Source organism: Companilactobacillus crustorum JCM 15951 (genome assembly GCF_001434585.1).
Classification (GTDB): domain Bacteria; phylum Bacillota; class Bacilli; order Lactobacillales; family Lactobacillaceae; genus Companilactobacillus; species Companilactobacillus crustorum.
Map to the genome: position 1 here is coordinate 1 of NZ_AZDB01000007.1, position 57,671 is coordinate 57,671.

Consider the following 57,671-nt stretch of genomic DNA (forward strand, 5'->3'; position numbering starts at 1 on the left):
CATTTACACAAGATTCTTGACGCTACCAAAAATACCAAGACATATAATCTGTTAAAAATCCTATATTTTCTCTGAATTAAAACGTGCTCCACAACTGTCATATTTTTCAATTAACAGTTATAGAGCACGTTATTTTAATCCCTTTAATTACCATTAAGTCAGGATTTATATATTTGATTAATAAAGTTATTTAAAGATATCTTAATTAAGATGTACTGTATCGCCTGCAACGAATTCATTTGTCGCAACTCTATAATAAAGTTTGCCATTAATTACAGCTGAGCGATCTGTTGCCCACATTGCGTCAGATCCCAACGCACGATTAGTGACTTTCTCTCCCTTAGAATTTACTAAGTAAGTTATTTCCTTCTTTGGAGTAGTCGCAATTTTTGAAATACTAACGTATTCATATGCATCTTTTTCGCTTATCCACTCATTTGCAGAAACGCGATAGTACTTGGCTCCATTTTTAATCATAATTCTATTGCAAATCCAGTTAGTTCCACCTTGTAATGTTCTATTTGGAATTTTTTTCGCATCGGATGTATACAAAGGAACTCTTTTTTGCGTGCCAAGTCCATGTAGAGAAATCACTTTATCGACTTCAACTACTGAAGTTGAATTAGAATTATTACCAACATTTGAATTATGTGACGATCCGGAATTTGAATTATTATTTCCTGGTCTACTTGGTTGAGTTGGTTTGCCTCTTCCATCAATATTAGATAAATCAACTAAAATTTCTTTTCCATCTGTTGTTCCAGCCATTGCTTGTTTGACAGCTACTTCTGCTGTATTTCCATTGCCAGCTGGTGTTAATTTAACTTTTGCTAAATCCTTAATTGATTGATGATCCAAACTTAATGTTAACTTCAACATGCCGTTTTTAATGTCTTGGCGTAAAACTTTAACCCCTTTACCAGTTTGAACACTACTGATGCCCCGACCAGCTAAATCAACTTGCATGTCAACTGCACTAAGTTTTCGTTTCTTCAAATTAGTTAATCCAAGTTTAACTGTATTGCCTTGATGAATTAACTGAACCGTTTCAACATCACGCTTCTTTTTAGCTAATTCTGTTTGACTAAGGAAAGCGGATTTATCGAAAACTTCACTCTGAACCATATGAGATGCACGTGGAGCCTGTAAAGCATCCAATACCAAAGCTGTGATGTCAGAATTGCTACCACCTTGCAAGCGGCGACCACTATCAACAGTCTCACCACCTAAAGCCATAAAAATATTGCGATCAGGTTCATCGTTCGGACCATGATTCTTACCTGCACCACCATGATCGGCGTTTGCAATCACTAAAGTATCATGTATATGTCCCGTAGATTCCAACTTATCCATTACTTTTTTGAACAGAGCATCGTATTTACTATATTCATTCCAATAATTATCGTTATACCAGCCCTTACTATGACCCTGTCCATCCATATAATCACTTTGCATGAAAACCATAGATGTATTTTGAAAATCGTCTGTTCCAATGTAGTCCGCTACATCATCAAACGACTTCAATGAAGCGGATTGTTTAGTTTTAACCGCAGCATCAGGTTCCACAATGGCATTGACAATTGGTCCCCATTCGGCAAATGCTGCTGCTTTTTGAGTAGGATTATTTTTTTGCAATACTTTAAAGACAGAAGGATATGCCGGATTTTCTTTTCCAAAATCAGCAAAATATTTTTTTCCCATTGTATCGTTCGTTCCTTGATACTCAGGTGACAAAGTTCCCCATGGTCGACCATGTAACATTGAAATATAATTTTGAGCTGAAATAGCTGGTATTACAGAATGAGCTGTTGTACTCATAGCAAATTGCTTGTTAAACAAGTTCATTGTGTATGTGTTTTTACGTTTTTTCATTATTTCCGGATCTGTTGTCCATACAGGTGTCGATGGTCCAAAGAATCCACCTTTAGCATAATAGATTCCGTGTGGATCCCAGGGGTTACCACCACCATCTGTTGTCAATACAATGACATGTTTATATGGTTTGATTTCGGCTTTGGCCGCTACAGCTGACTTCTTATCTACAGGTGCTAAAGCAATATCCCCAGCACCAACAATACCATCACCGTTATAATCTAAAGGATTCTGTGCTTGAATATTTACGGTTAATGGTGAACCTAGTTGAACCTTATTTTCTTTAGTAATTTGTTCAAAATGAATACTTGCTCGACCTGATATACCCTTTTTTGCACGTAAATTAAGACGTGCTAAACGAGTTTTGGCATAATACAAAAAGTCTGCATTAGATAATTTAGCAGAAGATGTGATTCGCACTCGTCCAGCTTCAATCTCCTTAACTGTTGTTTTGCCGCCTTCTAATGTATGTTCTGAACTAACATAATCAAATTGTTTAGGATTAAAGGTAACATCTAAAGAAAGGGTATCAGGATCTCCAACCTTTAATTGTCTAGCATGCACATTTAAACCATAGATTGCCCCAGCAGCAATTTGCTTAGGACCAACTAATTGTGTACCCACCATTTGATCCACTTTCTCTGGCTCATGATCAGGTTTATGTTGATCTAGGTGTGCAGTTTGACTCAATTGTGCAATTTGAGCTTCATTCAATGTGTGATTATATAATCGAGCTGATTTAATATTCCCCGTCATCTGTGATTGAACATGAGTCCCTGGTTTTGCATCTCCACCCAAAACAAGATCCTTAGTATTTTGAGCAAATTTTAAATTGCCAGGCATATCTACAGACTGAACTAATTTACCATCTAGATACAAACTAGCCGTCCTATTTTTATCAATAACTCCTACGGCATGAACCCATTTACCGGGCTTTAATTCACCAGAAGGTTGTTTGTACCCGCCGCCATCATGAGCATAGAAAACAATCTTATTTTTTTGAACACCTAGTCCAAAGCCACCACTTTCTTGGCTAGAAAAGATTTCATGTTCACTATCAGCATCTGCATATCGATCATACTTAAAATATGCTTCGATTGTTAATCCATTTTTTAATTGACTAAATTGGTCATCTGTAAAAGTAGTATAAAAAGCTGAACTACCATCAAAATTCAGAACGTTTCCGTTCATTTCACCGTCGGTTGTAACTGTTGGTGTTCCTGTTGATTGCCATTGACTCTGATTTTTAAAATCTGTAAGTTTGCCATCTTGTATCCCTAAATCAATAAAGGCTGCTGGTATCTCCTGGAGTGTCTGTGAGTCTGAACCTTTTGATATTTGTGAAGAAGAAGCATCAACAGAAGCTGGCACTTGCGTGGTTGCTTTAGATGCTGGAACTGTAGCAGCAATAGCTGGTGTTGCTGTGGTCATCAGTGTTGCTGAACAAATTAATAAGGTCGTTAAAATACGAGGCTTCATCGAAAAAATCACTCCAAATTTTTTTATTAAATTTAACTAGCATGATGCGTAAATTGTTTTTGTTCACACATATTTTTAATATCTGTGAAATTATTTGAGTATTAATGGTCATTTTGAATCATAAATAGAATCGAAAGTAGTCTATATTTTGATATATTTTTCTAAAGAATTATTTACTATTAAAAGAATCCAATACAGACTTTTTTTACAATCCATATTTGATAAAAGATCCAATATTACCTTTATTTACATTACTCAAAGATACAGTTTAGGAAACAAAAAAAATCATAGTCATATGTCTACTTTTCTTAGATAAGCTATTTTAATCAAACTAATTTGTCATATTATCCTCCTAAATTTTTGAATAAATTCAGTCTATCATTGCGTTATGTGGTATTAAAAATTTAAATTTTAATGAAATATATAAATCACCAAAACAATTTTTCTTTTAAAAGATAAATTAAAAATATACAATTTTTAAATTTGCATATTTTTCAAAAATGAAAGCGTATAACAAAATATACATATCAAATGGACAAATTATCAGTAACATCATTTAGAAAAATAATATTTACAAAATATATGAATAAACAATATTTTGTCGAAGATAGTGACGATAAATAAGTGAAATTTCCATACAAAAAGTGCTCCATAACTGTCAGATTTCTTGTCTAACAATTATGAAGCACTTTAATAACACTAATTTCTTTTTATATTTAAGTATAATCTTCCAACTCGCGCCCACAGCGTTCCAGTCAAATTTCAATTTTTGTAAAAGGCTGAAAATCTAATCATTTTCAGCAGCATCAACAGCTTTAATAACTGCATTTCTAAAGCCATTCTCTTCCAAAGCTGCTACGCCACGAATTGTTGATCCACCTGGAGATGTTACTTCATCTTTTAGGGCTGAAACATTTAATTCTGACTGCTTAGCTAACTTGCTAGCACCGATTGCCATACCAATGGCAGCTTCATAAGCCAATTTTCGATTTAAGCCATGCTTTACTCCGGCATCGCTCAATGCCTCAATAAAGACATCCAAAAATGCTGGTGAACAGCCTGCTACTGTTCCTAAAATCCCTAATTGGTTTTCTGGTACTTCAACTAATTGACCAGTGTATCCCAAAATTGAAATAACTTTCTTTTTATCATCATCAGTAAAGTTATCGGAATAAGTAATACCTGTAAAACCAGCACCAATTTTTACTGGCGTATTAGGGATAGCATGAGCTACTTTTACGTCGCCCAAAACTTGTTTTAAGTGAGTGATTGAAGCACTGCCAGTAAAAGCAACAACCAACTTGCCAGCAACAATTTCCTTCAACTCTTTTAAAACGCTATCCAAAGCCGTAGCACCTACAGCAATAAAAATCACTTCAGCATCTTCTAATTGCTTAACTCTCTTAACTACTTTAAAACCTAACTGTTCGCCCAATAGGATAGTCCGATTTGAATGACCACCCTTAACGACTATGTTATCAGCTTCAAAGCCATTTTTTATCATACCCGTTATAACGGCTCCGCCAATACTTCCTGCACCTATAAATCCAATCATAAAATCTACTCCTTCATAAATGATCAAAAGTTCTATTATATTTAAAGATAATTCCTTAGCTAATTAAATGCAATAAATATCCAATATTCTCTTATTCGTGTATCCTTAAACAACAGGGAGGAATTTAATATGAAAAACTATCGAACTCGCTCAGAGTTAAAGACAGAAATTAAAAATCTACTACGGGGCAATTGGAAGAAGGGCATTCTTCTTTATTTGATTCCGTTAATTGTTTTTTGGTTCAACAGTGGCTACAACAATTCAAAAGTGGAATGGCATTTCGATCCAACTAACTTTGATGCAATGCATTTCACTCGAATTGCTTCATCGTTTGGGATCATCAGCTTTATCTTGAGCTTGGTCTTTTTGATAATAAATTTATCAGCATCATTTAGGGGATTAGACTGGATTGAGGATCCAGAACTTGATTTTGACCCTCTTAAAAGCAACTTTACTTATTTCCGCAGCCCCGATTGGTGGCAATTAATTTTTATTTACGTCATTATTAGTATCTTTACTTTCCTTTGGACATTGTTATTGATCATTCCAGGGATCGTTAAGAGCATTGCTTATTCTCAAACTTATTTCGTATATAAAGATCTAAATGACCGTGGTTTAACTGACGGTTATTCCTTAACAACTTATATCAATAAAAGTCAGCAATTAATGGTCGGTAACAAGTGGCGTTATTTTGTTCTTCAATTAAGTTTCATTGGTTGGTGGATCTTGGGATTCATTACCTTAGGAATTGGTTTTATTTGGATTTATCCTTATTACAAACTAACTATGGCTAATTTTTATCGTGATTTAGTTGAAAAAAATACTGAATATTTAAATTAACTTACATAAAGAATTCCCGTATACAACTATTAAAGTTGCTGTACGGGAATTTTTTATTACTCAAAATCTATCTTATTCAGTAAATTGATAGATTACATCATGCAATAATTTAACGACATCCTCTTTAGCTTTATCGTTATAATAACTTCCAAAACGATCATCATTGATATACAAATCGGCCAATGACCGATGGGCTGCTTTTGTATAATCAGGCCAAGTAAACTCTAGCCATTCTTTATGTTCTTGATATATATTTGATGCCAATTGCTTATCAAATTTGTCAGCATGTTTTAAATCCAATAAATTTTTTATCATTTCAGCTTCAAGCTGATTCATTTTCTTAAAATCACTTTCACTCAAATTAATATACTTTTGGTTGGATTTATCAATAATCTTAGGATCATATTGCGAACGAATTTCCGATCCATATTCATTTTCATTACTAGCTATCTGCTGTTCTTTAAAAGCTTTGAATTTATCTTTATCTGTCATTTTGCCTTCTCCATAATAATTTTTAATAGTTTCATCAATGTTTGTTAAGAGTGAATTTATCGTCGCTTGTTTAGCCAATAAAAGTTGCTGCTGTTCACGTAACGCCGTTATCTCCGAAAAGTTTGGATCATCCATTAGCTGTTTTATTTTCTTGAGTGGGAATCCTAAAGCTCGATAAAACATAATTTGTTGTAATTTATTTACGTTTTTTTCATTATAAATACGGTAATTATTATTATTCTTCTCACTAGGTTTCAACAAGCCAATCTGATCATAATATCTCAAAGTACGTGTACTAATATCAGCCAGTTCGGCTAATTTTTTTATTGTATATTTCATAATTATTGCTCCCAACAAAACTCATTTTAATGATTTACGCTACGTCAAGGTCAAGTAAAACTAACAAAAATTGCCCACTTTTTCCTTTTTTACTGTTAATATAGGGTTTAATAATTATTAGGTGGGTGACTATATTGAATGAATTTACTCAAGTTTTAACTATTGCTGGCTCTGACTCTGATGGTAGTGCCGGTGCTCAAGCTGATTTAAAAACATTTATGGCCTGTGGTGTCTATGGAATGTCCGTTCTCACAGCTGCTGTTGCTGGTAATTCATATGGAATACATGACAGCACTAACATGCCAATTAGTTTTATAAAAAATGAAATCAAAGATATCAAAGATGATTTTAAAGTCTCTGCTTTCAAAACTGGTATGTTGTCAGATTCCGAAATTATTCACACTATTGCCGAAGAGATTAAAGACAAGCCTTTCGGTACATTTGTCCTAGATCCAGTTATTATCACTAAACATGGAGCTATGCTTTTAGAAACTGAAGCTTACCAAACTTTGATTGATGAGTTATTCCCTCTTGCTGATTTAATTACGCCAAACTTTTACGAAGCCAAAAAATTATCAGGTCTAGAATTAGAAAATAAAGAAGAAATTGTTAAGGCTGCGCATAAATTGAGACAATTAGGTCCAAAAAATATTATGATTAAGGGTGAACACAGTAGTGATTCAATTGCTGAAGTTGAAGACTACGTTCTATTAGAAGATGGTCAATCCTTCTGGATCTCTGAACCATATGTCAAAACTGATCATATCAATGGAACTGGCGATACGCTCTCTTCATGTATCGTTGCCGAAATTGCCAAGGGTCACAGTATGGAAGAAGCCATCAAGACTGCTAAAACATTTACTTACAATGCTATTAAAAATGAAATTGCTGTGGGACATAAATATGGTCCAATTAACCATTTTAATAAGTGATGATATACAATAGTATTTGTGAGTAAAATTGGAGGTTTATTTATGGTAAGAATAACAAAAATTTCTGCCGGAATTTTATTGCTTATACTGTCAATTATTTTAATGATCAAAACTGGTTTTGAAGGTTTTATCGCTGCTTTGGTAGGTACTGGAGCAATTGGTGGTGCTGCCGGAATTCTCATGGCAATTACTTATATTATTTCCGCAGCTATTTATATTTTGACTAATCGTACTTACAGTATCGTACCCGATATTGTTGGTTTCGTTATCTTGATATTAGGTGGCCTAATGGGTCTATTTAATGCTAATATGCCTGGTGCTGGCTTCTTAAAAATCTGGGCTTGGGTCGGTATTATTATTGGTGCAATTGATTTAATCATCGTTATTGTGGACATGGTCCTAAATCCTGCTCCAGAAGAAGAGCCTGAAACAAATTACGATAATAATCAATTTGATAACCAGCAGGGTCAATATTATAATCAGCCACAACAGCAACAATTCAATCAACCCAACAATTTTAACCAACAAAACTATGGTTACAATAATCAAAACAATGGCTATGGCTACAATCAGCCAAATAGCAATCAATATCAACAAGGACAATATAATCAACAACCTATGAATCAACCATATCGTCCTAACGCTCCATTAAACCAAATGAACCAACCACAACAACCTATGCCACAAAATCAAAATGGCAATTTTAATAACAACAACCGCTTTAATCAACAGCCTATGAATAATAATCAAATGGTCAATGAATACGGTCAGAATCAATTTCCTAATCAAAATCCTAACAATAATCAAAGACCTATGAATCCTAATCAACCACAAGGCAATTTCCAACCAACTCAGGGTAATAATTCTTATCCTAATCAATATGGAAATCCTGCTAATAACGGTCAGGGGCAATTTAACAATCTCAATCCCAATTACGCTCCTAACAACAATAATGATCAAAACTTTAATAATCCTAATAACCGCCTTAACAATCAGGCAAATCAAAGACAACTAGGTACTCCACAAGCGAATAATTCTATTGGTACTAGAAGTCGTAGTCGTCACTAAAGGATTTTTAGTTAAATAGAGGGCAGTTTTTTTTAAAGTTTTGACTCCGCTTTCTTTTTGTAAATAATCTTTATCAATAATGATGAAATAAACGTTAATTTTAGGTTTATATTTTATATTGTAAAGAAAAATATTATTTGATTATTATAAAATTAATTAAACATTTTATCACACTTTATTAGGTTATTTTATTTAATGCTAATCCAATAGCTAAGGCAATGTAACCGATTTTTTCACAAGTGTAATTTGTTGCTTAATAATTTAATTAATCATATGATAAATTTGTATAGTTTTGGGTTTAAATTATTGTTTTAAGGAGGTTATAACCATGCTTGGTGTTGGTTTAAGTATTGTCTCTTTGGCACGTTTTCAATTTGCTATGACTACTGTTTTTCACTTTTTCTTTGTTCCGTTCTCAATCGGAATGGGATTTCTTGTAGCAATTATGGAAACAATCTACGCTGTCAAAAAAGATAAAGTTTACCTAGATATGGCAAAATTTTGGGGTAAGATCTTTCTATTAAGTTTTGCCGTTGGTATTGTTACTGGTATTATTCAAGAATTCCAATTTGGTATGAATTGGTCTGAATACTCACGTTTTATGGGTGATGTATTCGGTGCTCCATTGGCTATTGAAGCCCTATTAGCATTCTTTATCGAATCGGTCTTCATTGGGATTTGGATGTTCACTTGGGATCGTTTCAAACCAGGGGTTCATGCTTTTATGATCTGGATGACTTCAATCGGTACAATGCTATCTGCCATTTGGATTTTAGCTGCTAATAGTTTTATGCAGCATCCTACAGGTTTTAAGATTAATAACACTACTGGTCGAATTCAATTAACTGATTTCGGTGCTGTAGTTGCTAATCCACAATTGTGGAGAGTTTTCCCTCACGTTATTCTAGCAGCCTTTATGACTGCCGCAGTTGTAATTGCAGGAATGAGTGCTTGGGGACTTTTACGTAAAAAGAAAAATGAAAATCATTTCTTTAAAACGTCTTTGCGCTTTGGTCTTTGGGCAAGTTTGATCTTTGCTATTCTATCTGCTGGTGCAGGTGATCTTCAGACTCAACAAATTATCAAAGATCAACCTATGAAATTCGCTGCTACTGAAGGTATTTACAAGGATACTAAAGATCCTGCTCCTTGGACAATCGTGGAATTGATTGATGCTAAGAACCACAAAGCTAGCGGTCAAATCGAAGTTCCTGGTGTCTTAAGTATCTTGGCCTACCACAGACTAAGTGGTTCAGTTAAGGGTATGGATACTATCAATAAAGAATTACATGCCAAATATGATAAACAATTCGGCAAGAACATGAATTACTATGTTCCACCTAAGACACTCTTCTGGAGTTTCAGGGTCATGACCGGAATTGATGCTTTAATCATGTTAGTATCCTTTGTTGGTCTGATCTTCTCTCGTAAGAAGAAAGATACCATTGAAAATCACAAATGGATGTTGGTTGTTTTAGGCATCTGTATCTGGGTTCCATTTATCGGTAATTCTGCTGGTTGGTTCATTACCGAATTCGGTCGTTATCCATGGATCGTTTATGGACTCTTTACAATTGCTCAAGCTGTTTCTCCAACTTCAACAGTTGCTAACTTATTATTCAGTAATATCATTTACTTTGCACTCTTCTTATTCTTGGGTGGCGTTATGGTTTGGTATAGCAGACAAACTCTTCATCATGGTCCTTACTTTGAAGAAGCTGATTCCAAACAAAACGTTGATCCATTTGCAAAGGAGGCCTTTGGAAAATGACTCTAAGTACATTATGGTTTATCGTAATCGGTCTTCTCTTTTCTATCTTCCTCTTTCTTGAGGGTTTCGACTTTGGTGTTGGAATGTCTACTCGCTTTTTAGCTAAAGATGAGCAAGAAAGAGCTGCTATCATGTCCACTATTGGCCCACACTGGGACGGTAATGAAACATGGCTAGTAACCGCTGGTGGTGCTATGTTTGCTTCATTGCCAATGTGGTATGCATCACTCTTTTCCGGCTACTATATTCTCTTCTTATTAGTATTAGTTGGATTAATTTTACGTGGTGTTTCCTTCGAATTTCACAAACATGCTGAAACAAAAACAGGTAGAAATATGTGGATGTGGACTTTCTTCATTGGTAGTATTCTCCCTCCATTCTTCCTATGTATGATTCTTTTAAGTATGGTTCAAGGTATTCCAATGAACGCTAATGGCGACGCTTTTCCTAAGTTCTTCGACGTTGTTAATCTTCTATCTGTTGTTGGTGGTGTTGCTGGTGTTCTATTATCATTGGTACACGGCCTAAACTTCATCAGATTAAGAATTGAAGGACCACTGCGTGAACGTGCTCGAAAATTAAATCAGATCTTATACCCGATTCTTTTCCTTGGTGAAGTTGTCTTTGCTGTTTTGGTATTCTTGCAAACTGACTTCTTTACTAAGAGATTTGGCTCTTCACTCTTCATTACAGTCCTAATTGTTTTGTTCTCACTATTAGGTTACTATGGAGTCCTAAAGGACAGAGAAGGCTGGAGCTTTGCTGGTAGTGGCTTATCACTAAGTATGGTTATCGTCTTATTGTTCAACGGTCTATTTCCACGTGTTATGATCGCTACTAACCCAGCTCACAGTATTTTGATCAAAAACGCTGCTAATTCCCAATACACCCTAACGATTATGACAATCGTAGCTTGCATTTTAGTTCCAATTGTAGCGATTTACTTCATTTGGTCATATTCTCTATTCACAAAGAGAATAAATCCAAGAGAGAATACGGTGAAATATTAATGATCGATAAGCGTTTATTTCGCTTACCAGGAACAAAAAAACTACTCTTAATGCTTGCAGGATTAACTCTCTTGCAAGCATTTGTTATTTTATTCCAAGGTAAGTACTTAGCAGAAGCACTCGTAAATTCATGGGAACAAAAATCACTGCAAACGATCATCTATCCGATGATTCTATTTGCAATGGCTTTCGTTTTAAGACATCTGTTCAATCTACTTAATACTAAGATTGTTGAACATTACGCCAGCCAAACTTCAGAGGAAATAAGATCCCAGTTACTTGATAAAATTTATAATGCTGGTCCTGAAATGATTTCTGAAGAAGGTACCGGTAATTTAGTTACCTCCTCACTCGATGGAATCGACTTGGTAGAAAATTACTTTAAATTGATTTTTACCAAACTAATGAATATGTCGATTATTCCACCAGTTTTATTAGTTTATATTTATATGCAAAATATCGCTTCAGGAATAACTTTAACAATTATCGTCCCATTAGTTATTCTATTCATGATTATTTTAGGCTTGGCAGCTCAATCAAAAGCTGACGCACAATACCAGCAATATACCATCCTTTCAAACCATTTCTTAGACGCCTTGCGTGGTTTACCTACTTTGAAAATGCTTGGTTTAAGCAAGCGTTATGCTAAAAATATTTATACTGTCAGTGACGAATATCGTCGTCGGACAATGAATACTTTACGTATCGCCATTCTTTCAACCTTTGCGCTCGATTGGTTGACTACTTTAGGAATAGCTATTCTGGCCGTTTTTCTTGGTCTAGGATTGATCAACAACAGCTTTCCTTTATTTCCAGCTTTAGTTACATTGATTTTGGCTCCGGAATACTTCTTGCCATTACGAGACTTTTCAAATGATTATCATGCTACTTTGAATGGTAAAAATGCTTTAAATTCTATTTTCGAAATATTAGAACGTCCTATCACTAAAGATACTGATGCCTTAGATGACTTCACTTGGAATGAAAACTCTACTTTCTCTATTAAAAATCTTCAATTCTCCTATAAGGGTGTTGGGACTAGTGACGTCAGCCTGGATATCGATCAAATCAAATTATCTGGTTACCAAAAAATTGGTGTAATTGGTAAATCCGGTTCTGGAAAAACTACTTTAATTAGAACAATTGGTGGTTTTATCGTCCCTAATCAAAGTGAAATCACAATTAATAATCAGAGCGTGGAAAATTTTAAACAGCTTCATTGGCAAAAGCAATTAACGTTTTTGCCTCAGTCACCTTACTTATTCTCAGGATCAATTGCCGATAATATTGCTTTTTATCGACCAACTGCTCCCTTAGAAGACATTAAAAAAGCCGCTGTTTCTGCTGGATTACAGGACTTTATCGCCACTTTAGATGATGGCTACCAAACTCAAATTGGTGAAGGTGGACGTGGTATTTCTGGAGGTCAGCAACAAAGAATAATGCTTGCCCGTGCCTTTTTAGCCGATGATCGTCGCATTTTGATTTTTGATGAACCAACCGCTCATTTGGATATTGAAACTGAGTATGCTTTAAAAAAGCCTATGGAAAAATTATTTAAAAATCATTTAGTTATTTTTGCAACGCATCGCTTGCATTGGATCAAAGAAATGGACTATGTCATCGTTATGAACAATGGTCAAATTGCTGAGCAAGGTACTCCTCAGGAACTCGCTAATCATAACGGTGCTTACTCGCAATTAATTGCAAATATGAGAGGTGACCAACTATGAATTTCTTCAAGACATTCAAATCTGATACCTGGGTCAAACCTTATATCAAGCAATATAAAGGCTTATTGATTACAGCCTTATTGTTAGGTCTAATGACCTCATTTTGTGCAGCCGCTTTAATGTTTACTTCTGGATACACGATTGATAAAGCTGCTACTCACCCTATCAATATTCTTCTAATCTATATTCCAATTCTTTTAACCCGTGCTTTTGGAATTGGACGTCCTGTTTTCAAATACATTGAACGTCTGATGAGCCACAATTGGGTTCTAAAAGTTACATCTGATTTAAGAACTAGACTTTATAAAAATCTTGAAGGAGACGCCTCATTTTTTACCGAACATCACAAAACCGGCGACATTATGGGACTGCTTTCTGAGGATATTAGCCATCTCCAGAACCTGTACTTAAGAACGGTCTTTCCAGCAGTTATTTCCTATTTGCTAACAATTGTTGCCTCACTCGCATTAGGTGTCTTTAATCCTTCTTTTGGCTTTTTCGTTTTTCTGCTACTATTCGTTGAAGTTTTTCTTGTACCTCTAATTTCAGTCACAATTGAAAGCGCCCGTCGAGCCTATCAAAAGGAAGTTAAGAATGATCTTTATATTCAATTAACTGATAATATCCTTGGCGTAGATGATTGGGTGGTTTCTGGCCGTAAAAAAGATTTCAAAAATCTTACTTCCAAAAACATTAAAAGTTTAGATTCTTCAAAAAATAAATCTAAAGCATTTCGTCGTAATCGTGACTTTGGACTGCAACTAGTTTTTGTAGCAATAGTTGTCTGTTTCCTTATCTTCACTAATCTGACAATGACTCATAATCAGGCACAGGCTAATTTCGTTTCTGCGGTCGTCTTAGCCATTTTCCCCTTATCTGATGCAATTATCCCTGTCAGTCAAGGATTTGAAGAGTGGCCCTTATATAAGGACTCTATCAATCGTTTAAACACTGTTCAGCCAGTTACTAATAATTTACCTAAACAGGTTACTATTAATCCTAAAGATTTTAATTCCATTTCACTTAATAACGTGACTTTCGAATATGATTCGAATTCGCCAATTTTGATCAAGAATTTCTCTCAAAATATTCACAAAGGCGAAAAGTTAGCTTTGCTTGGTCCAAGTGGAATTGGTAAAACAACTATTTTACAATTAATTTTAGGTGACTTATCCCCTCAACAAGGACAAATTCAGGTTAACGATTTTGATATCTCTCAAATTCAAGAAAATCGTGAACAAATTTTTTCTGTATTGAATCAAAAACCTTTCTTATTCAATACCACACTGATGAATAACGTTAGACTAGGCAATGAGCAAAAATCCGACGCTGCTATCAAACAAGCAATTGAGCGTGTTGGTTTGAAAGATCTTATCGAATCATTACCAGATAAATACAACACTATTGTCGGTGAAAATGGTGCCCGTTTCTCAGGTGGCGAACAAGAAAGAATTGCCTTGGCTAGGATCTTGCTTCAAGATGCTCCTGTGGTTCTTTTGGACGAACCTACAGTTGGTCTGGATCCTATTACCGAAAACGAATTATTAGAGACGTTCTTTGATGTCCTTCAAGATAAAACTATTATCTGGGTCACTCATCATTTACAAGGTATCAAGCACGTCGATCATGTCGTTTTTATGAATGACAAGGGCATTGAGATGGAAGGATCACCTCAACAGCTCTATCAAACAAATAGTCATTTCAAAGAACTGTATCAAATGGATCAAGGAATATAGCGTTATAACGTTAAAAGAATATATAGTTTTCGCTTAATTTTTGTTAAAACATACCGCCTTCCACAAAAATCACAATTTTACAGCTGAGCCAATTGTGATTTTTGCTCCAGGCTAGAGTAATGGTAAAATTTCTTATTAACATTTAGACAAGAAAAAAAACTCAAATGACTATTTATATTAAGTCATTTGAGCTTTTTTTATACATTGAAGTTTATACAAAATAATTATTCAGTCTGGAGCGGAGCTAGGATGGTCTCAGCCATTAAATTGTTCTTAGTTGGCGATTTATGCCGGCTTAGAACAAGACTCGCTTTGGAAACAATTTGAACTTTAATTGGTTTCAAACGATGTCCATGGCGTTCCAGACCATTCCTAGCGCAGTGGAAGACGGCAATCCTTCAATGTTAATTATGCCAAACTGCCCCATTAATCATTCCAATAAGACTCTGTGACAAAGTTTTTCTTGATATATCAGTCATTTGCTTTAATATTTCATTTTGTTCTTTACTGAATTGGTATTCTTTATGGATTGCCAATTCTTCTGAAAGAATAACTATCGCAGATAAGGCCTCGGAAATTTCTTTATATTGTTTTGAAACCTTCTCTGGCTTATTAATGGCAGCATACGATGTTTGAATTACTGATTTCAATTTCCCATTGTCTGTGGAATTATTTAGTTGATTCAACAATTGGTTTACTTTAACTACTATATCCGTCTTTTCGTTCTTATTCATTTTTTACCTACTTAATCCGATTAATCAATCTTTTAACAACTGCTAATAGTACTTTTTGGCTCTTATTAACTGGCAATTTTTTAATTTCATTGATAGCGTGCTGCGTATAACCTTGAGCTATATCTTTTGCCTGATTTAAATAGCCATCATCCACTACAATATTAGTAGCTGCATTGATATCCTCGGTGGTTAAATTATCTTGGGATAAGAGAGCTATTAATTTCTCATTTTTAGATTCTAAACCTAAAATATAAGGCAAAGAATAGACGCCATTTTTCAAATCTTCATGTACTGGCTTTCCTATTTGAGCAGAATTGCTAAAATCTAAAATATCATCAATAATTTGAAAAGCCATACCTATGTCATATCCAATTTCTTTACAACGCGTGACAACTTCCTGACTGCCATAGCTTACAGCCGCGCCCATTGTGGCACTCAAACTGAACAATTCAGCTGTCTTGCCTGATATTTCTTTCAGATACATATCAGTCGTAGCATTTACATTAAAGTTGATCAACATTTGATCAAGCTCACCAATTAAAATTCTTTTCATACTTAAAGCATTTCTTAAAATATCAGCATTGGCATCTAAATGTCTTGAAATTAATTCAAAGTATATCGTAAATAAATAATCGCCAGCATATATTGCATTTCTTCGACCATAACGTGTGTGAATTGTTGGTTGAGCCCTGCGCATGGGGGAGTCATCAATTACATCATCATGAATCAATGTTGCCACATGCAATATTTCTAAGGAAGCAGCTAACGGTATTAGATCATCATTTGAGCGCTTTTCATTTCCAAATTCACTGAATAACAAAAAGAAGGCTGGACGCAACATTTTGCCACCTGAAGTTAAATCTATAATCATTGAACTTATGTCCAGATTACTAATATTCACCATTTTATGAATATATTCTGTTGTTAAATCCAATTTCTCCCCGAGTTGAGGATAGCTTTTCCAAATTGAGTTCGCCATAAAATATTTCTTACCCCTGTATTACTTATTCAAAAATAATTCTATAATAGAACCTATCAAATCCAAAGGACTGATTTTTTGAAACCATCTGTATTTTTTGAACTTGTCGAAATAAAAGCTAAAACTGCTAGTGTCTTCCCTTTCTTAATGGGAACTTTGTATTCATATTATCACTGGCACTCTATTAACGCTCTTGATTTGATTCTCTTTTTTATCGCTATGTTTCTTTTCAATATGGCTGTCGATATTAACGACAACTATTGGGATTACAAAAATGCCACCGGAGTCGAAAGTTTTAGACGTGATACTAACGTTATAGGCGTGCATCATTTAAATATTCATTTAATCGGCTGGTTAGACTTTTCCTTTACTGCCATTGCTGCCATTATTGGATTATTCATCGTTTCAAGAACCGGTTGGCCTTTACTCTTCTTAGGGCTATTCTCATTTGCCATAGGTTTTTGTTATGCTGGTGGACCATGGCCAATCAATCGTGGACCTCTAGGTGAATTTTTCTCAGGCTTTACAATGGGCTACGTAATTTATCTAATCGCCATCTATATCAATGTCGTTCATAACCCTACTGTTATTTTAGACTTCAAATTTTATGGAGACGCTCTCCTATCATCATTGTTGACCTTCTTCGCCATCTCTAATCTTCTTTTAGCTAACAATATTGCTGACCAAAAAGAAGATATCAACTTAGGACGAAAAACACTAGTATATTATCTTGGCAAAGCTAACTCTATCTTTATTTTGAAATCGCTCTACGTCTTGGGATACTTAGCCTTGATCTGTTCAGTTATTCTAGGATTATTGCCTAAACTAATGCTACTGACACTGCTAATTACACCAATAGTTTATAAAAATGCCAAAGCCTTCAGTAAGAATCCGATTAAGAAGAAAACTTTCCCACTTATCATCAAGAATCTCTTACTAATCACTTTGACAGAAACTGTAACCTTTATTTTAGGAGTTATCTTTAATTTTTAACTTCTTCAATTAATTTAGCAAATCCATAAGTATCTTGAGCAATCATTAATTCTTCATTGGTTGGAATTGTGTAGGCGGCAATTTTAGAATCGTCTGTAGTGATCTTAATCTCTTTACCACGAACTTGATTGTTCTCATGATTTATCTTCAAGCCCATGAATTCGAGGCCACTTAAAATATCCTCACGAACTTCTGCGGAATTTTCACCGACTCCAGCCGTAAAGGCAATAACGTCAACTCCACCCATTTCAGCAATATATGAGCCAATAAACTTAATAATTCGGTTACGATACATTTCCAAGGCTAATTTAGCTCTTTGATTAGTATCTTCATCTGCCTCAATATCACGCATATCTGCAGAAACACCTGAAATACCAAGCAAACCAGATTTATTATTCAAAATATCAATCATTTCAGAAATGTCTGTAATACCTAGTTTGCGCATCAAGTATGGCAATATGGAAAAATCAATATCGCCACTACGAGAACTCATCATAATACCAGCTAAAGGCGTGAATCCCATTGAGATATCAAAGGCTTTGCCGTTTTTAATAGCACTGATTGAAGCTCCGCTACCTAAATGAAGTACGATAACATTTTTATCTTTAATACCGCCATCAACAATTTTGTCTAAACGTTGAGCAATGTAACGATGGCTTGTACCATGGGCGCCATAACGGCGAACATGGTATTTTTTATAATCTTCTAAGTCAATACTGTAAATATAATTAACTTTTGGCATATCAACAAAAAAAGATGTATCAAAAACTGCAACTTGAATAGCTCTAGGAACCAATTTTTTAAAGACATCGATATAATATGCTTCGATTTTATTGTGTAATGGTGCATATTCAGACAAAGCTTCAATCTTACGTAAATTAGATTCTGTAACGATTTCAGACTTTTTAAAAACTTCTCCACCTGCAACGACACGATGACCAAAAGCAACGATATCTTCGAATTTTTCAATAATTTTCATATCTTTTAAGGCATCTAAAATAGACAAAACGGCAACATCGTTAGATTTAATAGCTTGTTCACGTTCAATTTTTTTATCGTTATACTTTAATTTAAAGACAGCCTTAGGGCTACCCAAGCGATCTATCATACCGGAAGCAATTGTTATTTTCTCAGGCATTTCAAAAAGTTTCCACTTCAATGTTGAACTACCTGCATTTATAGCCATAATCTTCATACAAAAATTCTCCTTTTTTGGTCTAGGTATTCTCCTTAAATAGCTTTACACCAGACTTTACACTAGTATAAAAAAATGCTACTCTTTAGTAACTATTATAAGTCTTTTTATGGGGGAATTCATTCGTGAAATTTTTAGACATACTACGCAAAATTGATGAGAAACCTGAGCAACCATCTACACCCGCTTCGGATTCTCCTATCAAGGACGAAAATCCTAAACAAAACGCTACAGAAACGGCCTCTGATACTCAGGTTGCTGCAGAACCTAAGCAGAAGGAAGAAAACCTACCAGTGTCTGTTCATGATAAGCGCATTAACATTGAAGGGCAAATGAATGACCTTTCACATCAATATGCACAATTAAGAAACGATCTAAAAACTAATCTTTTCACTGAAAAAGATGAATTTGAAGCTAAAAAAGACACTCTTGATAATTATCTCAAGACACTTAAGCGTGATGAAAAAGAATCAAACGACAAATTAGCCGATACAAAAGCTCAAAACGATGATGCTGCTAAAGAGCATCTTGCTAGCGTTAACGCCGATCGTAAGGAACAAGAAGAAAATCTTGCTCAATTGCAATCACAACTTAGCGAATTAAATTCCGAAATCAATACCAAGACAGCTAAACTAGAATCTTTACAAAACGACCTTGCTCATAATGAGCAATCTGAAACTGATATGTCTACATCCATCAAGGAAGAAAAAGACTTACAAAAAATGATGGCTTTGATGGAAGAGCAAAAGAACTCCATCAATACTCTTTATGACGAACGTAAAAATCTTAAGGGCCAAATTAATGATATGCAGGAAGATATCACTAGATTGAATGGTCAAGCTGACGATTTAAATACTAATATTAGTAACGTCAACAAGCAAATTAATGATTTGAAACAAAAAGCTAGCGAGATCGACGACAAGATGAAGAGCGATCATAACTACCGTATTGAAACTATTGCTGGTTTGAAACGTCATATTCAAAGTCTTGGCGAAGAACACACCAAGATCAATGGTGAATTGGAAGAAGTTAACGGCAATATTGAGTACATCAGCAAGTACATCAAGGATGTTTTCCATTCTGCTTACTTAGTTCGTGACGTTTATCTTAATAAAGATAAGCAATACTATATTGCTTCAGATGACTTCGGTTCTGACACTGCGAAGAATGATATTTTTGGCATGATGACTTACCTTGAAACTAAATTACAACAACCTGTAACGCTTGTTTCAACTTTCTATAATAATCATATTCACGAAATTATTGATGCTAAGGCTAAAGCTGAGCATTTACCTATTCCTAATGTAATTAACCTCTTTGATCAATTGCAAACTAGTCCTAACCCTACTGACAAGAAAGTTACTATTCCTGAAAATGACAGTTGGGTCACAAGAACTGACGTTGAATCACAAGACACCTTCATCTATGATCAAAAGCAAACTCTTTTGATGACTGTTGAATACTTTAACAAGATTATTGATCGCATCAATTACTATAAAAACGATCAAATCGTAAAAACTAATATTTATAACGGTGATGGTCAATTATCATCAACTCAAAACTTCAACAAGAACAAAGAACTTTCTGAACAAAACTTTTATAGAACTGATGGTTCAATTGTTTTAACTGTAATCTTTGAAAAGAATCAACCAGTCAGTTATCAACTATTCGACAAAAATGGCTTGCTTGAACATGACTTTAATGAAAAGTCTGAATTGATTACTTGGTGGTTGAAGAGTATCTCTCCAAATACTGACAATGCTGTATTCGTTGGTAACAACTCCGACTTGCTATATCAACTACTTATGAGTGCCAACAGTATCGATAGCGGCGATACAATTCGTCTACTTCAAGATGTTGTTAAGAATATTGATGCTGTCATTGACTTACTTGATAAAAATAATGATATTAAAGACATTTTCGTTCAAACCGAAGATGACTTACATGCTATTGAAAATAAGACCAACCGCGATATTAGTGTTAGTGTTATCAACACTTCCAGCAATGGTACCTTATCTCTTCCAGAATCATTAAAAATCTAGCTTAATTAAAAACGCTCATTCATGAGTGTTTTTTTCTAATTATTTACGAGAGTGAGAAATATGAAAACTATATCTATTATCGTTCCGTGTTTTAACGAAGAAGAAACCATCAATATTTATTATGATGCTATGACCAAGTTAAAAGAAAAAACTAACAAATTTAAGCTCGAATATTGGTTTGTAGATGATGGATCAAAAGACCATACCTATTCAATTTTAAAAGAATTACAAAAGAACCATAGTGATGAAGTACATTTCATTTCCTTTTCACGTAATTTTGGTAAGGAATCAGCATTGTATGCCGGTTTGAACGAAGTCACTGGAGATTATACTGCTGTTATGGATGTTGACTTGCAAGATCCTCCTGAAATGTTACCAGAAATGTTCGATATCCTTGAAGAAGGCGAATATGACTGTGTCGGAACAGCCCGAATGGATCGTGAAGGAGAAAATAAAATCATTTCCTTTTTCTCCAATAGTTTTTACAAATTGATCAATAAAATGTCTCAAACAAAGATTATTCCTGGTGCGAGAGATTATCGCTTAATGACCAAACAAATGGTTGACGCCATCAAATCAATGACTGAATACAATCGCTTTTCAAAGGGAATTTTTAGTTGGGTTGGTTTTAAAACTAAATACTTACCTTATAAAAACCGTGAACGTTCAGCCGGTACTACTTCTTGGAACTTTTGGAAATTATTCAAATATGCCATTACCGGTATCGTTGATTTCTCTGAGGGACCATTAATGTTCGCTACCTGGATGGGAACTATCTTCTCGATTACTTCAATAATCGCTATTATTGGTATAATCATCAGAAAGTTTATCAATCCTCTCAGTAGCGTCAATGGTTGGGCTTCATTGGTCTCAATCATTCTCTTAATTGGTGGAATTCAGTTATTGAGTATCGGAATTCTTGGGGAATATATTGGTAAAATTTTCTTAGAAGTTAAAAAACGTCCAATTTATATTATCAAAGATAAAAAATAACAGCAGAGTTGATTTGCCGGTCTCCGACAAGTCCTCTGCTGTTTTATTTTTATCATATTAACACTATCGATATGATAAACGTTTTACATTACTATATAATTAAAGCGAATAGAGTAAGGGATGGGATTAAAATGAATGTACGAGATCAACAAGCTGAGAATACTAAAAACGCAATCCTAAAAGTTGCAGCTGAAATGTTTCTTTCACAAGGTTACCAAGCTACTTCTACTAGAAAAATCGCTCAAGAATTAAATATTACTCAACCTAATATGTATCACTACTATAAAAACAAAAAAGTCCTCTACATTAAAGCAATTGAATATGCGGTTAGTGGCTTTAGCAATAATCTATTAGAAGAGTATAAGCAAAAAAAGGACCTGCCTTTTGAGGAACTTCTTTTACACATGTCCCAATATATGATCGGTAATTTTCGAATTAATTATTTTGTTATGAGAAATGATATCGAAAATTTTTTTACCGATGAGGAACGCAAAAATCTTAGCAAGAATTGGAATGGAGGCTACTACAAGGTCTTATTTAATGTTTTCCAATCTCACAAAAGCGAACTTCGTTCCGATTTAGCTATTCCCGTTCAAGTAGGAACTTTTTTGACAATGTTACTCCCTTACATTGAGTATAACGATGCCAAAAGGAAGCGCAATATTGCTAATCTTAAAACGGTTATCAATATTTTCATCAATGGCATCAAGAAATAGGAGTATGTAATGGAATTTGTAACTCTCTTAGCTTTAATGCTTTTTTTGACACTCGTTGTCAGTCACATTTTCAATAAACTAAATCTTCCGGCTGTAGTTGGACAATTAATTTTAGGTGTAATCCTGGGTAAAGGTATCTTAAATATCGTTCACTCTGATTCAAAGGTAGAACTTTTCGCTGATATTGGCGTTATCTTATTAATGTTTCTTGCCGGCCTAGAGAGCAATTTAGCACTCTTGCGTAAACATTTATTGCCTAGTATTAACGTTGCTATCTTTGGCGTTATTCTTCCTGTTTTTCTGACTCTCGGAACAGCTTTGATTTTTGGAATCACTCCCAAAGAGAGTATTTTTATGTCAGTTGTTTTCGCAGCTACTTCTGTTTCAATCTCAGTCGAAGTACTCAAGGGACTGAATTACCTATCTAGCACTGCTGGAACTGTCATTTTAGGAGCTGCCGTTGCCGATGACATCATGGCTATCTCTATTTTGAGTGTCATGTCCGGTACTCTTACAGGAAACTTTTCGTTTCAAAAAATTCTATTATTATTAGGGCTTTGGATATTTTTTGGTATTTTAGTTGTCGTCTTTCACAAGTGGGTCATCCCTGAATTAATGAAACTTTCTGAATATCTTGAAGCAACGCATGCTCCAACTATTTTTGCCTTGGTAATTTGTTTTATCATGGCCTATATTGCTGAAAAGGTCCAATTAGATTCGGTTTTGGGTGCTTTTGTCGCCGGAATCGCTGTTTCTAATTCGAAAGATTATGATTCTAAAATCAGTCGGAATATTGAACTAATTGGATATTCTATCTTCATCCCTATTTTCTTTATTAGTATTGGCCTTAACTTAGAGTTCAATAACTTTCTTCGTGATTTTTGGCTGATTGCACTCTTTACCATTACCGGTATTGTCGGAAAATTATTTGGTGCTGGCTTTGGAGCTAGAATTTCAGGTTTTAATTTCAAAGATTCTTACGTTATTGGTTCCGGAATGATTTCCCGCGGCGAAATGGCACTTATTGTGGCTCAAGTTGGCTACAGCGTTCATTTACTCTCCGAAGAATACTACTCTACTGTTATTATCAGCATTATTTTAATTACGATTATTGCCCCATTTTTTCTAAAACACTCAATTAATAAAAATCCTTTGTAGCATATGGTTTCCTCTAATTACCTCTACGATATATAATGGTAACGTAAACATTTAATTCCGGTACAAAAGGAGAAGGTTAATTATGGCACATATATTAGTATTAGGCGCTGGCTATGGTGGCTTGAAAGCTGCACGTGATTTAGCCAAAAGTACTCCAGCGGGGACTCAAATTGATTTAATCGATAAAAATGAAAGACATGTTGAAAAAACAGCTTTGCATACTATTGCAGCTGGAACAAACAGAGCTGAATCTGTTAGCTTTGATGTCCGTTCTGTTCTACCTTCAAATGTTAACTTTATTAAGGCCACTGTTTCTAAACTTGACCTTGATAATAAGACAGTTGAATTCTCCGATCATGATGACATTACTTATGATTATATTGTTGTTTCACTAGGCTTCCGTTCCGAAGACTTTGGACTTGAAGGTGCCAGCGAAAATGCTTTGATCCTTCAAGACCTAGAAACAGCCCAAAATATTTATAAAAAGATAAATGAAAATATTGCTAATTATAAAAAATCTCAAGATCCAGCTGACTTATCAATTGTCGTCTGTGGTGCTGGTTTCACAGGAGTTGAAATTTTAGGTGAGTTAGTAGACACTGTGAAAATTCTTAAAGCCAAATACGAAGTACCTGAAATTAAAGTTACTTGTCTAGAAATGGCAACAAGAATTCTTCCAATGTTCGATGAGAATTTGGCTAGCTATGCAGTTGATTATTTAGATAAAAACGGCATCAAGCTTCTTACAGGTGCCAAGATTACACGTATTGATCCTAAAGCCGTTGTTTATATGGACGGCGACACAGAAAAGAGTGTTGCTGGTAGCACAATTATCTGGACTGTCGGTGTAAGTGGCTCAGATGTTATCAAGGATTCTGGTATCGATGCTAGAAGAAATCGTGTTATGACAACTGAATTTCTTAACTTAGAAGATCATCCTGAAGCCTACTTTATTGGTGACGACTCAGCTGTCATTCCTAAGGGCGAGAAACGTCCATATCCAACAACTGGACAATTAGCAACATCTGAAGGAACTGGTGCTGCTTATAACATTGCTGCTGCTTTGAACGGTAAAGATTTGAAACCATTTGTCTACCATTCAATGGGTACGGTAGCTTCATTAGGACAAAATCACGGTATTGCCGAAATTACTGAAAAGAATTACAAGTTCAAGGGTATTTTTGCTTCACTACTCAAACACTTGTCTGCTGATCGTGGAATTATGGAAATTGCGGGTATTAAAACTGCAATTAAAAAGGGAACAATTTAATCTAAATATTAAATATATGGTACACAATTCCCCAACAAAAAAACCAGTGTGGTAACTGTTACCGCACTGGTTTTTTGATTTAAAAATATCTCAATAATATACTTAACTATATAAACAAGGGGTGTTTGACTATGGCAATTAAAAAAAATCAGATTTGTATAATTTGTGGCAATCGTTTTACAATCATGGAAGGATTATTTCTACGTGACTTAAGCGATACTCTCAAAGAGCAAGTTTTAAAAACTAACAGTTATGCCAAGGAATCTTCGTTTATTTGTCTAAAAGATATGCAAAAATTACGGATCGAAAATATGCAAACTATGATTGATCAGGACCTACGTATCGACCAGGAAATGAGCGATAAACTAAAAAAAGAATTAGAAAAAGATACTTATGTCATCACTAACATCAATGACACAGTTTACGCTAAAAGAACTACAGGTCAACGATTAGCTGATGCCGTGGCTAAATTCGGTGGAAGCTGGGGATTTATCATATCTTTTACTCTTTTACCATTATTCTTATTGTATGGATGACAATCAATATCGTGCACTTCTTAGGCATTAATTTCGATCCTTATCCATTTATACTCTTGAACCTATTTTTGAGCTGTGTCGCCGCTATACAAGCACCTATCATTATGATGAGTCAAAACCGTCAAGCTGAACGTGATCGTGTCGATTCAGAAAATGACTATAAAACTAATATGAAATCGGAAATGGAAATTCGCATTCTACATCAAAAAATTGATCAATTGAATGAAGTTCAATGGCCTCATATTTTGGACATTCAAAAAATGCAAATTGAAGTTTTAAGTGAAATCGAGAATGAAATTCAATCATTAAAATCTGAAAATGAGCCTAAAAGAGATCGCAATACCAGACACCCCAGCAGAATAAAAAAACCTGACTAATAGTCAGGTTTTTTTATTATACAGAATCAGATAAGACCCATGAAATCGTTGAGCTGTATGTCCCTGCTTTAACGGCTCCATCTTGCTTTAGCAAAATTCCAGTATCAGAAGCCCAGTTATTAGAAACATCGCTGTCTTTATTGCCACTCGCAATATTAATTACCGAATTAGTCAAACTCTGCTCTGCTCCGCCGCTATTGCCAACATATACCAATCCGCCTGACCAATCATTATCAAGTGCGGTTGCACTGGCTGACAGCTTCCAATTAGAATCACTATTTCTATTGTCATCTACATCAACAATCCAATCGCCAGAGCGTTCGATCAATTTATCATTCGGCAAAGCTTGAACCGTTTTAAAATAACTATTTTTTGATACTGTTAAGGTCAGACTATTATCAGTCACATTAATAGTAAACGTTATTTCATTTGAAGCATTATGAGTCTCTTTATTCACAACATATAGCGTTACAGTGTTCTGACCAACTTTTAATTGATCTGCTGGAACCGTAAAAGTAAATGGATTATCAGAAGCGTCACCGATCAACTCTTGAGAGCTGCCATTAACTTTCGCATGAACCTCCAATTTAGAAACATCAACTGTTGAACTATCACTATACGAAACCAATCCTTTTACATCAACATTTTGATTTGTCAAAGCAGAGATTGTACTATCGCCTGATACAGCTAAATTCAATTTAGCTGTATTTTTTATAACAAAAGCTGGAGTATCAGTATCTTGCTGCAAATTGCTTCCGTCAAAACTTGCATCAGCTCTATCAACGTTAACATCAGAACTTGTATCGCCACTATTAGCGGTTCCTTCAAAAGTTATTTCTGCATGAGGGATGCCACTCTCAGACAGTGACTCAGCTAACTCATATTTTATAGCACTATCACTCAAACCACTTAAATCAATTTTTTCACTTGTTTTATTGCCACTAGCATCAGTATAAGTAATCTTCGCATCACTATAGTCGATTTTTTGAGGCAATTTTATATTAGCCTCTATATCATTCCAAGATTGCGTTCCGCTTAGATAATTGAGATTGTAAATAACATTTAACTTATCGCCGTTATAAACGACATTGCGGTTTGGATCTTCAGTCGTTGCTGTATCAATATAGCGATTCGATGACTCGTCATAAATTTTAGCAGTAGTACTAGCTTCAACAATTGAAGGAATCGATTCAAAAACAATCAGATTATTTTCAGTACTTCTACCAGTTGACCCAGTAAAGCCCCAATATAATTTATCGCCGCCACTTAGATTAAATTTAGTTAAATCAATTGAATAATCTTTACTGGCCCCAGGAGTCTTCAAATCGCCATTAATAGTTTTATCATCGTATTGTAAATTCATATCAGCAATAGTCGATCCACTTGTCGGTGGCGTCCAAGTTAACGTGATATGGTGCCATCTATCATCAGTTAAAAAGTTGGTACTATAATCGGAACTAGATATTTTAGTAATCGGATTCTCATGTATCATTTGCATTGGAGCTGAAGGCGACGATTTAACGTAGGTAGCTGCTGAAGCTGGATAGTTAGCTCCAATATGATTAATAGCATTATAAACACCACTATCATATCCATCAAAATAGTTACCTGCTCCAGAAGTATCATCATAATTAGCATATGTATCGAACTCTAGGGCCCAGCTATTATCAATCGCTCTTTGAGAAACTGTAGAGGAAGAATCATTCAAACTTTCTTCTGTACCCCAAACTCCCAAAGTCTCACCGACAAACCCACTAGTAGGAACCGTGGTAAAGGCTTGATCACCCTTAGTTGAATTTTGCAGTACTAAAGCCATACCGTCACCAGTATCAGCCCCACCACTTTTGTGTGCTCCACCAAAAAACATCCACATTGACATTGTTTGCTTTTTATTAACATCTATATAATTATGATTGCTGCTAGAATCTTGATCTCTTTTAGCCCAAATAGCACCAACTTTGTTGGTATCACCATACTGAGTCAAAGCAATAACATCAGAATTACCCTTATTAGTGGCTGAACCGACTTTATCTCCCGGTTTAACTATTACTGCATCATTACTAGATATCGTTGGTACTGAAAACCAATTCGTAATTCCCTTTAGTCCTTTAGGAACTGTTCTATCGACACCACTAACGTTAGAGTTATTCGACAAAATTGTTCCTAAATCTGTCTGTGCTGCAGCAGAAACATTTTTTATAGTTCCATTAAATATCAAAATAGTACCAAAAATTATTAAATTTATATATAGTATCTTTTTATTAATTCTCATCATAAATACCCACCCCTCTCTTAATAAAGTAGGATTGATGATATTATATGCCATGCAGGGTACAAAGTGTATTTCTTTGTTTACAACTATGGCATGCTTTTATATCTTAAATACTCTAAAAAGTTATCCCATTATATCAGAATTTAAAGCCTTAATTCAATTCATTTTATATATTCGAATAAATTTTTAGATAAAAAAAGAAGGCTTTTATTTTTAAGCCTTCCCTTTAAGCTAGTTCTAAGGACAACTGCTTAATTCCAACTTGGTTTTTAAATAATTTTTTTAAACCCATTATAATAATAATACTTATAATAGAAACAAATATAATTGTAAAAATTACACCAATTACTTGTACTCCCAATAATTTAAAACCTCCGCCGTAAAAGAGTCCATTTGTAACGACGTTATGGTTGACGGTCTTGGTAGCAAATAAACCAACGCAAATCGAACCAACTATCCCACTGACACCGTGACATCCAAAGATATCCAAATAATCATTCAAATGCAATTTATATTTCAGATAATTCATAAAATAAAAACTACTGATGGCCGAGATTATTCCAATAAGAAATGAACCAAAAATCGTTACATAACCAGTACCTGGAGTAACCCCAACTAATCCACAAATACTTCCCGTGCAAATACCACTAATCGTCACTTTTCCTTTAAAAATCTTTTCTAGAGCAATCCAGGCCATCAAAGCAGAACAAGCAGCAATCGTTGTTGTTAAAAATGCATTCAATGTTTGAGCGCTGATGTTTAATGCACTACCAGCATTAAATCCATACCAGCCAACCCACAAAAGTATTGTTCCCATCAAGATCCATAAAGGATTACCATTGACCTGTTCATTATTGTATTTATAAGGATCTCTTAACGTTATTGCTAAAATCATTGCCGTAATACCAGCATTGATGTGGATTACCGTTCCTCCAGCAAAATCTAAAACTCCTAGTTGAGCTAAAAAACCATTTGTTGACCAAACAATATGAGCCATTGGGTAATAAATAAATATTGACCATAAGGTCACAAATAAAATAATGAATCTTATTCTAACCCGACTAGCAACCGCACCTAAAAAAAGAGCAGGCGTTAAAATTGCAAACATCATTTGAAAGATCAGATAAACCGACGTTGGCAAACCCGTTGAACCATAAGTAGACGATAAGTCTATTCCTGACAGAAATAGGTGCTTAAAATTACCAATGATCCCAAAATTATTACCCTCAAATGAAATAGGAAAACCTATTGCAATCCATAACAAACCTGCTAAACCAAACATTAAAAAACTATCGAATAAAATTCTAGTGACATCTCGTCGTGGTACAAAACCACTATAAAAAATAGCTATTCCTGGAACCATAATCCAGACCAATATTGTTGAAAGAATCATAAACACTACATTCATATTCATCACTTTCTTTTCATATAAGATTTTTTTATTATTTTTAGTATTGTATTACAAATTTCATTTCATGTATACCAATTTAATTTGTGATAATCATAAATATTTTTAATTGTCGCCAAAAAAACTATAATGATCTTTATAAAATTATTAAATGAGGGAGATTACCATGAAAAAGAGAACATCTTTATCTGCCTTAGGTATGTTGATTACTCTAGGCATTGTTTATGGTGATATCGGTACTTCACCACTTTATGTAATGAATTCTATTCTTAACGATGCTGGTACTATGTCTAATGCTAAACCCGAGTATATTCTTGGGAGTGTTTCTCTAATTTTCTGGACCCTAATGTTAATTACTACCGTTAAATATGTTCTCATTGCTATGAGAGCCGACAATAACAATGAAGGTGGAATCTTTGCCCTTTATGCTCTGGTTAGATCGAAGAAATGGTTACTGATTCCTGCTCTAATCGGCGGTTCAGCCTTACTAGCAGATGGAACGCTTACCCCTGCGGTAACAGTTACTTCAGCTATTGAAGGTATCAAGGGTCAGCACTTTGGCAGCTTGATCTTTTCAAACCAACAATCCATCGTTTTAATTATTGTAACGGTGATTTTGTTAACAATTTTTATTATTCAAAAATTTGGTACTGACAAAATCGGAAAATCCTTTGGTCCTATTATGTTAATTTGGTTCAGTTTTATTGGTCTTGCCGGTCTTTTGAATATGGGTACCGATTTGAGCGTTCTGCGTGCTCTTTCACCAGTCTATGCAATCGAGGTTCTTTTCAGTCCCGTCAATAAAGTTGGTATCTTTATTTTAGGGAGCGTCTTCTTAGCAACTACCGGTGCCGAAGCTCTCTATTCTGATATGGGACAAGTTGGAAAACATAATATCTACGCAACCTGGCCTTTCGTTTATCTAATGCTAATGTTGAACTATCTAGGACAGGCGGCTTGGATAATATCAAATTATCAAAATGATGCTTATAAAAATATAAGCGGCATCAATCCTTTTTATGAAATGCTACCCAACAGTCTAAAAGTTTTTGCAATTATCATCGCTACTTTGGCTGCCATTATCGCCTCACAAGCTTTAATAACTGGCTCATTTACTTTAGTTCAAGAAGCTATCGGTTTAAAAATATTACCCAGATTAAAAGTTAAATTTCCCGGCAAAGTTCAAAGTCAGCTTTACATTGAAACAATTAACTGGTTACTGTGTATCGTAACGGTCGGCATTGTGTGGGGCTTCAGAACTTCAGAACATATGGAGGCAGCTTATGGTCTAGCTATAACGCTAACTATGTTAATGACTACCTTGCTCTTGCATCAATTCTTAATCATGAAACATCAGAAACTTGCTGCTAATATTTTCCTTATTGTCTTCTTTACCCTTGAAACTTTGTTCCTAATCTCAAGTCTAATCAAGTTTGTTCACGGTGGTTACGTTACCGTTATAATAACTATGGCAATTCTTGCCATAATGGTAGTTTGGGTCTTTGGTAACAGACGGCGCGACGCCTACTTAGCTGAGAGTGAAAATGTTTCACTTCTGGATTACATCCCTCAACTGCAAAAGCTCAGTCAAGATGAATCTATTCCCACATACGCTACTAACCTAGTTTATATGGTCAAATTAGGTACTAATTATTCTATTAAACGCTCGATCCTTTACTCAATTTTGGATCAAGATCCTAAGCGAGCCAAAGTTTACTGGTTCGTCAGCGTTAATCAAACCAGTGCTCCATATGAATGTAACTACACTGTTGATATGATGAATACTAGAAATGTCGTTAACGTTAAATTGAACCTAGGTTTCAAAAAATCTCAGCACGTCAATATCTATATTAGACAAATTATCAATGGCCTTTTAGATAAAAAAATCATCGATGATCAAACACCAACCTATTCAATGGTGCCAAATCGCCGAGTCGGTTCGTTTAAATTCGTTATTCAGAATCAGCAGTTCCAAGATTTAGGCGCTCAAGAATACATGGGTACGATAGATCGCTTCCTTATCGGTGGCAGGCTGCTTTTACAAAATATAACCATTCCACCCGCACTATGGTTCGGACTTCAATTTAGTGACGTCGTGGAAGAAAAAGTTCCTTTATTCCTTGGAAACCATGAGGATCAATATTTAACCGAAAAAACCGTTATTAACAATGTCAAAGAAACAGATCAAAAAACATATTCAACTTCCAAACATTAAATTGAAAAGGACGACAACTCGATTTTGAGTTGTCGTCCTTTTTATATTAAGCGAAGTGATGTTATGTTTTGTTCCACATTTTTATTTTATTATTTCTGCTCCCAAACAATTCTTAAAATGTTCCAGAGCCCACTGATGTCCAGCTTGATTAAACGAAGCAACTCCATTTTCATGAATAACAATCTTATATCCCAAATTATAGGCATCTACTGCCGTATGCAAAATACAAATATCAGTACAAACACCTACTAAATGTAATGTATCGATTTTTCTTTCCCGTAAACGTAGATCCAAATCAGTTCCAGCAAAAGCACTGTAGCGAGTTTTATCAAATAATTTAACTTGTTCATCGTTATTATGTTCAACAAACCAATAGCTAATATTGCCGTACAATTGGCGTCCCCAGGAATTCATAACGTTATGTGGTGGAAAAAGTTTTGTCTCTGGATGATAAGGATCATTTGGCTTATGAACATCGGTTGGGAACCAAATCCAATCGCCCTCTTGATACATTTTGTCCACTAAATCAAAAATATACTTCTCAATTGCCTGTCCGGGTTTACCACAAGTTAACGCTCCTTTATCGGCAACAAAATCATTCGTATAGTCAATAACTAACAATGCTTGCTTTGAAGACATATTTGTTCTCGCTTTCTTTTTTGTTTAATCATAGTTAAATTATTAAAAAAACACCAATTAATCACCTTACAATAGAGCCATATTATCTCTCAGCATATGTTATAATCTCCCTAATAATGAACCATATAGGGGCTTTAATATGCATACTAAATATCGGGAACCTATCAACAAAAAATATCTAATAATTTCTATTATTGGAGTAATAGTTTTTGCTGCTTTACTATCTTTCTTTACTCTAAAAAATACTAATACTAAAACAACCAATAATAATCTGCGAACCACACAATCAACTCCAGAATATAAATCTATTCGCAAGAATCTTAATCAAAAATTCAACCAGAACGGTCGAGTTGTAGATATTAAGGTCGATCATAATATCAATGACCAAACCAGTAAATATCCGCATACAGTTATTGTGATTCTCTTAACTGACAAACAAACTCAAAAATATCTCAAAACTTCTTACGAAAATATTCAAAATAATCAAGCTACCGAAGATCAAAAGAATTACGTTTATGCTATCCAAAAGATAGTCTCTCAGCAGGCCAAAAAGCTCGACAACAATTATGACGTTATTCAATTTGTCTACAAAGATGGTAAAAAATATGTTCCTGTTGCTAGCTCACAGAAAAACAAATCTTTAATCAAACCTGTAAAATCATCTAAAAAATAATAATCTGCAAAAAAACGATCGAGAAATTATTCTCGGTCGTTTTTCTTAACAGTTGTTTCATCAAATTTAATAATCTTTTGGGCAATTTCTTCTGGTTTTTCAAGCATAGCCAAATGACCAGCGCCTTTAATATCCTCTATTTGAAGATCAGGTACTCGTCCAATAGTTGCCTTAGCATCTTTAATTCCCTTTTCAGTCAAGATCTGATCTCCATCGCCAAACATAGCCAATGTTGGAATCTCAAATGAACGTAGACGTTTGTTCAGTGGCTTTTCAGATAGATAATCGACTGCCATTTTTTGAAGTTTCTTAGCAACTTTGCGATCTACCCTATTTGCTGCTTCATCCACGATTTTAGGATTCTTTAAATCATTACGATTAAAGTTCTTATCGAAATACATCCCTGCTTTAACTGGAGATTTAGACAATTTACCCAATAAAGGAAGATTAGCAACTGCAGACGAAGCGTCCATATCAGCATACTTGTCATTAGCTGGTGTATTCAATAGAATCAACTTGGAGATTGTAAATCCACGCATTTCAGCCATATTGACCGCGACTAACCCGCCGACTCCGTAGCCAGCAATGACTAAATTATCGGTGATTTTCAGACGAGCAATTGCTTCAAGCATATTCCAAGCCTCTGAATCAATTGTATAGTGGTCACTCTTTGATTTAGAAGACTTACCTTGTCCTAATAAATCGAGCGACAATACACGATATTTTTCTTTTAAGTAGGGAACCATTTCATCGAAATACTCAACAGAACCATTGATACCTGGTATAAGAACAAGTATACGTTTATCGCTGTTCTCTTCGTTTAGTTTTGTATTTACACTGCCCTCAGATGTAGATAATATTTTTTCCAAATTTATTCTGCCTCTTTAGTTTTTACTCTTATTAAAAAATATACCTAACTTATGAAGATTTTGCATTGTTTCTGGCAATTTTTAATTTATTTTTATTTAATGACGGTATTTTATTGACAATTTTTCGAAAATGCATTAGATTGGACTAGACCAGAAAGATAGAGATGGGAGATTAATATAATGAATATAATTAAAGTTAAAGACACACAAATGGGTGGCAAGGAAGCTTTCAAGATCGTTAAAGACGACATTGAAAACAACGGTGCTAAAGTTTTAGGTTTAGCTACTGGTAGTAGTCCCATTACACTTTACAACGAAATGACAAGCAGCGACCTTGATTTTTCAAATATGACATCAGTTAACTTGGATGAATATGTTGGTCTAAAGCCTGACAATGAACAAAGCTATCACTATTTCATGAACGAACATCTTTTCAATAAGAAACCTTTCAAGAATTCATATGTTCCTGATGGTTCAAATCCTGACGCTGAAGCTGCTACTAAAGCTTACGACAAGATTATTGAAGAGAACCCTATTGATCTTCAAATCCTTGGTATCGGTAGAAATGGTCACATTGGTTTTAACGAACCAGGCTCACCACTTGATGGTACAACAAGAAAAGTTGGTTTAACAGAATCAACTATCGAAGCTAATACTCGTTTCTTTGAAGATGAAAAAGACGTACCACGTTTTGCATACTCAATGGGTATTGGTTCAATTCTAAAAGCTAAGAAGATCATTCTTCTAGCTTATGGTGAAAATAAAGCCGACGCTATTGCTGCTACTGTTGACGGTCCTGTTACTGAAGACTGCCCCGCAAGTGCCCTTCAAAATCATCCTGATGTAACACTTATCATTGATGACGCTGCCGCATCAAAGTTAAAATAAATTATAATTGATACTAGTCGATAGCCTTCCTTCGGGAAGGTTATTTTTTTACTGCAATTCTAAAACTAAATCCAGTGCGATAGCCAACGGCTGACACTGGATTTTTTACATGAAAGAAATTACCTTCCGGATTCACTTTTCTAATATTCACATTTTAATTAAAAATCGAAAAATAAATTATTATCTGTCTAATACATTGGTAATTTCAGCCACAATTTGTTCAGGCGTTAATTTAAATTCTTGCCACAATTCTTGAGTTGTTTCATTTTCATTAAATCGTTTTGCCGCACCAAAGTTTAAAACCTTCACTTTAGTATCGCCATAGTAATGACTGACCTTTTCTCCAAAGCCGCCGCTCAGACTAGCCTCTTCCAAAGTAACTACCACTTGGTGATCCCTTTCTAACGATTTTAATGTGGCAGTATCTAGATCAGAAATATTTCTTGGATCAAGCACTGTCGCATTTATAGCTTGAGCTTTTAACTTCTGTTCAACATCTTGAGCTAAAGGCAATAAACTTCCCACTCCCAAAATGGCAACTTTTTGACCAGCGTTTAGAATATTCATTTTATTAGCATCAAAATCATTCAAAGTTGCTGAATGAACTTCATTACTAGGTACTCTGATAGCTACTGGACCCTTGTCTTGATGTAATGACCAGTGCATCATAGCTGTCAATTCTTCCTCAGTTGTAGGAGCCAAATAGGTTAAACCAGGAATATTACTCAACATTGCTATATCAAAAATGCCTTGATGTGTCGGATCGCCTGCAGTAATTTTTCCACCTGAAACCATGATAGTTACTGGTAATTTATTTATTCCTAAATCATGAGAAATCTGATCATAAGCTCGCTGCAAGAATGTTCCTGAATGGAAGACAATTGGTCTCAAACCTTGTTGGGCCTGACCAGCTGCTAAAGTAATTGATTCTTGTTCAGCAATCCCTACATCAAAGTAACGTTCAGGATATTTACGGCCAAAGCGTTTCAAGTCATAAGTTCCCGGAATAGCTGCGGTTATTGCTGTAATCGGAGTTTTTGCGGCCATTTCTTGATCTAATTCAGCGTGAATCACATCAGTATAAGTTTTAGCGGTATTAGGATGCAAAGACTTTCCAGTCTCTAGATCAAAAGGAACATGCCAATGAAAGGCCTCTTTGTTAGTTATAGCCGGTTGATAGCCATGACCCTTTTCTGTATGGACGTGCAATACAATCGGATGATCGATATCTTTAACTTCTTTAAAAACATCTAACATAGTCTGTAGATCATTCCCATTTTCAACATAACGATAATCCAATCCCATAGCTTTAAAAAGATTATGCGAACTTTGTCCATTAGTTTCACGTAACTCTTTTAGACCTTCATATAAAACACCATGGTCCTCTGCAATGGCCATCCCATTATCATTGACTAAAATAATTAAATTAGTCTTTAATGTAGCAGCAATATTCAATCCTTCCAATGCCAATCCACCCGACAATGAACCATCGCCAATGACTGCCATAATATTGCCTGATTTTTTTTGCAAGTCCCGTGCAGTCGCCATTCCAGTTGCTAAAGCAATTGAAGTTGAAGTATGTCCAATATCAAAAAAGTCATGTGAACTTTCCATTGGTTCCGTATAACCACTGACATCTTCAAAATGCTTTGGATCTAACCAAGCTTGTTTTCTTCCTGTCAAAATTTTATGTGTATAAGATTGATGCGATACATCCCATACGACTTTATCAACAGGCGAATTAAAGATTGTATGAAAAGCAATCGTTAACTCCACTACCCCCAAATTGGGACCTACATGTCCACCAGTTTGGCTAATTTTATTCAATAAAACGTATCTAATTTCTTTAGATAACTCAGTTAATTCAGCTAACGTTAGCTTTTTTAAATCAGCTGGTTGATCAATCTTTTTTAAAATTGGTGTTTCCATAAATATTTATGCCTGCTTTCCTAATTGAAAATATCGATAGAACTATCCTAATCCCTAAAGCTAACTTGAGGTCAAGTATTTTGAATTCATATTGACAATATCTTTCTAAAAACTGTAACCTAATTAGGTTGTATTTTTATAGGTGGTAATTATGAAAGAAAAATTATTTAAAAAAGCTGACTTTAATAAGTTTGCTGCGGGCGATGCCCATTTTGAAAAAACGTTAACTCGAGGAAACTTAATTTCGATGGGAATTGGTGCCATTATTGGTACCGGTATTTTTATACTCCCAGGAATTGTGGCCTATGGTACTACTGGACCAGGAATAATGCTTTCCTTTATTCTAGCCGCTGTCGTCTGCGTTTTGACGGCAATGTGTTTCGCAGAATTATCCTCAACTTTTCCAGTTGCTGGCAGTACTTATTCGTATGGCAGCATTATCTTCGGACAATTTCCTGGCTGGTTAATTGGCTGGGCTTTGTGCTTGGAATACATTTTAGGCGTTTCTGCGGTCTCTTCTGGCTTCTCAGCCTACTTTGTCAGTCTCATGAACAGTTTTGGGATTGTTCTTCCAAAAGCCGTGACAGGTCCCTTAGAGCCTTCGAATGGAACCTTTATCAATCTTCCCGCAGTTGTCGTTTTAATTTTGATTTATTTACTCTTACGACGCGGAATTCAAGCTTCAACCAAAATGAATACCGTGATGGTCTTCGTTAAAATAGCAGTAGTTATTACATTTATTGGCGTGGGAATTTTTTATATCAAACCGGCTAACTATCATCCCTATTTTCCAATGGGAGGATTTGGAGTTGTTAAGGGTGCTGCCTTAGTTTTCTTCGCTTATTTAGGATTCGACGTTATTCCTTCATCAGCCCCCGAAGTAAAAGATCCTCAGAAGAATATTCCTATTAGTATCATGGTTTCTTTAGCCATTTGTGCTATTCTCTACGTTATCTTATCAGCAGTTTTAACTGGTATGGTCAACTACAAAGATCTTAATTATGCTGACCCCGTTGTTTATGCTTTAAACCATGTAAAACTTGGTAAAATAGCTTTCTTAATTACAATTGGTGCCCTAGCTGGGATGTTTACTATGATGCTCAATACCGTCTACGGTGGTTCCAGATTGATTTATGCACTCGGACGAGATGGAATGATTCCTGATGCTTTTGGTAAAATTGATGAAAAAGCTAAGATGCCAATTCTTTCATTGAATACTATTACTATCTTGGCAGTTGTACTTGGTGGCTTTGTTTCTTTAAAAGAATTAACTAGTCTGGTTAATATTGGGACCCTTGTTTCATTTACTTTCGTAGCCTCAGGAATAATTAAATTACGCCATCGTAAAGACGTTCCCCAAAGTGATTTCAAAGTACCCTTTTATCCTTGGCTACCGATCATCTCAGTTATTCTTTGCATCTTGCTGATGACCCAAGTCAGTATCAATTCTTGGATTACCTTTATTGGTTGGTTTGCTATTGGCGTCGTAGTCTATTTCCTTTATGGATATCGCAAAGTTAATTAAAAAAAGAGGGCGTTCTGTATGTCTACAGAACGCCCTCATGTGGTAAGGTGCAGTGATTTTCCAAACGCTTGCGCGCCAACCACGTACCCTTACCTCGGTTTGGCACCGTCATGTAGTATCGCATGTTATCATCAACAATGTCAATCTAAAGAATTAAGCGACCACTATATTTAGTTAATATTCACAATACTTCTAAGTATCCGTTTTCAAAATAAAAAAGACTGAAACCGCTTGGTTTCAGTCTTTTTTTACTATTGTTTCACATGGAACATATTGTATAAAGACATATGTTCGCCACAATATATGGTATTCAAATTATTTTTCTAAAGTTTTTGCCAAATCATAACATAATTTATGACTCAAGATAGCTGAATCGGGACTTACAGGATTCTCACCTTGTTCCGAAACTGCCTTTAAAAATGATTTAATAATGGGATCAAAACCTCTTGTCACAAGAGTGTTCTCCCAATCTGGTCTTGCTGTTTGCATTATATTTTGAGTCTGATAAGTCCTCAATGAGTTTAAGTTAGTTACCTCTTGACGAGTTTTAGTTCCTTGAACTGTTGACAATTCCAAGTTACTGCCACCAATCATGTTGGTTACTACTTGAGCACGCGAGGTTTTACCGGTCAAAGTAATATAACCTTGTTCTAAATTATTATTATTTGTTACAAGGAAATTATCTACTTGTTCAATCTTTTCATCCATCAAGTAAACGGCCGTATCGACTGAGTGAATCATCAAATCAAAAATAGCAAATTGAGCTGGTTGCAGAGCATGCTCTCGAATTTTTTCAGAAACAATCGTCCTTTTGTCAGTAATTTGCTTCAATGCCTGATTAAAGGGGGCAAAACGTCGATTAAAGCCACAAGTTAGCAAAAGTTGCTTTTCTTCAGCCAAATGATATAGCTCTTCAACTTCAGATAAATTTTCGGAAACTGGCTTATCAACATAAACGTTAATATCATTCTCTAAAAGTTGTTTGATAATTGCAAAATGCGTAGCTGTTGGTGTGTGTACAAAAACTGCCAAAGGTTTTTCGGCAATCAATTCGTCTAAGGTTTGATGAAAATATTTGAAACCATATTTATTTTCTAACATCTTACCTTTTGATTTATTTCTGGTCGTTAAATGCCACTCATACTGATCCTGAAGAGTAGCCATAACTGGTAAATAAGCTTTTTGCGCAATATTTCCCAGACCAATTACCCCAATTTTTTCCATCCTATTACCTCTTAATATTCATTGAATAACTGTAAATGTTCTTTAAGATACTTTCCGGTCAAACTACTAGAATTGTTTGCAATCGTTTTCGGAGTACCCGTTGCAACAATTTTACCACCATTAATGCCACCTTCTGGTCCTAAATCATTTATATAGTCAGCATTAGCAATAATATCAAGATCATGTTCAATCACGATAATCGTCGCATGACGTTTTAATAATTTATTAAAGACATCTAATAAGACCCCGACATCTTTAGGATGCAGCCCTACGCTAGGTTCATCAAAAATAAATAATTGATTCTTTTGACTATGCTTCATATAAGTTACTAGCTTCATTCTTTGAGCTTCACCACCAGATAAAGTTGGCGTACTCTCGCCCAATTTAAGATAGCTTAACCCCATACTGTTTAAAACATCTAATGTGTTTTTGATCTTAGGCTCTTCTTTGAAAAATTCAGCGGCTTCTTTAACTGACATATCCAATATTTCTGCAATATTTTTACCTTGCCATTCAATCTCTAAAATTTCTTTTTTATAACGATTGCCATGACAAACTGGACAAGTTTGCACCATATCGGGCAAATATTGAATGTCCAAAGTAATCACACCGGTGCCGCCACAATTAGGACAAGCTCCTTGTTTATTATTATATGAGAAATAAGTTGGCGTAAATTTTTTTGCTTTAGCTGCCGCAGTTTGTGCAAAAATCTTACGCAAATGATCTAATACCTTTGTATATGTCCCCACTGTTGAACGAACATTTTTTCCTATCGGTACAGAATCAACTGTGACGATATTTTTTATACCTGCAGGATCAACATTTTGAACAAATTTTGGTAATTGTTCGCCATCAATTTTATCTTTCAAAGCTGGTAACAAGCTGTCAAAAATAAGTGTTGTTTTACCAGAACCAGACATCCCTGAAACTACATTTAATGATTCTTTGCTAAACTTAGCAGTCATATTATGAATGTTATAACGATCACTAATTTCAACGCTAATAGTGCCTTTGGTAAAAGGTTTAGTTTGTTTATGTTTGAGAATATCAGCCTTACCAGTTAAATATGGCTGAACAACTGAATTGGGATGTTCTTTTATTTCAGCTACAGTCCCTTGAGTAATAACGTTACCGCCATCTTTACCAGAATCTGGACCAATTTCAATTACATAATCAGCAGCAGCAATAATACTAGTATCATGATCAACCACAATTAATGAATTACCGAGTTGAACTAGTTCACGTAAAATTTTAATCAAACCAGCAACATTAGCTGCATGCAAGCCCACACTGGGTTCATCCAAAACATACAGTACTCCAGTCATCTGGTTTCGAATTGTCCGAGCCAATTGAATTCGCTGCAGCTCACCTGTTGACAATGTGTTTCCGGCTCTAGATATAGAAAGATAATTCAATCCTAGATCAACAATCGGTGCTAACAAATCTAATAACTCCGTAGTTAAGTTTTTACCCAAAGCTTGCATCTCATTTGGCAACCAATTCATAATATCCGTACAAAAACTCTGCAATTCAGAAATAGTGAATTGACTGACTTCAGCAATATTTTTATCAACTAATTGATTACTAAACAATTTGGGATTGAAGCGACTACCATGACAATCTGGACAAACTTTTTCCGAATAGAATCGTTCTAAACGAGCTAAGGTATTTTCGTTTTTAGTGCTCTTAAGACTGTTTTTAACAGCCATTACAGCATTTTCATACAACGCGTTTAACCTAAAAGAGCGCCCGGTTTTAGTAGGAACCAAAATTTCTTTTTTCTGTTCCTTGCCATTGACAACAATTTCTTTTTCCTTGGCCGTTAAGTCCTTAAATGGTACGTCAGTTCTGACTCCTAACTCCTTGATGATATCTTTTTGAAGAGTTCGCCCAGGTAAATTCCAGGATCTTATGGCACCATCGTCAATCGACAAATTTTTATCAGGAATGATTTTATCAATTTCAATTTCTTTCAAAAAACCAGTTCCCTGACAAGTGGGACAAGCACCATCAGAGTTAAAAGCAAAATCCTCGGCACTAAAGGTCATAAACTTAGCTCCGCAAACAGGACAGGTCATCATACCCATATCTTCATCAGAAGTGGGAAGATCCATCACCTCAGATATTTTCAAAGTGGGCTTCAAACGATGTCCATTAGGACAAACAACTGAAGCTAACCGAGAAAACATTAATCTCAAGATATTCAAGCTTTCGGTCATTGTTCCTACAGTCGAACGAACTCCAGGTACAACTGGACGTTGACGCAAAGCAATCGTAGAAGGTAGATTCTTGATGTCCTTAACATCCGAACGCCCCATTTGAGTTATTCTTCTTCTAGTATAGGTTGATAAAGCATTAAGATATTTTCTAGCTCCCTCAGCGTAGACAGTATCCATTGCCAAAGATGATTTGCCCGAACCTGATACACCTGTAATTGCTACAAAAGAATTCAAAGGTATATCGACATTGATATTTTTAAGGTTATTAGCATTGGCCCCAATAACTTCAATATTATCCGGAATATAATTTTTATGTCTAATTGTCATAGTTTCCCTCTTCTTTCGATGGGTCGATTATAACATTAGTAATAATTCTTTTAGAATATCTAGTCTTGTTATCCTTCTGTGGCGTTATAACGGTTGTTTAATTTTGTTTATCAGTTGATAAAAAGAGATAATGACTTTACATACTGTCATTATCTCTTTTTCTTACAAATTTATGGTAAATCAAACTTTATTCAAACAAAGGAACCCTAATCTGTGTTTTTACATCAAACATCCCTTTATCAGAAATCTTCAACACAGGAGATACCAGCAATGAAATAGTTGAGAACGACATAATCTCATTAAAGTTTTTATATCCAAGATCCTGCATGCCTTTTCTAACTGCTTTTAATTCCAATGCCAGCTTTTCAATGGGTTCTTCACTAATAATTCCGCCTATTGTTAACGGAGCATTGGCGGTTATTTTACCCTCTTTAGCAATAACGTAGCCACCTTGATCAGCTAATATTTGATGTTGAACTTTTACCATAGAGTCAATATCTGTTCCCATTACCATTAAATTATGATGATCATGAGCCCAGGTTGATCCAACTGCACCTTTTTGATTCAAAGCATTTTTTACAAAAGCAAAAACCACATTGCCATTCTTTCCATACCTTTCTTGAATCATCAATAGGGACAATCCAGCTGCCTGCCACTCAACATTGCCATCTTTTACTTGCAATCTGATTTGAACTTTCTTGGTAAAAGTACCTTTAGAATTTATCTCAATCACATTAGCTAACTCTGACTCATGATTACTTTTTATTAATAAATCATCTTTAGTAATTCTTTTAGCATGAACTGATTGTTTTAAATATTCGGGAAATTGAGCTTGCATAGGTTTCAAATTGTTAACTGAAACACCATTTTTATAAACATCATCGATTTCAAATTTCTGAGGATCATTCAAAAATATTAAATCGGCTACTCTACCTGGTGCGATGGCTCCACGGTCATTCAAAGACATTCTTCTAGCTGGAGTATAAGTTGCCATATAGATGGCTTTTTCAACCGGCATGCCCATATCAATCGCTTCTTTAACAATGACATTCAGATGACCATTAACTAGATCATCAGCCATTACATCGTCGGTTACAAAGGCGGCGTATTCATAAAAATCGTTATCAATAATTGTTTGCATATTTTCTGGAGACATGGATTTTTTTTGAAATTGGATAAACATCCCATTATTGATTCTTTCGACAATACTGTCAGGCGTTTGATAAGTGTGGTCAGAAGTAATCCCACTAGCAGCAAACTTAGCTAAATCTAATCCTGAATATTGAGGGCAATGTCCTTCTAAAGGCATCGTAGGACGCATTTCTTTACAAAGATCGATAATCTTTCGAATTAGTGAATCTGGTTCTGAAACGATTCCTTTGAAGTTCATTGCCTCACCCAAACAAATAATTCTGGGATCTTGTAACATTTCTTTCGTTTCAGGAAGTCCAATGATGCCACCAGTTGTTTCCATATCCGGTTTGGTCGAAGGAACCGAGGACGGTAAAGCATAAAAGACATCGATCAAACTTTTTTGAGCCATAAAATCTTTTAATCCCTTAACTCCAGCAACATTAGAAATTTCATGGGCATCAGCGATAACTGTCGTTGTTCCAAATTTAAGTGCTTCATTTCCAAAATTTGCTGGATCGGTCATTGAACTCTCAATATGCATGTGTGAATCAATCAATCCCGGAATCAAATATTTATCTTTAGCATCAATAACTTTCTTTGCCGAAAAATCCAGATTTTTGGCTACCATTAAAATTTTACCCGATTCAATAGCAATATCTTTTTTTTCAAACTTTTGTGAAAAGGTATTAAAAACTTGGCCATTCTTTATTAACGTATCAACTTGCATATTCTACATCCCTTAATTCATAGTCTGATTCCATTTTTTGATCCATGATGGCAATTGTTTATTTACATAATTAAAATCGATCATCTTAGCACGTTTAGCAACTTTTCCATATGTCATGTATTGTGGATCCTTCAACGTTACTGAGCTGTTGGTAGGCGCATTATTCAATGAATTCTTTTCAGCAACCTTAGCTTGTGATGCCTTGCCGATTCGATAATCAATGTACTTATATGCTGCATCTGTATTCTTACTATTTTTGAGAATTGATGCTGTATCATAATTAGCATAAGTTCCAGATTCGGGTACTACATAGTCCACATCAGGCGCAGCATTTTTTATCATGCCAACAGCAAAGTCGCCAACAACTGCTACATCGATCTCACCAGATTTAAACATATTAGCCAGATCAGATGATTTAGAATAGGTTTTTACCACGTTTGGTTTTAGTGCCTTTAATTGATTAAATGCTTGATTTTCATCGACTTTGCCATTATCGACAAAACTAGATGTCACCTGAGTATTTTGATAATGCTCATTTGCAATATAAACCATTGCAGGTCCAAATGTTGTTGCAATATCAGGAATTGCAATCTTATTAGCTAATTTTTTATCCCAAAGTTGATCCCAAGAAGTGATTTTACCAACTTTTTTAGGGTTATAAATTATCCCAATGCTGTTAACTGTGTAAGGAACACTATTGGTTTCCTTAGCTAATTTCTGTTGATCTTTAGATAGATATTTAAAATTCTTTAATTTGCTAAAATCTAATTTTTTAAAGGTATTCTTGTTATTACCAGCAACAGCATTGTTCTGTGCCAACTCAATTACATCTACTCCTGAATTAGGATTATGAGAAATTTGAGTGAACCTCGAAGAGCTATCACCAAACTGACTTTTGACTGTCAAATTATTATCTTTACCAAATGGAGTAAAAACATCCCTAGTCATTTGTTTAGTAGCTAGTCCAAAAGTTGAAACTGTCAATTGCTTGCTGGCCCCTTTATTATTGCTGCATCCAGCTATAACCAACATAGCTAAAAGAGTTGTTACAATTGTGAAAATCTTTGTATTTTTTTTCATATTTAATCCCCGTCTTCTAATTCAATCAATGATTTTTCAGAAAAACTCAAACCAATATCATCATTTATTTCATAATTTTCTTGTTGAGTATCAACTTTCATTCGACCTAATTCAGTTTCAACAATGTATTGATAATTGTTGCCCAGAAAATTCTTTACTAAAACTTTTCCATTTAAAATATTCTCATTCGATCCCAGTTCAATTTTCTCTGGCCTAATAGTTAATTGGCTTCCGGAAATGATATCGTTATAACGCCAGTTATGTTCTTTAGCCCATTGCTTAGGTACAAAATTCTCATAGCCAACAAAAGCTGCAACAAACTTTGTCTTGGGATGTCGAAAAATATTTTGTGGCGTATCCAGTTGTTCGATTTTTCCATGATTCATAACCGCAACTCTATCAGAAATCGCAAAACATTCTTCTTGATCATGAGTTACAAAAATAGTTGTCATTTTCATCTTTTTTTGTAAACGACTGATTTCTTCACGCATTTCAATTCTTAATTTTGCATCTAAGTTACTTAAAGGCTCATCCAACAGTAGAACATCCGGATTGATTGCCAATGCTCTAGCTAATGAAACTCGTTGTTGTTGTCCACCCGAAAGTTCATTTGGCATACGATCCTTTAAATCTAATAATCCAGTTGTTTTCAAAATACTTAGAGTTTTTTCAAAAATTTCACTTTTGGATAATTTTTTACGTTTCAATCCAAAAGCAACGTTCTGAAAAATAGTCATATGAGGAAATAACGCATAACTTTGGAAAACCATTCCAAAATTTCTTTTATAAACAGGAACTTTAGAGATATCCCCTCCGGCCACGATAATTGAACCTTCCTGCATAGGCAATAACCCAGATATTAATCTCAACATTGTTGTCTTACCACAACCACTTGGCCCTAGGATGGATAACAGTTCCCCATCGTGAATATCCAACGACAAATCTTTCAAAATTTGCTTATTTTTTTGATACGAATGCGATAAATTATTAATTTTAATTTGTGCCACGATAATCTCCTAGACTAGTTTATTTAATCCCAAATACTTCTCAGCAATCATCATCAAAGCAGCAGTAATTATCATTAAAATTACTGAAACCGCTGAAACTGTCGGATCATAATTATTTTCTAGATAATTTAAAATCGAAGTTGGTAGCATATTCAAAGACGGTCCATTCATAAATAACGTAATTGGAATATTATTGAACGAATTGATAAACGATAAAATGAACGCAGCCATAATGCTTTGTTTGATATTAGGAATAACAATTTTGAAAAAAGTTATGACTTTGTTATAGCCAACCATCCACGCTGCCTCTTCAATGCTTTTATCCAAATCCAGCATTCCTGCCGTCAATAAACGAATCACATATGGCAAGCACAAGAGAAAATGTCCAATTAATAAACTTATGAATAAAGGTAATCCAAAACTAATAACTAGAGTTTGATAAAGGGCAAAACCAATTACAATTTCTGGAATCAATGCAGGACTCAAAAAGATGTTTTGAAACCAGTTTCTTCGATGAATCTGAAATCTAGTTAAAGCATAAACCGCTGGTATTCCAACCAATAGAGCCAAACAAGAAGCGATTATGGCTACGATAAAACTCATTTTCATTCCATCAACAAAATCTGGCTGTTGAAAAAGATTGTGATACCATTCGAATGTAAATCCCTTAATAGGAAAAGAAATTGTTGCTTCTGTTCCAAACGATGTCACCACAACCATTGCTAACGGTAGTATCAATAACAATAGAACGATGAATCCTACTATGGATGAGAATCTAATTTTTGATTTCATGACTATTTCTCCGATCAATAACCTTTGAAACCCAGTTCAACGCAATCATCGTTATAAAAGCTATAACGGTAAGAACAATTGCAATTACACTGGCACTGGTCCAATCACCTAATGTAATAGATTGTTGCTGTAGCAAAGTTGCCAATACCATATTTTTGTTTCCACCTAAAAGTTGTGGTGTTGTATATGCAGTTAAAGCACCGACAAATACTAAAATTGAACCTGTAAAAATCCCAACTGAAATTTGCGGAATAATTATTTTGAAAAAGACAACTATAGGACGTGATCCTAAAACTTCAGCTGCTTCTTCTATCTCGCTATTTAACTGTGTATAGGAACTAACCAATGAAGTTATCATGATTGGCAAAAACAAGTAAACTGCACCAATGATGATTGCTAGGTTGGTATATAACAAGGTTAGCGGAGAGCTAATAATATGCATTTTCATCAAAAAGTTATTGATTACTCCGTTCTTTCCCAAAATCATAATCCAAGCAAAATTTCTAACAACAGCATTGGTTAAAATTGGAAATAAAACAATAATGCTTATAATCTTACGCCATCGACCGCTTAACCTAGATATCCAATAAGCAGTTGGCAAACCTAACCCTAAAGTTACTAAAGTAGTCATTACAGCAATGAATAATGTTCGGAAAATGATTTGGACATTATTTTCACTTGAAAAAAATGATTGGTAATTACTAAAAATTGTTTGTCCCCCAGTGAATGTTGGAATAAACATTCGAATGACAGGATATATCAACAAAATAAATATCAATAATAATCCTGGCAATAGAAACAAAACTGCACGTTTTTTCAAAGATGCTCAACCTTTCTAAATCAATTAATAATCATAAGTTACCATCTAATTACGAATAATGTCAACATTATTTTTATAATAGTTCGTAAGTTACAAATATTTTATAAATTTTTGTATAATTATTTCTTTATTGTTTCTAATTTGTAGCTTTAAAACTTTTTATTTGCTAAGTTCTTGGTCACAATCATCTGATTTTGATTCTTAATCAAACTCTACAAAATATATTTATTTTAAAAAGATCGTTATAACGGATATTTAATTTCATTTATAAAGTGATAAATAAAACTAAATTCATTAAAAAAGACCGTAAATTCATCATGTTACTGAATTTACGGTCTTACGCCAAATATACTTATTTTTTATACATAACGGTACATACTTAAAAACTAATTTTCAGCAGGTACCTTAGCAATTTTTCCTTGTTCAATATAAACACTCAAAATTCCAATATCAGCTGGATTTACTCCACTGATTCTACTTGCTTGCGCAATAGTTTGTGGATTGATTTTACTTAGCTTTTGAACAGCTTCAGTAGCTAAACTATCGATCTTAGTATAATCAATGCGATCAGGAATCTTCTTCGATTCCATCTTCTTAAGACGTTCGATTCGCATCTTTTCTTTCTTGATATAGCCATCATACTTAGTAGCTATTTCAACTTGCTCTGCCACACGACGATCAACTGGATAGTCTGCAGCACCAACCATTTCAATAATATCGCTGTAATGAACTTCCGGTCTTCTCAAGAAATGATCAGCTAAAACACCATCTTTTAATGGCTTTAAATTATGGGCTTTTAAGAAAGGCAAAGCTTGCTTAGGAGTAATCATTTTGTGAGAGATACGGTCTAATTCTTCTTTAATTGTAGCCCACTTCTCTTTGAATGCGTTATAACGGTCATCGCTAATTAAGCCTAACTTATAACCATAATCAGTTAAACGAAGATCAGCATTATCATGACGCAAAATCAAACGATATTCAGCACGACTCGTTAACAAACGATATGGTTCATTTGTTCCCTTAGTTACAAGATCATCAATCAAAACACCAATATATGCTTCATCACGACGAAGAATAAATGGATCTTTCCCTTGGGCACGCAAAGCAGCATTGATACCAGCCATAATTCCTTGTCCAGCAGCTTCTTCATATCCGGAAGTACCGTTCATTTGACCAGCTGTAAAGAGATTTTTAACAATCTTTGTCTCAAGATTTAATTTCAATTGCCATGGTTCGATAACGTCGTATTCAATTGCATAACCTGGACGCATTAGTTTAGCATTTTGCAATCCTGCAACTGAATGTAACATTTTCAATTGAATTTCTTCTGGCATAGAAGTTGAAAAATCGCCAACATAATATTCTTGAGTATCCTTACCTTCTGGCTCAAGGAAAATTTGATGTCTTGGCTTATCAGCAAAACGAACAACTTTATCTTCAATAGATGGACAATATCTTGGACCGACACCCTTAATAACACCAGAAAACATTGGAGCACGATTTAGGTTATCACGAATGATCTTGTGTGTATCAGCATTAGTATAAGTCATCCAACAAGAAATTTGATGTTGAAGATAATTTGAATCTGGCGTTTCGAATGAGAAGTGATTTGGTTCCTTATCGCCAGGTTGTTCGATTGTTTGATCAAAATCAATCGTATTTTTGTTAACTCGTGGAGGTGTACCAGTTTTAAAGCGAGTAAGCTTAAAGCCACGTTTTTCAAGATCCTCTGATAGCTTAATTGAAGGAATACTGTTATTAGGACCAGATGAGTACATCAATTCTCCAATAATAATCTTGCCTCGTGAAGAGGTACCAGCAGTCAAAACAACTGACTTAGCATGATATCTTGCTCCAGTTGCTGTAACGATACCTTGGCAAACACCATCTTCAACGATTAACTTTTCAGCAATTCCTTGACGCAAAGTTAGATTAGGTTCATTTTCCAAAACATCTTTCATAACGCGATGATACATATTTTTATCAGCTTGAGCACGCAAAGCACGAACCGCTGGACCTTTACCAGTATTCAACATTCTCATTTGAATATAGGTCTTATCGATATTTCGACCCATTTCTCCACCTAAAGCATCGATTTCGCGGACAACGATTCCTTTAGCGGGACCACCAACAGATGGATTACATGGCATAAAAGCAACCATATCCAAATTAATAGTTATTAATAAAGTCTTTTCACCCATTCGGGCAGCCGCTAATGCCGCTTCTGAGCCAGCATGGCCGGCTCCGACAACAATAACGTCATAAGTTTCTGAATCAAATTCCTTAATTTCCATCTTTTCACCTATTTATTTATTTTCCTAAACAGAATTGTGAGAATAATTGCGTGATCAATTCATCTTGATAACTTTCACCCGTAATTTCTCCTAAAGTGTCCCAGCAGGCCGTCATATCGATTTGAACAAGGTCGATAGGCATTCCTGCTTCAATTCCTGAAATGACATCATTTAAGCTATTTTTAGCTTTACGAAGCAATCCTGCTTGGCGAGCACTCGTGATAATGACATTGTTACTGTTATCTTCAATTCCTGAATTGAAAATTTTGCTAATTGTTTGCTTAATGGTTTCAATTCCATCATTCTTAATGGCTGAAGTTTGTAAAATTATATCATCAGCCTTCAATTGAACAACCGCATTAGGCGTTATAACGGGCATCAAGTCATTTTTATTAAAAATAACTATTCGTTTCTTGTCCGCAGTAGCATCTAATAATTCCAAATCGTCATCTTCTAATTCACGACTAGAATCAAGTACCAGAATAACTAAATCAGCCCCCTGCAAAGCCTTCTTAGAACGTTCGACACCAATTTTTTCAACTTTATCGTCAGTATCACGAATACCAGCAGTATCGATCAATTTCAATGGCACTCCATCAATATTGATATATTGCTCAACAACATCACGGGTAGTTCCTGCAACATCTGTCACGATCGCCTTATCTTCATCCAAGAGACGATTCAACAAACTTGATTTACCAACGTTAGGTTTTCCAACAATTGCTGTAGCCAATCCATGTTGAAGAATTTCACCACTATCAGCAGTCTTTAACAGACTATCAATACTGGTACTAACAGTTTTTGCCTTCTCCAACAACATTTTAGTGGTCATTTGATCAGTATCATATTCAGGATAATCAATATTAACCTCAACTTGAGCCAACGAATCCAAAATTTCTTGACGCAAATTAGAAATCAAATGGTGCAAATTCCCATCTAATTGATTAACTGCAACTTGCATAGCCTTATCAGTCTTAGCTCGAATCAAATCCATAACAGATTCAGCCTGAGTTAAGTCAATTCGACCATTCAAAAAAGCTCTCTTCGTAAATTCGCCCGGTTCGGCCATTCGAGCACCATAACCTAGCAATAATTGCAGAACCTTATTGGTTGCAACTATACCCCCATGGGTATTTATTTCAACTACATCTTCTCGTGTAAAAGTCTTTGGTGCACGCATAACCGAAACCATTACCTCATCAATCAATGATCCATCTGCTGGATCTATAATATGACCGTAGTTAATTGTGTGACTAGCAACTTTTGCTAAATCTCGTCCTTTAAAAATCCTCTTAGCGACTTCAACAGCTTGATCTCCAGACAAACGAACAATAGAGATAGCACCTTCCCCAGGAGGCGTTGAAATGGCTGCAATCGTATCGTATTCAGTTACTGAACCTGCCATAATAAAACTCCCTTCTCAAATTTTGAGCATAAAAAAAGTGCATAATCCGCCAATTTTTGACGGAAAAGCACCTTGACTACTTTTCTATATAAATTATATGAACAATTTCTAAAACATCTTAACTAGATTTTTAGCGATTGTCAATTATTTACGATTTTTATAAACTCGTTTCTTAGCTTTTCTAAGACGACGTTCTTTTTCTTTCTCAGCCTCTTCAGCTTCACGTCTTTCACGACGATATTTGAATGGGTTTTGGAAAGCCAATGTCTGAAGAACTTGGAACGCATTAGTTACTACCCAGTAAATTGTAATAGCTGATGGGAACGTTAAAGCTGGCACGAAGATAAAGATTGGCATAACCCACGTCATGATCTTTGTCGTCGAATTTTGCGTTGGCTGTGAGTAACTTGAGATGTAAGTACTCAAGAAAGTAAATACAGCCGCTAAAATAGCCATAATGTAATATGGATCAGCCTTACCAAGTTGCATCCACAAGAAACTACCATTACGCAATTGTGTAGTCTTATAAATAGCTTGATATAAGGCAAACATAACTGGTAATTGAATTACCAATGGCAAACATCCAGCAACTGGATTAACGCCGGCTTCACTATATAATTTTTGTGTCTCTTCACGTAATTTTTGTTGAGTATCAACATCTTTAGCTGAATATTTCTTTTGAAGTTCCTGCATTTGAGGTTGGATCTTCATCTGCTTATTCATACTTCTAATTTGGAACCAGTTAAGCGGCAATAGAATAACTCTCACGATAATTGTGAAAATCACAATAGCCCAGCCATAACTATTACCAACTAATGAAGCTAACCAAAGAATAAATTTTGAGAAGCTGTACAAAATATAGTGATCCCAAAATCCAGTACTATTACTTGTAATTGGCTCGTTTAGGTTTGAACATCCAGCTAAAACCAAGACAACACTAAGTAACAGAGCGATACCTATGTATTTCTTTAAGCTTTTCTTATTCACTTTTGCACCTATTAATTATATTTTTTTACTCTAATCTAATACTTTACCTAATTTCAACAAATGTACAATATTTTTCTTTGTTTCAAACATATCCAAATCCACTGCTGGTTTTCTTGCAATGATTAAAAAGTCTAATTCCGCAGGAATCTCAGGTTTTAATTCCAACAATGATTGGCGAACATATCTTTTAATACGGTTGCGTCCTACTGCTGTATGTGAAACCTTCTTACCTACTGACAATCCAACCCGCCAGTGCTTTTGACTTTCCTTGGGCATTTTGTACAACACAAAATTACGGTTAGCTACAGAATGACCGTTGGAATAGACATATTGAAACTCATTTTCTTTTTTTATGCGATAGCTTTTTCTCATATGTCACCAGACTACTCTCGTTTTGTAATAAAAAAAGACCACCAAAATGTTTAGTGATCCTTCAAAACTAAGCTGATAATACTTTTCTGCCCTTTTTGCGACGTCTTGCTAGAACCTTGCGACCATTACTTGTACTCATTCTTTTCATGAAACCATGGACGCGTTCACGATGACGCTTCTTTGGTTGATATGTTCTCTTTGTAGTCATCAATAAACCTCCTGACTTTTTTTATCTTTAAAATATAAACTTCTTCAGACAATTGCTTAACTATAATATCATGTTATGCCAACTTTTTAAATAACTAATTTCCTATTAATGTCAAATCTTTTAGAAAGTTTTTCTCAATCTTCTTTGTGGATAAATTGTGCAAGCTTTTGACAAGTATTTTTTTCCACAGGACAATGAACAAACTTTTCCAACGATGTTTTTTACTGTGTTTTAGTTTTCCACAGAACCTGTTGAATTCTTGTTTTTTATATGTAACACCCGAAATAAAGGCTTTTTTCAGCCTGTTAATTGTGGATAACTATGTTGATAAATTATACAGTCTCTTTTTTTCCACAAACCTGTGAATATAGAAACCACCTTGTGTTATTTACTTAAAATTTAAACGTGTGTTCTGTGGAAAACTAGTTACTAGAATGATAAACTATAGAATGTCATTTTAGGGAAAAACTTATCCACAACTTAAAGATTGGGGGGAAATAATTGCAAAATCTAAATAACTCAACTGATCCAAAACTAACTGAATTTTGGGATTACTTTACGAATAAACTTCGATCCCAACTAACTTCCGTTAGTTATTCGACTTGGGTTGAAAGTGCTAATCCCTTATACATTGATGGAAATAACATTTATATTTCTGTTCCAACCAAACTGCATAAAGATTATTGGGAACGAAATTATACCGAAAAAATTGCTATTTACTCATATGAATTAAACGGAATTGAACTTAATCCAATAATTGAAAATGATGAAGATAATACAAAAAAAGAGGAGCAAACAATCACTCCTCAAGTAGAGACGACAACCGAATCGGCTCAACCAAAACATGTATTTCATAATTCTCATTTGAATCCTAAATACACTTTTTCATCATTTATTGTTGGTAGCGGTAATCAAATGGCACATGCTGCAGCTCTAGCTGCAGCTGAAGACCCCGGCGGGGTTTACAATCCACTATTTATCTATGGTGGCGTTGGTTTAGGAAAGACTCATTTAATGCAAGCAATCGGACATCAAATGATTAAACTAGACCCATTAGCCAAAGTTAAATACGTTACCAGTGAAACTTTCGCCAATGACTTCATTAACTCAATCCAGATGCGCACTCAAGATGACTTCAGACAAGAATACCGAAACGTCGATCTACTATTAATAGATGATATTCAATTCTTCGCTGAAAAAGAGGGAACACAAGAAGAGTTTTTCCATACATTTAATGAGCTATACGAAAACGGCAAACAGATTGTAATGACATCTGATCGTTTGCCAAACGAAATTCCTAAGTTACAGGCTAGACTAGTTTCAAGATTTACCAGTGGTTTGTCGGCCGACATCACTGCGCCAGACCTTGAAACTAGAATTGCTATTTTGCGCAACAAAGCTAAAGCTGAACATTTGGAAATTCCCAATGACACGCTTTCTTACATTGCTGCTCAAGTTGATACTAACGTCCGTGAGCTTGAAGGCGCACTTATTCGCGTTCAGGCTTATTCGACGACTAAAAATACTGACATTACTAAATCCGTAGCTGCTGATGCTCTGAAAGTCTTCAAATTATCTAATGATAAAAAGGGACTTTCTATCGCCAAGATCCAAAATAAAGTGGCTAAGTATTATCACGTCTCAATCCAGGATCTTAAGGGAAAGAAACGTGTTAAATCAATTGTTGTACCACGACAGATTGCGATGTATCTAGCACGAGAAATGACTGACAGATCTCTACCACAAATTGGTATGGAATTCGGGGGCAAAGATCATACGACTGTCATGCATTCTTGCGAAAAAATATCAGAATTAGTCATTAAAGATGAAGATTTAAAACGCTCGGTCAACGAACTAAAAGATGACCTCAGAAATTAACATGTTTATAACTTTGAGTTTTTCCCAAACTTATCCACAGTTGTTAATAACATGAATTTTTCTTATCTTGTCTAGTGTTAGAATAGTTATCCACAGTTTTCACAGTGCCTACTACTACTTCTATCTTTATATTAATTAAATAAAAAAGGGAGTTACCTATGAAATTTTCTATTGATCGATCAAAATTCATCAACCAAACTAGCAATGTTCAACGAGCAATTTCTACAAAAACAACTATTCCTATTTTGACAGGAATGAAATTAGATCTTTCTGAATCTGGTTTAACTATTACTGGTAGCAATTCTGATATTTCAATTACTGCTTTTATTTCTAAAGAAGATTCAGATAACGATTTAAAAATTGAAAGTACTGGCTCGATTGTTTTACCAGCTAGATTCTTTAACGAAATCATTAAAAAACTTCCTGGTGACAATTTCGAACTAGAGGTTTTGAATAACAATCAAACCTTGATTAAATCAGGTGTTTCAGAATTTACGATTAACGGACTTGATGCTGTAAATTATCCACATCTTCCTGATGTAGAGACAGATAATCAATTAGTTTTGCCAACAGATGTTTTTAAAGAAGTTGTTAATCAAACTGTTATTGCTGTTTCAACTCAAGAAAGTCGTCCTGTTCTAACTGGTGTCAACTTCTTAATTACGAGTGAAGGATTAACAGCTGTTGCTACTGATAGCCATCGTCTTTCACAACGAAAAATTAATATCACTAGTGATGAAGATTATAATTTGATTATTCCAGGAAAGAGTTTGACTGAATTAGTTAGAACTATCAGCGACTCTGTCAAGGAAATTTCAATGTCGATTTCTGAAAATCAAGTTCTATTCAGTTTTGACAATATTATGTTCTATTCACGACTACTTGATGGTCGTTATCCTGAAACTGACCGTTTAATTCCTGATGAATCTAATACACGTCTTACATTTGATTCTTCAAAATTGTTAGCATCTGTTGAGCGTGCTTCATTGCTTTCTCATGAAAGTCGCAACAATGTTATTAAACTAGAGATCAAGGCTGTTGATAAAAAAGCCACGCTTTATGGAAATTCACCAGAAGTTGGTACTGTTGAAGAAGTTCTTGATTTTGACAATCTTGAAGGAGACGACTTGGAGATTTCATTTAATCCTGATTATTTGAAAGATGCTTTGAGATCGTTCGGAAGTAACGCTTCAATCGAAATGAGTTTTACTTCTCCATTGCATCCATTTACTTTAAGACCAGTCGAAAATCGTGATAACTTTGTTCAACTTATTACTCCAGTACGAACATTTTAATGTGAAATAGTCTAAATAGACTGAACTTCGGTTCGGTCTATTTTTTTTTAGATTATATATTTAAACGCCGTAATTTAGCTTTTGGACTTTTTTAGGTTATTTTAGTGGGTGGATACTCATTGTTTAAAAAATTTCTCAAAACGCCTGAGATTTCGTTTTGAGTTGTCTTTTATTGTGAAAACAACTATAATATTACTATGTCATTAATGGATAAATCTAATAAATAGGGTGTTAACTATGTCTGAAAAAATTAAACTAGAAACTGAATTTATTACTTTAGGTCAACTACTAAAAGATGAAGGCGTTATTGCCACTGGCGGACAAGCTAAATGGTTCCTCAGAGAAAATTCAGTTTTGGTTAATGGCAGTCCTGAAGATCGTCGTGGTAAAAAATTACACTTAGGAGATGTTGTAGTTGTTGGCGATCAAACATTTGAAATTGAATAAATGTTTGTTAAAGAATTAAAACTTCAAAATTATCGCAACTATGAATCCTTAGATGTTAATTTTTCACCTGCAATCAACGTTTTTTTGGGAGAAAATGCTCAAGGCAAGACCAATTTATTAGAGGCTATGTATTTTTTAGCTTTAACAAGAAGCCATCGAACATCGAATGACAAGGATTTAATTAAGTGGGGCAGTGAATTTGCTCGAATTTCGGGAACAGTGATCAAAGATAATTCCAGTCGTCTGAAATTGGATTTGGTTATTAGTAAATCTGGAAAAAAAGCCAAATTGAATAATTTAGAACAACGTAAATTATCAAGTTATATTGGGAATTTAAATGTTGTTCTTTTTTCTCCGGAGGATCTATCAATTGTTAAGGGTAATCCTGGAATTCGACGTAAATTTATTGATATGGAATTTGGTCAAATGTCAGCTCAATATTTGAAGACAATGAGCCAGTTTCGTTCAGTATTAAAACAACGTAATGCTTATTTGAAAAAACTTCAGCATCATCAAGCCAAAGATATGATTTATTTGGACGTTTTGTCCGATCAATTTTCAGCCTATTGTGCGGAAGTTGTTTTTTCACGCTTACAATTTTTACAAAAATTGCAAACTCATATTGAAAAAATTCATGCAAACATTACAGAGGACAATGAAAAACTGAAAATTGTTTACAATACTTTTTTCAGTACTGATGGAAAATCTCTTGAAAATATTTATGATACTTTCAAAGATAATTTCAAAAAAAACTATCAACGAGAGATCCAGCGTGGCGTAACTTTGTTTGGACCTCATCGGGATGATATTAAATTCCTTGTTAATGAAAAAAATGTTCAAGATTTTGGATCTCAAGGTCAGCAACGTTCTGTGGCTTTGAGTCTGAAATTGGCTGAGGTCGAATTAATTAAGGATCAGGTGGGCGATTATCCAATTTTATTATTGGATGATGTTTTATCTGAGCTGGATCATAAGAGACAAACGCATCTGTTGTCGTCAATAAAAAAGGGAATTCAGACTTTTATAACGACAACTTCAATTGATGATGTTGATCCGGAATTAGTTAAAGATCCGAATATTCTAAATATTACTAATGGCAAAGTTCAACAGGAGGAGATTTAATGGCTGAAGACAGAAAAGCTGAGCTGGAAAAGAAAGAAGAAAAAGTCGAAGAATATGACGCGAGTCAAATTCAAGTTCTTGAAGGACTAGAGGCT

General features: G+C 34.9%; 47 protein-coding genes (1 of these 47 running past the window's edge). 24 read left to right on the plus strand and 23 right to left on the minus strand.

Annotated elements, in window-relative coordinates; translation table 11 throughout:
- Nucleotides 1–201: 201 nt before the first annotated feature.
- Nucleotides 202–3,351, minus strand: a complete 3,150-nt coding sequence (locus FD26_RS03195) for a LamG-like jellyroll fold domain-containing protein (RefSeq protein WP_082596221.1) — start codon at nucleotides 3,349–3,351, stop codon at nucleotides 202–204.
- A 787-nt stretch (nucleotides 3,352–4,138) separates the two neighbouring features.
- The gene (proC, locus tag FD26_RS03200; RefSeq protein WP_057866999.1) at nucleotides 4,139–4,906 is read right to left on the minus strand and encodes a pyrroline-5-carboxylate reductase; all 768 of its coding nucleotides are present in this window, start codon (nucleotides 4,904–4,906) and stop codon (nucleotides 4,139–4,141) included.
- Nucleotides 4,907–5,035: 129 nt separating this feature from the next.
- On the opposite strand from proC, the gene FD26_RS03205 reads away from it, so the two are divergent.
- The gene (locus FD26_RS03205; RefSeq protein WP_057867000.1) at nucleotides 5,036–5,746 is read left to right on the plus strand and encodes a DUF975 family protein; all 711 of its coding nucleotides are present in this window, start codon (nucleotides 5,036–5,038) and stop codon (nucleotides 5,744–5,746) included.
- 72 nt (nucleotides 5,747–5,818) lie between these two features.
- Here the strand turns inward: FD26_RS03205 and FD26_RS03210 are convergent, their stop codons facing one another.
- Entirely contained in the window at nucleotides 5,819–6,577 is a 759-nt protein-coding gene (locus FD26_RS03210; RefSeq protein ID WP_057867001.1) for a MerR family transcriptional regulator, read from the minus strand.
- Between the two features lie 131 nt (nucleotides 6,578–6,708).
- On the opposite strand from FD26_RS03210, the gene thiD reads away from it, so the two are divergent.
- From thiD to cydC, 6 genes are all read left to right on the plus strand, one after another.
- Nucleotides 6,709–7,509, plus strand: a complete 801-nt coding sequence (thiD, locus tag FD26_RS03215) for a bifunctional hydroxymethylpyrimidine kinase/phosphomethylpyrimidine kinase (RefSeq protein ID WP_057867058.1) — start codon at nucleotides 6,709–6,711, stop codon at nucleotides 7,507–7,509.
- A gap of 42 nt (nucleotides 7,510–7,551) precedes the next feature.
- On the plus strand, nucleotides 7,552–8,577 hold the full coding sequence (locus tag FD26_RS03220; protein WP_057867002.1) for a hypothetical protein: 1,026 nt from the start codon (nucleotides 7,552–7,554) through the stop codon (nucleotides 8,575–8,577).
- A 328-nt stretch (nucleotides 8,578–8,905) separates the two neighbouring features.
- Entirely contained in the window at nucleotides 8,906–10,348 is a 1,443-nt protein-coding gene (locus tag FD26_RS03225) for a cytochrome ubiquinol oxidase subunit I (RefSeq protein WP_057867003.1), read from the plus strand.
- The gene (cydB, locus tag FD26_RS03230; RefSeq protein ID WP_057867004.1) at nucleotides 10,345–11,358 is read left to right on the plus strand and encodes a cytochrome d ubiquinol oxidase subunit II; all 1,014 of its coding nucleotides are present in this window, start codon (nucleotides 10,345–10,347) and stop codon (nucleotides 11,356–11,358) included. The genes FD26_RS03225 and cydB overlap by 4 nt, the downstream gene beginning before the upstream one ends.
- Nucleotides 11,358–13,091, plus strand: coding sequence for a thiol reductant ABC exporter subunit CydD (gene cydD / locus FD26_RS03235; protein WP_057867005.1), 1,734 nt, complete (start codon nucleotides 11,358–11,360; stop codon nucleotides 13,089–13,091). Before cydB ends, cydD begins: the two co-directional genes overlap by 1 nt.
- Nucleotides 13,088–14,827, plus strand: coding sequence for a thiol reductant ABC exporter subunit CydC (gene cydC, locus FD26_RS03240; RefSeq protein WP_057867006.1), 1,740 nt, complete (start codon nucleotides 13,088–13,090; stop codon nucleotides 14,825–14,827). The genes cydD and cydC overlap by 4 nt, the downstream gene beginning before the upstream one ends.
- Before the next feature lie 404 nt (nucleotides 14,828–15,231).
- Here cydC and FD26_RS03245 read toward each other — a convergent pair whose 3' ends face one another.
- Entirely contained in the window at nucleotides 15,232–15,561 is a 330-nt protein-coding gene (locus FD26_RS03245) for a hypothetical protein (RefSeq protein ID WP_057867007.1), read from the minus strand.
- Nucleotides 15,562–15,568: 7 nt separating this feature from the next.
- A complete protein-coding gene (locus FD26_RS03250; protein WP_232230827.1) occupies nucleotides 15,569–16,432 on the minus strand; it encodes a polyprenyl synthetase family protein in 864 nt (287 codons plus the stop codon).
- A 186-nt stretch (nucleotides 16,433–16,618) separates the two neighbouring features.
- Between FD26_RS03250 and FD26_RS03255 the strand changes: the two genes are divergently transcribed.
- Nucleotides 16,619–17,533: a 1,4-dihydroxy-2-naphthoate polyprenyltransferase gene (locus tag FD26_RS03255; RefSeq protein WP_057867009.1), complete on the plus strand. Its 915-nt coding sequence runs from the start codon at nucleotides 16,619–16,621 to the stop codon at nucleotides 17,531–17,533.
- Here the strand turns inward: FD26_RS03255 and FD26_RS03260 are convergent.
- On the minus strand, nucleotides 17,523–18,728 hold the full coding sequence (locus FD26_RS03260; RefSeq protein WP_057867010.1) for an acetate/propionate family kinase: 1,206 nt from the start codon (nucleotides 18,726–18,728) through the stop codon (nucleotides 17,523–17,525). The genes FD26_RS03255 and FD26_RS03260 overlap by 11 nt on opposite strands.
- A gap of 125 nt (nucleotides 18,729–18,853) precedes the next feature.
- On the opposite strand from FD26_RS03260, the gene FD26_RS03265 reads away from it, so the two are divergent.
- From FD26_RS03265 to FD26_RS11255, 7 genes are all read left to right on the plus strand, one after another.
- The gene (locus tag FD26_RS03265) at nucleotides 18,854–20,770 is read left to right on the plus strand and encodes a coiled-coil domain-containing protein (protein WP_057867011.1); all 1,917 of its coding nucleotides are present in this window, start codon (nucleotides 18,854–18,856) and stop codon (nucleotides 20,768–20,770) included.
- Between the two features lie 60 nt (nucleotides 20,771–20,830).
- Nucleotides 20,831–21,763 (plus strand): glycosyltransferase family 2 protein, encoded by a 933-nt coding sequence (locus FD26_RS03270; protein WP_057867012.1) that lies wholly within the window; start codon nucleotides 20,831–20,833, stop codon nucleotides 21,761–21,763.
- Nucleotides 21,764–21,894: 131 nt separating this feature from the next.
- Nucleotides 21,895–22,479: a TetR/AcrR family transcriptional regulator gene (locus tag FD26_RS03275; protein ID WP_057867013.1), complete on the plus strand. Its 585-nt coding sequence runs from the start codon at nucleotides 21,895–21,897 to the stop codon at nucleotides 22,477–22,479.
- A 9-nt stretch (nucleotides 22,480–22,488) separates the two neighbouring features.
- Entirely contained in the window at nucleotides 22,489–23,637 is a 1,149-nt protein-coding gene (locus FD26_RS03280; protein ID WP_057867014.1) for a cation:proton antiporter, read from the plus strand.
- An 82-nt stretch (nucleotides 23,638–23,719) separates the two neighbouring features.
- Nucleotides 23,720–24,907: an NAD(P)/FAD-dependent oxidoreductase gene (locus FD26_RS03285; protein WP_057867015.1), complete on the plus strand. Its 1,188-nt coding sequence runs from the start codon at nucleotides 23,720–23,722 to the stop codon at nucleotides 24,905–24,907.
- A 131-nt stretch (nucleotides 24,908–25,038) separates the two neighbouring features.
- Complete coding sequence (locus FD26_RS11250; protein WP_235525282.1) at nucleotides 25,039–25,443, plus strand: DUF1003 domain-containing protein; 405 nt, start codon at nucleotides 25,039–25,041, stop codon at nucleotides 25,441–25,443.
- Entirely contained in the window at nucleotides 25,440–25,820 is a 381-nt protein-coding gene (locus FD26_RS11255) for a DUF1003 domain-containing protein (protein ID WP_235525281.1), read from the plus strand. The genes FD26_RS11250 and FD26_RS11255 overlap by 4 nt, the downstream gene beginning before the upstream one ends.
- Nucleotides 25,821–25,836: 16 nt before the next feature.
- Here FD26_RS11255 and FD26_RS03295 read toward each other — a convergent pair whose 3' ends face one another.
- Entirely contained in the window at nucleotides 25,837–28,095 is a 2,259-nt protein-coding gene (locus FD26_RS03295; RefSeq protein WP_057867016.1) for an L-type lectin family protein, read from the minus strand.
- Between the two features lie 223 nt (nucleotides 28,096–28,318).
- Nucleotides 28,319–29,500, minus strand: coding sequence for an ammonium transporter (locus FD26_RS03300; RefSeq protein ID WP_057867017.1), 1,182 nt, complete (start codon nucleotides 29,498–29,500; stop codon nucleotides 28,319–28,321).
- A 151-nt stretch (nucleotides 29,501–29,651) separates the two neighbouring features.
- On the opposite strand from FD26_RS03300, the gene FD26_RS03305 reads away from it, so the two are divergent.
- Nucleotides 29,652–31,715, plus strand: a complete 2,064-nt coding sequence (locus FD26_RS03305) for a KUP/HAK/KT family potassium transporter (protein ID WP_200953660.1) — start codon at nucleotides 29,652–29,654, stop codon at nucleotides 31,713–31,715.
- Between the two features lie 81 nt (nucleotides 31,716–31,796).
- On the opposite strand, the gene FD26_RS03310 is transcribed toward FD26_RS03305, so the two are convergent.
- Nucleotides 31,797–32,354 (minus strand): cysteine hydrolase family protein, encoded by a 558-nt coding sequence (locus tag FD26_RS03310; RefSeq protein ID WP_057867019.1) that lies wholly within the window; start codon nucleotides 32,352–32,354, stop codon nucleotides 31,797–31,799.
- Nucleotides 32,355–32,493: 139 nt separating this feature from the next.
- On the opposite strand from FD26_RS03310, the gene FD26_RS03315 reads away from it, so the two are divergent.
- Nucleotides 32,494–33,027 (plus strand): hypothetical protein, encoded by a 534-nt coding sequence (locus FD26_RS03315; protein ID WP_057867020.1) that lies wholly within the window; start codon nucleotides 32,494–32,496, stop codon nucleotides 33,025–33,027.
- Between the two features lie 26 nt (nucleotides 33,028–33,053).
- Here the strand turns inward: FD26_RS03315 and FD26_RS03320 are convergent, their stop codons facing one another.
- Entirely contained in the window at nucleotides 33,054–33,896 is an 843-nt protein-coding gene (locus FD26_RS03320) for an alpha/beta fold hydrolase (RefSeq protein ID WP_057867021.1), read from the minus strand.
- A 180-nt stretch (nucleotides 33,897–34,076) separates the two neighbouring features.
- On the opposite strand from FD26_RS03320, the gene nagB reads away from it, so the two are divergent.
- The gene (gene nagB, locus FD26_RS03325) at nucleotides 34,077–34,784 is read left to right on the plus strand and encodes a glucosamine-6-phosphate deaminase (protein WP_057867022.1); all 708 of its coding nucleotides are present in this window, start codon (nucleotides 34,077–34,079) and stop codon (nucleotides 34,782–34,784) included.
- A 180-nt stretch (nucleotides 34,785–34,964) separates the two neighbouring features.
- On the opposite strand, the gene FD26_RS03330 is transcribed toward nagB, so the two are convergent.
- Nucleotides 34,965–36,713, minus strand: coding sequence for a 1-deoxy-D-xylulose-5-phosphate synthase (locus tag FD26_RS03330; RefSeq protein WP_057867023.1), 1,749 nt, complete (start codon nucleotides 36,711–36,713; stop codon nucleotides 34,965–34,967).
- A gap of 151 nt (nucleotides 36,714–36,864) precedes the next feature.
- On the opposite strand from FD26_RS03330, the gene FD26_RS03335 reads away from it, so the two are divergent.
- Entirely contained in the window at nucleotides 36,865–38,238 is a 1,374-nt protein-coding gene (locus FD26_RS03335; protein ID WP_057867024.1) for an APC family permease, read from the plus strand.
- A 315-nt stretch (nucleotides 38,239–38,553) separates the two neighbouring features.
- On the opposite strand, the gene FD26_RS03340 is transcribed toward FD26_RS03335, so the two are convergent.
- The 12 genes from FD26_RS03340 to rpmH form a co-directional block, all read right to left on the minus strand.
- Nucleotides 38,554–39,462, minus strand: coding sequence for a Gfo/Idh/MocA family protein (locus FD26_RS03340; RefSeq protein ID WP_057867025.1), 909 nt, complete (start codon nucleotides 39,460–39,462; stop codon nucleotides 38,554–38,556).
- Nucleotides 39,463–39,473: 11 nt separating this feature from the next.
- On the minus strand, nucleotides 39,474–42,008 hold the full coding sequence (locus FD26_RS03345; protein ID WP_057867026.1) for an excinuclease ABC subunit UvrA: 2,535 nt from the start codon (nucleotides 42,006–42,008) through the stop codon (nucleotides 39,474–39,476).
- A gap of 187 nt (nucleotides 42,009–42,195) precedes the next feature.
- Nucleotides 42,196–43,869 (minus strand): adenine deaminase C-terminal domain-containing protein, encoded by a 1,674-nt coding sequence (locus FD26_RS03350; RefSeq protein ID WP_057867027.1) that lies wholly within the window; start codon nucleotides 43,867–43,869, stop codon nucleotides 42,196–42,198.
- Between the two features lie 12 nt (nucleotides 43,870–43,881).
- Nucleotides 43,882–44,949: an ABC transporter substrate-binding protein gene (locus tag FD26_RS03355; protein WP_057867028.1), complete on the minus strand. Its 1,068-nt coding sequence runs from the start codon at nucleotides 44,947–44,949 to the stop codon at nucleotides 43,882–43,884.
- 2 nt (nucleotides 44,950–44,951) lie between these two features.
- Nucleotides 44,952–45,956 (minus strand): ABC transporter ATP-binding protein, encoded by a 1,005-nt coding sequence (locus FD26_RS03360; RefSeq protein WP_057867029.1) that lies wholly within the window; start codon nucleotides 45,954–45,956, stop codon nucleotides 44,952–44,954.
- Between the two features lie 9 nt (nucleotides 45,957–45,965).
- Entirely contained in the window at nucleotides 45,966–46,748 is a 783-nt protein-coding gene (locus FD26_RS03365) for an ABC transporter permease (protein ID WP_057867030.1), read from the minus strand.
- The gene (locus FD26_RS03370) at nucleotides 46,732–47,568 is read right to left on the minus strand and encodes an ABC transporter permease (RefSeq protein ID WP_057867031.1); all 837 of its coding nucleotides are present in this window, start codon (nucleotides 47,566–47,568) and stop codon (nucleotides 46,732–46,734) included. Before FD26_RS03370 ends, FD26_RS03365 begins: the two co-directional genes overlap by 17 nt.
- Nucleotides 47,569–47,954: 386 nt before the next feature.
- Entirely contained in the window at nucleotides 47,955–49,862 is a 1,908-nt protein-coding gene (mnmG, locus tag FD26_RS03375; protein ID WP_057867032.1) for a tRNA uridine-5-carboxymethylaminomethyl(34) synthesis enzyme MnmG, read from the minus strand.
- A gap of 16 nt (nucleotides 49,863–49,878) precedes the next feature.
- Nucleotides 49,879–51,267, minus strand: coding sequence for a tRNA uridine-5-carboxymethylaminomethyl(34) synthesis GTPase MnmE (gene mnmE / locus FD26_RS03380; RefSeq protein ID WP_057867033.1), 1,389 nt, complete (start codon nucleotides 51,265–51,267; stop codon nucleotides 49,879–49,881).
- A 144-nt stretch (nucleotides 51,268–51,411) separates the two neighbouring features.
- Entirely contained in the window at nucleotides 51,412–52,254 is an 843-nt protein-coding gene (yidC, locus tag FD26_RS03385) for a membrane protein insertase YidC (RefSeq protein ID WP_057867034.1), read from the minus strand.
- 30 nt (nucleotides 52,255–52,284) lie between these two features.
- Nucleotides 52,285–52,626 carry a ribonuclease P protein component gene (gene rnpA / locus FD26_RS03390; RefSeq protein ID WP_057867035.1) on the minus strand — a complete coding sequence of 114 codons (342 nt, stop codon included), beginning with the start codon at nucleotides 52,624–52,626 and terminating at the stop codon, nucleotides 52,285–52,287.
- Between the two features lie 67 nt (nucleotides 52,627–52,693).
- Nucleotides 52,694–52,834: a 50S ribosomal protein L34 gene (gene rpmH / locus FD26_RS03395; RefSeq protein WP_025085419.1), complete on the minus strand. Its 141-nt coding sequence runs from the start codon at nucleotides 52,832–52,834 to the stop codon at nucleotides 52,694–52,696.
- Between the two features lie 501 nt (nucleotides 52,835–53,335).
- Here rpmH and dnaA point away from each other — a divergent pair.
- The 5 genes from dnaA to gyrB all read left to right on the plus strand — a co-directional run.
- A complete protein-coding gene (gene dnaA / locus FD26_RS03400) occupies nucleotides 53,336–54,712 on the plus strand; it encodes a chromosomal replication initiator protein DnaA (protein WP_057867036.1) in 1,377 nt (458 codons plus the stop codon).
- A 158-nt stretch (nucleotides 54,713–54,870) separates the two neighbouring features.
- Nucleotides 54,871–56,007 carry a DNA polymerase III subunit beta gene (gene dnaN, locus FD26_RS03405; protein ID WP_057867037.1) on the plus strand — a complete coding sequence of 379 codons (1,137 nt, stop codon included), beginning with the start codon at nucleotides 54,871–54,873 and terminating at the stop codon, nucleotides 56,005–56,007.
- 237 nt (nucleotides 56,008–56,244) lie between these two features.
- Complete coding sequence (gene yaaA / locus FD26_RS03410; protein WP_057867038.1) at nucleotides 56,245–56,454, plus strand: S4 domain-containing protein YaaA; 210 nt, start codon at nucleotides 56,245–56,247, stop codon at nucleotides 56,452–56,454.
- Complete coding sequence (gene recF, locus FD26_RS03415) at nucleotides 56,455–57,576, plus strand: DNA replication/repair protein RecF (RefSeq protein ID WP_057867039.1); 1,122 nt, start codon at nucleotides 56,455–56,457, stop codon at nucleotides 57,574–57,576. It begins immediately after the preceding gene.
- Nucleotides 57,576–57,671 carry the 5' end (the start) of a DNA topoisomerase (ATP-hydrolyzing) subunit B gene (gene gyrB / locus FD26_RS03420; RefSeq protein WP_057867040.1) on the plus strand. The gene runs 1,854 nt beyond the window's last position, so the window shows 96 of its 1,950 coding nt (coding positions 1–96); its start codon is at nucleotides 57,576–57,578; its stop codon lies off the right edge, out of view. The genes recF and gyrB overlap by 1 nt, the downstream gene beginning before the upstream one ends.

What these genes read in the sequence shown, in the direction of transcription:
- FD26_RS03225 (WP_057867003.1), top strand. Translation starts at nt 8,906, where the DNA reads ATGCTTGGTGTTGGTTTAAGTATTGTCTCTTTGGCACGTTTTCAATTT.
- FD26_RS03305 (WP_200953660.1), top strand. Translation starts at nt 29,652, where the DNA reads ATGAGGGAGATTACCATGAAAAAGAGAACATCTTTATCTGCCTTAGGT.
- yaaA (WP_057867038.1), top strand. Translation starts at nt 56,245, where the DNA reads ATGTCTGAAAAAATTAAACTAGAAACTGAATTTATTACTTTAGGTCAA.
- nagB (WP_057867022.1), top strand. Translation starts at nt 34,077, where the DNA reads ATGAATATAATTAAAGTTAAAGACACACAAATGGGTGGCAAGGAAGCT.
- FD26_RS03315 (WP_057867020.1), top strand. Translation starts at nt 32,494, where the DNA reads ATGCATACTAAATATCGGGAACCTATCAACAAAAAATATCTAATAATT.
- FD26_RS03365 (WP_057867030.1), bottom strand. Translation starts at nt 46,748, where the DNA reads ATGAAATCAAAAATTAGATTCTCATCCATAGTAGGATTCATCGTTCTA.
- cydC (WP_057867006.1), top strand. Translation starts at nt 13,088, where the DNA reads ATGAATTTCTTCAAGACATTCAAATCTGATACCTGGGTCAAACCTTAT.
- FD26_RS03335 (WP_057867024.1), top strand. Translation starts at nt 36,865, where the DNA reads ATGAAAGAAAAATTATTTAAAAAAGCTGACTTTAATAAGTTTGCTGCG.
- rnpA (WP_057867035.1), bottom strand. Translation starts at nt 52,626, where the DNA reads ATGAGAAAAAGCTATCGCATAAAAAAAGAAAATGAGTTTCAATATGTC.
- FD26_RS03210 (WP_057867001.1), bottom strand. Translation starts at nt 6,577, where the DNA reads ATGAAATATACAATAAAAAAATTAGCCGAACTGGCTGATATTAGTACA.
- mnmE (WP_057867033.1), bottom strand. Translation starts at nt 51,267, where the DNA reads ATGGCAGGTTCAGTAACTGAATACGATACGATTGCAGCCATTTCAACG.
- FD26_RS11250 (WP_235525282.1), top strand. Translation starts at nt 25,039, where the DNA reads ATGGCAATTAAAAAAAATCAGATTTGTATAATTTGTGGCAATCGTTTT.
- FD26_RS03300 (WP_057867017.1), bottom strand. Translation starts at nt 29,500, where the DNA reads ATGAATGTAGTGTTTATGATTCTTTCAACAATATTGGTCTGGATTATG.
- FD26_RS03195 (WP_082596221.1), bottom strand. Translation starts at nt 3,351, where the DNA reads ATGAAGCCTCGTATTTTAACGACCTTATTAATTTGTTCAGCAACACTG.
- FD26_RS03350 (WP_057867027.1), bottom strand. Translation starts at nt 43,869, where the DNA reads ATGCAAGTTGATACGTTAATAAAGAATGGCCAAGTTTTTAATACCTTT.
- FD26_RS03260 (WP_057867010.1), bottom strand. Translation starts at nt 18,728, where the DNA reads ATGAAGATTATGGCTATAAATGCAGGTAGTTCAACATTGAAGTGGAAA.
- proC (WP_057866999.1), bottom strand. Translation starts at nt 4,906, where the DNA reads ATGATTGGATTTATAGGTGCAGGAAGTATTGGCGGAGCCGTTATAACG.
- FD26_RS11255 (WP_235525281.1), top strand. Translation starts at nt 25,440, where the DNA reads ATGACAATCAATATCGTGCACTTCTTAGGCATTAATTTCGATCCTTAT.
- FD26_RS03330 (WP_057867023.1), bottom strand. Translation starts at nt 36,713, where the DNA reads ATGGAAACACCAATTTTAAAAAAGATTGATCAACCAGCTGATTTAAAA.
- FD26_RS03245 (WP_057867007.1), bottom strand. Translation starts at nt 15,561, where the DNA reads ATGAATAAGAACGAAAAGACGGATATAGTAGTTAAAGTAAACCAATTG.
- FD26_RS03270 (WP_057867012.1), top strand. Translation starts at nt 20,831, where the DNA reads ATGAAAACTATATCTATTATCGTTCCGTGTTTTAACGAAGAAGAAACC.
- rpmH (WP_025085419.1), bottom strand. Translation starts at nt 52,834, where the DNA reads ATGACTACAAAGAGAACATATCAACCAAAGAAGCGTCATCGTGAACGC.
- FD26_RS03250 (WP_232230827.1), bottom strand. Translation starts at nt 16,432, where the DNA reads ATGATTATAGATTTAACTTCAGGTGGCAAAATGTTGCGTCCAGCCTTC.
- FD26_RS03340 (WP_057867025.1), bottom strand. Translation starts at nt 39,462, where the DNA reads ATGGAAAAAATTGGGGTAATTGGTCTGGGAAATATTGCGCAAAAAGCT.
- FD26_RS03345 (WP_057867026.1), bottom strand. Translation starts at nt 42,008, where the DNA reads ATGACAATTAGACATAAAAATTATATTCCGGATAATATTGAAGTTATT.
- cydB (WP_057867004.1), top strand. Translation starts at nt 10,345, where the DNA reads ATGACTCTAAGTACATTATGGTTTATCGTAATCGGTCTTCTCTTTTCT.
- cydD (WP_057867005.1), top strand. Translation starts at nt 11,358, where the DNA reads ATGATCGATAAGCGTTTATTTCGCTTACCAGGAACAAAAAAACTACTC.
- FD26_RS03275 (WP_057867013.1), top strand. Translation starts at nt 21,895, where the DNA reads ATGAATGTACGAGATCAACAAGCTGAGAATACTAAAAACGCAATCCTA.
- dnaN (WP_057867037.1), top strand. Translation starts at nt 54,871, where the DNA reads ATGAAATTTTCTATTGATCGATCAAAATTCATCAACCAAACTAGCAAT.
- FD26_RS03280 (WP_057867014.1), top strand. Translation starts at nt 22,489, where the DNA reads ATGGAATTTGTAACTCTCTTAGCTTTAATGCTTTTTTTGACACTCGTT.
- FD26_RS03310 (WP_057867019.1), bottom strand. Translation starts at nt 32,354, where the DNA reads ATGTCTTCAAAGCAAGCATTGTTAGTTATTGACTATACGAATGATTTT.
- recF (WP_057867039.1), top strand. Translation starts at nt 56,455, where the DNA reads ATGTTTGTTAAAGAATTAAAACTTCAAAATTATCGCAACTATGAATCC.
- FD26_RS03295 (WP_057867016.1), bottom strand. Translation starts at nt 28,095, where the DNA reads ATGATGAGAATTAATAAAAAGATACTATATATAAATTTAATAATTTTT.
- FD26_RS03355 (WP_057867028.1), bottom strand. Translation starts at nt 44,949, where the DNA reads ATGAAAAAAAATACAAAGATTTTCACAATTGTAACAACTCTTTTAGCT.
- FD26_RS03285 (WP_057867015.1), top strand. Translation starts at nt 23,720, where the DNA reads ATGGCACATATATTAGTATTAGGCGCTGGCTATGGTGGCTTGAAAGCT.
- mnmG (WP_057867032.1), bottom strand. Translation starts at nt 49,862, where the DNA reads ATGGAAATTAAGGAATTTGATTCAGAAACTTATGACGTTATTGTTGTC.
- FD26_RS03205 (WP_057867000.1), top strand. Translation starts at nt 5,036, where the DNA reads ATGAAAAACTATCGAACTCGCTCAGAGTTAAAGACAGAAATTAAAAAT.
- FD26_RS03220 (WP_057867002.1), top strand. Translation starts at nt 7,552, where the DNA reads ATGGTAAGAATAACAAAAATTTCTGCCGGAATTTTATTGCTTATACTG.